We start from the raw sequence: 55,936 nt of genomic DNA, 5'->3' as shown, positions 1-55,936 counted from the left end.
AGGTCAAGAAGGCTATGACAAGGAAGAGCTGCGCAATAACCTCGAGGATGCCGTCAAGGATCTCGTGGTGGTGCAGGTCAATACCGGTAAGGAATACGCGGGTCAGGCCGCTGGCTTCATCGACCAGATGCTGGCCATTCTCTACGGTCTTCTCGCACTAGCCGTGATCATCGCGGTACTGGGTATTGTCAATACCTTGACCTTGGGTGTTATCGAACGCCGCCAGGAGATTGGCATGTTGCGTGCGGTGGGTACGCAGCGCCGCCAAATCCGCAGGATGATCACACTGGAGTCGGTCCAGATTTCGCTCTTTGGTGCGATCATGGGAATTCTCATTGGCCTCGGCTTGGGCTGGTCCTTCATTGAGATCTTGAATGATCAGGGCCTTGGCGGCGCCGAGGTTCCGTGGGGCATGTTGGTAACCATGCTGCTGGGATCCGCAGTTGTGGGCATCATTGCAGCGGTATGGCCATCGCAACGCGCGGCAAAGACGCCGCCGCTGGAGGCGATTGCGGATTAATGTCTGGATATCCAGGCCTTGACCGCATCCGTGGTCTTGAGGTCTGGAAGGTAGGCGTGCATCGTCGCTAGACCGATATTAGGAAGTTTCAGCTCGTCGTCGTAGCACAGGAACCATGGGTGCTCTTCGGGCTGGAACTTCTTTTTGCTTGCCGCCAGGCTGTGGAATCCGTAGAAGGGCTCGACCTCATTGCCTAGGCGCTGCAAGAGATTGTCGAGCCAGGAGGGCGACGGTGCTTGCCCGGCCAGAGGGGCGCCGGATAAGGAGATCCAGGCACAACCCTCGGCGTTTGCGATGAGCAAGGCTTCTGAGATGAGCAGTTCCATAACTCCCTTGAAGCCGTGCTCGTTGCGGCGCATGACGTCGAGGGTATAGCCCGCGATGGAGCCGTTTTCGAAGACGGGCATCCAGCTGGTGACGCCGTGGAGGGTGCCGTCCTGGGCTTCGGCAAGCAGCAGGCGAGTGCCGGGGACTTTCATTTCTTCTAGCCCGCCGAGGGTAAATCCCATTTCGGGCAGCGCCTTTTCTGCTACCCATTCCTCGCTGAGCGCGGTGATCTTGGCGATGGTGGTCAGGTCGAGTTCAGCCCAACTGGTCCAGCGGGTGCGAATTCCTTCCTTGGTTGCTTTATTGCGGGCGGTGCGCACGTTCTGGAATTTCTTTCCCTTGAACTCTGTGCGGCAGGGCAAGACGGCCTCTTCGGCAACGTGGACGCGCTTGAGCTCCGGGTGGGCGGCGGCGAAGTCCGCGTTGACGGAATACCAGGCCACGGCCCAGCCTTGGTGGGCGGCGAAGGCTGCGAATTCGGCGCTGATATCGCGGCCCACGGGCGTGCCTAGGGTGAGGGCGACACCGTTGGAGACGCGGTAAGCCACAAAGGAATCGCCGTGGAAAAAGTAGCGATTGGATTTCCACAGCGTCATAAAGGAAAGGTGGTCGCCGGTGCCGGATTCAAGCAGGCGGCGCGCGGTGCGGAGATCCGCCTCATTCGTTGGATCGGTGGGCCGGGAGAAACCGCGATAGAGGCGGAAGGCCACGAAGAACCAAAAGGCGTTTCCTATCCACTCGTAAAGGAACCAGGCGAGGGAGGACGTGGGGATTACGTGGTGGGGAAGTATCAGGGCCACCACGGTGGGCAGGAAGCGCAACGGGGTTTCAGCGAGCACGTTCGGCAGTGGGGCGTGCAGCTGCGCGATGAGAATCCAGAGCACCGAACCGCATGCGGCGATGCCAGCGCTTAACAGAGCGGTGCGCAGGAGATAGGCGCGGTTTTCGTGGGTGGGAAACAGCCGCCGGTTAATGAGCAGGATTGCGAGCACGCTAAGCCAAGGCAGCGTGACAGGGATGAGCTCGGGGAGGAAAGAAAGCCTATAGGCAAGCAGGGCAAGGGCCGCTACCTGCGATAAGACCGCGAGCCTCCAGGCGGTGATGCGCCCGCGCACGAGGCCGAAGCAAAAGACGAGCTGCAAGATGAGCGGTAACAGGTTGGCTATCACGGGCCCGATCCCGCGGCTATCTTGCCAGAGCAGGCGCGTGACATCGGAAAATGGGCCTTGCGCCAACGGATCCAGAGCGATGAAGGCGGGGCCTATCGCAACGCAGGCGACGCAGACGGCGATGAGCACGCGCTGTTCGCGCACGGTCGGCGTACCGGGCGCGGGTTTGGCGAGCAGCTGGCCGGCGGCGATGGATAGGGCGGCGGTGGTGATACCGAGGACATCGGAAAGCGCGCCCGCGTACAGCACGTACGTGGCGGTCAGGGAAAGAATGGAGATTCGGAGGCGGCGGCGCCACAGGCGAGGCATGAACGCGGAGGCGAACCCGGCCGCGCCTACGATGAATCCAATCGGGCTGAGGAAGTCGGTGCTATTGGGCCAGTGCTTGGCGATGCCCAGCGTTATCGGCACTCCAATCGCCGTCGCCGCCAGCCCGGTGGTGAGGGTATAGGTGGAACCGAGGAGCCACTCGGCCGGGGCGAGCCAGGTGGCGATGAGCAAGGTAATGATGATGGAAGCACCCGGGTGAGCGGTGGTGAGCGCAAGCCACGGTTTGAGGGGAAAATCGACGAGGTGTAGCGACCACATGATGGCCAGCAGAGCGATGGAAACGGGAAGCTTTTTAAGAATGGACATTGTTAATCCCATCGAACGGATCTGTTTCTACCTTGATGCCGCCGCGGGCAGCGGCCCAAGCAAAGGATTCGCGTAGCGCGGGGCGCCAGACCTGGAAGGAGTGCCCACCCGGCCGCGTGCCGTAATAGGTTTTCATTCCGGCTGCCCGAGCTTTATCTGATAGCGAGCGCAGGGCGTTGACGGATGCGGCATCGTCATCACCGGCGATGAAGATGGCCTGAAGGTTGTCGTAGCGGTTGCGCTCCAAGAGGTAGGCGGGGTCTTGGTTGTTATAGGCGGATTCATCGCCGTGGAAAAACTTATTAACGGTGGCGGAATGGCTGCCAATGGTCGGCTCGGCCTCGCCGGAGATATCAATAACGGAGCCGTAGGCATTCGGATGGGTGGTAGCTATTTGCAGCGCGCAGGTGCCGCCGTAACTTAGCCCGCCGATGGTCCAGGTGTGCTGATCGTTGTTGACTTGGAACTTTGACTTTATATCTTTGGAAACATCGCGGGTGAGGTAGGTCATGACTTGGGCGACATCGCTATCGGCGCAGATGGGGTTCGCGGTCTCGGAACCGGTGGCATCGACGGCGATGACGATGGGGCTGCGCCCGCCATTGGCCGCTTGGAATTGATCGGCGGTTTCGTCCGCTTCGCCCGAACCAAACCATTGATCCGGTCCGCCGGGGTTGCCGTGGAGAAGGACCAGAACTGGGAGGTTGTGATTCGTCCAGTATGCGGGCGGGATATACGCGGTGGCGGTGCGCGCGGAGAAGTGGGACGTTGCGCCGGGCAGATCGACGTGGACGAGGGCGGCGCCGGAATGGGTGGTGGTGAACTCGTCATAGTCCATTTCCTTCGCCACAGGGCGCGGGTCGAGGGAGCCGACGTCTGGATAGGTTTGATATTCCATATTGACTAGCCCGACGGTGGCCAAGAGGGAAAAGATTCCCACCACGACCGTGATCACCTTGGGCCTGCGGAGGAGTGCGGCCAGGGGAACCACCGCGGCTAGATAGATGTGCCAGGGTACTTCCCAGCGCCGGAGGAAGAACCACGCAATGGCGCAGAGGACTAGGGCGAAAAGTATCGGCCAGATTTTCTTTTGGGTGATAACAACGATCGCCGCTACCGCGAGGATGAGGAGGAATATGACGCCGTTGACGGGCTCGGCCAATGGCAGGTTCATAAAGAAGTTCACACAGAGAAATCGTAGGCCTGCGCTGGTCCAATCTAGCTAGGAGCGAGCTGGGAATTGCGTACCTAGATCCCGTGATAGATAAGTCCAGCCCACATCACCCCGCGCCAGGCTAAAACCACTCCGATCCCGATGGTCCAAAAGAGGTATTTGCATAGGGGCCACCATTGCCGCTGTTTGACCATTTCCCCTAGCTCTTTCGCCATGGTGGACCAGGTGGAAAGTCCACCGGCGAGGCCGAGGGCGAAGAGGGGATGGGTGAAGGGGGCATCGGCAAGCTGCGAAAAGCCCACCGCCAAGCCAAAAACCAAGGAGCCCAGGATATTGGATACGAAGGTGCAATACGGCGAGGGCAGCAGGCGGGTAAAACCGTAGCGCGCCGCGCCGCCGAGAAAACCGCCGATAAGGACGAAGAGCAGGTTCATCGCAGCTTATCCCCAGCGAGGTAGGCGGCGGTGCAGCCCACGAGCGTGGCCGCGACATAGGCCAGGGCGATGCTCCAGTGGGAATCTGCGGTGAAGAAAGCAAAGCCAGCAAAGCTGGTAAAACCGCCCAAGAATCCGGTGCCCCAGAAAGGCCCTGGGCGGGTATATCCCATCAGCGCGCTGCCGACGATGTTGAGGATAAGCAGCGGGATCAGCCCGCCGCCGAGCGCGATGGTTAAGAGATAGCGGGCACCGGCGCCGAGCGCGGCACCGGACCCGGCGATGAGGAAGTGCGGCATGGGGCCCATCATAGTGGGCGAAGTCTCAGGAAAAGCACAGGGCATTGTATCTGAAAAAAGGAGGTTAAACGCTAAACTAATCGGCGTGGATAAGACGTTTGATGTGGTGAGCTTCATTGCTCGCTTTGGCATGGCCGCGGTGTGGATCATCGCCGGCGTAGAGAAGATGGCGCACCCGCTGGATACCATGCAATCCATCAAGGCCTATGAGATTTTCACGCCCGAATGGTCTGGGTATTTGGCCCAGCTCATTGGCCCGCTAGAGCTGGTGGGCGGAATGCTCCTTCTGCTGGGGATTTTCCTCCGCGAGTCCTCCAAAGTTGCGGCCGTGGTCATGGTGCTTTTCATGGTCGGCATTCTCCAGGCATGGCTGCGTGGGCTGGACATCGATTGCGGGTGCTTTGGTGCTGGTGATGCTGCTGCGGAGCCCGGCATGAACTACGGGCTGACGCTGCTTCGCGATGCCGCCTTCCTCGCCCTTACCGCATGGACCATCAAACGCCCGTTCACGAAATTTGCGCTCCACCCGTAGTGGTGGGCACAGTAGGTTGCAAGAGTCCGAAAGTATCTACAGGCAAGGTTTAAATGAGCAAAGTAAGTGACCCAAATGCCAAGTCTGGCAATGGTTTCATCTGGGGCGTCGGCGTCCTCCTCGTTATTATCGCCGTGGTCATTGGCTACATCGTGTGGAATGGCAAGCAAGCCAATGAAATCGAGGTGCAAGACGTTAATATGTCCATGGACTATAAGGACAACGCGATTACCCTGAAGTCCGATGCGGCCAATGACGATACTCCAGAAGTAGACCTCTACGAAGACTTCTCCTGCCCCCACTGCGCGGAGTTGGCGGAAAGCACCGATGAGGAGATGAAGCAGGCGATTGAGGATGGCAAGCTGGTCGTCCACGTGCGCACACTGAATTTCTTGGACAAGGTGCGTGATGAAAACAATGATGGCTACTCCACTAAGGCTGCGGCAGCCTTGTCGGAACTAGCTAAGTCCGGCGATGTGAAGACCTACTGGAATTTGCGCGACTACATGATGCAAAACCAGCAGAGCGTTGCCAGCCAGTGGGAAATCGAAGACATCGCTGACCAAGCGAAGGAGCTCGGCGCCGAGGATGCCGTGGTTGATTCCATCAAGAACGTGGATATCGAGCAAGGTAATAAGGTTGGCAAGGCAAACTCAGACAAGCTGAAAAAGGAAACCGACTCCGTTTCCTCGCCGCGCGTTGTCCAAAACGGCAAGGATATTCCGGATAAGGATTCTGGTCAGTCTTTGAATGACTGGGTAGACGTCGCCACCAAGTAGCAGGCGATTTGGTGAGTTAAATACTCGCCATGTATATTCATACGAGTTGCGGCCCACAGGGGTTGCACCTCGTATATGGGGCTATGGCGCAGCTGGTAGCGCACCACACTGGCAGTGTGGGGGTCACGGGTTCGAATCCCGTTAGCTCCACAATATAGTGTCCCGAGGCATCGTGTAAGAACGGTGTCTCGGGATTTTTCATGTGAAAATGTGTCTGGTTACAGTGCGTTGGGGTGTCGCCTGTTAACTAAGACTCATGTAATGTAACCCGTGCAAACCGCCGGAACCTTTTGAAAATGGGAAATTATATGAATTTTACTGTGAAAGCTGCGGCTGCTGGCGTAATCTCTGCAGCCGCACTTGCACTTTCTGCTCCCGCCGCCACTGCGGCGATTCCTGGGAACCCAATGTCCGCTCCGACGTGTGCTAACCAGCAGGTTGTTTTTGTTCCTGGCGGAGCGAATACTATTCCGTCAGCACCTTCGGATGTTCCGCACGGTCTAATTACCGGACAGATGGGCGTTAAGCTCGGACTCCAGCCGGATACGAATGCCACCTTTGTGGGCTACCAGGCCTTCCCATTTGCCGTGTCGAAATATTCTGACTCTTCTAACGAAGGATATAACCGCACTGCAGCTAAGATTCAGCAAATCCAGAATGACTGCCCAAATAGCAAGGTTTCCTTGGTCGGCTATTCCGAGGGAGCAGATATTTCCGCACGCATCATTAACGATGCGGCGCACGGGCGCGGACCACTTGATAAAGAAAGGTTTGCATCTGCAGCCCACTATGCCAACCCGTACCAGGGTGGCAATGGTGCTGCGCAATATCACGATGACATGTCCAATGCGACCGGCGCTCTAGGCCACCTCGACGGTGGGTACGGCGAACTGGGGTCTGACGTGTTCGAGGTTTGCAACCCGCAGGATATTATTTGTAACTACCCAGAGGATTACCTGGGATTGGTATCCCCGTCCATGGAGGTGGACGCAGCACACGGCAAGCTGCCTTTGCAGCAGATCGTAGGTGAGGCCTCTCACCATGGCGCAATGGATAATATAAACCTGCTACGCGGACAACTTGCCCATATGCAGTACGGTGGGGCGGAATTTCAGGCAGGTATCGATTGGATCAATAACCACTAACCAGAAAAACTCATAAAAATATCCCGCATAGTTTAAAATTATGCGGGATAATTTCTTTCTACTTACTGCAGAGCGTGGCCGATAAACTGGCCATAAGTTGCGGTGCCGTGGGCATTAAGGTGCAGTGGTAGGTTGCCGGGAGCTGGTGGTACTGGGTCAACGAGGTTAACCCACCAGCGGTCTGGCGAGCACATGTCATGTCCTTCAGACATGGGCTGTGCATCTAAGAAGGTTGCGCCGTTTTGCTCGGACACTTCGCGCAGGGTGTTTTGGAGGCGCTGTTCTGTGTCAGAGACGGCTGCGATGGGTAGGGGAATGATCGAAGAGGTCAGGCAAGTGGAGTTGCCGCGGGTCACGTGCGGGTAACCTACGACAGTCACCTTGGCATTCGGTGCGTGCTGGTGGGCTACATCGAGTGCGCTGCGGAGACCACCGCGAATCGCGCGGTCGGAGGCTGCGATATCCGTTTTGTGGGGGTAGGTGTCATTAGCGCCGGCAACGATAACGACATTTTTGGTCTCGTGGTTAAGGTTGCCGTCTTCTGCTGCCTTGCGGAGAGAGTTATCGACGTGAACGCCTCCAGTGGCTAAAGAAGCACCTGCGCATTGGTACTGGTCAACGTGTGCACCGGAAACATTGCTCATCTCAGTGGCAATGGCATTATCGGTAACGCAGCCCACTCCGGTATTGGCCGTTTTATGCGCCTTGTTCAGCGCATGGTCAGCGACGGTTGGGTTGGCTACAATACTGTCACCAACGAGAACGGTGTTTCCTGGGACTGCAGCTGTGGCAACGGTGCTCGTGCCCGCAAGTGCTGTAATGAAAGTGGCAGCCGCGGCGAGCTTATTAATGCGCTTCACTTTTACTCCGAGTTTACTTTCTGGGAATAGGGGAGGTGAGGCCTAGTTCCTTAGGCCATTCGTAATAATACCTGCCATTCCTGTGTGTCCAACATCAGTTGGGTGCATTGGCATCACGGAAGGGGCCGTCGGGGTCTGAGCAATGACTGCCCACCGGTGGTTGGTGTCCGGCTGGCAAGGATCGTGCGTTTTTGCTTGGTTGTGAAGATCGATGAAGTTCACGCCAAGGGAGTCTGCGGCACGTCCGATTTCGCGGTTGAACTCTTCTTCTGCGCGAGTAACACCTGGGATGGACAGTGGCAGCTGCATCCGGTCGTCATTGACCACACAGAGGGTGTCATTAACCGTCATTGGAACGTAGTTGACCATCGTGATGCGTGCATTCGGGGCCACGGATCGAATTTTACTGAATTGCGCGTTCAGCAATCCGCGGTAGCTCGAGCCCTTAGGGATATTTGGGGCGGCGGCGTTAGCCAGTGCATCGACATAGGTGCCAGGCTGCAGGCCGCCATACATGAAGGTGACTTCCTTCGTATCGGGGCCAATATTCCCAGAGCGGACTGCGTGTTCGACGAAGGCAGCTACCCAATAGCTGGTTCCGTTGCACGTGTAGTCCGCAAGGCTGTGACCGAGATTCCGGGCAGTTTGGTGTGCCCAGTTGTGCTTGTCGTTACTGCACGTGTTCGGTAGGGGAGTAGAGGCGGAGAAAGGGCTGACCGCTGCGCGATCCCCAGGGGCGCCGCCGTTAGCGGAGAAAGAGTCGCCGAAAGTGACCATTTCCTTGCCGTGGGGTTCTGCTGCGTTGGCAGACTGGGCCATCGTCAAGGCAGCACCAAGCGCGAGGAGACCACCGACGAACTTTCTCTTAATGCCGTTAATTCCGACCATAGTTATCCTTTTCAATTCGAGAGAGAGAATTTACCATTCGGTAAATTATTTATGTACAGCATCTTAATTCGCAGTGGGCCAATTAACTAACTGAAAAACTTTGTCAATTAAAGTGCGAGGCATGTAATTCTAAGTTTTCCGGCCCAACCTGGTGTGCTACCGAAGTAGTTATGCTGGTCAATATGCAGACCTTTGCTAAGCAAGTACGCGATAAAGACCAAGCTGGTGCTGAGGCTGCCGGCCTCCGGTGGTTGGGTGAAGCCACGGATGCGGTAGCCACAGTAATTAGCGCCGACGACAAGGAAATCGTTACAGAACGCATCAACGAGGTAGCGCCCACTGCAGAGGCAGCGCGAAAATTTGGTGCGGAGCTTGCGCGCGTGCACCGTGCTGGGGCGCCGGCTTTTGGCAGCGCGCCGGAGGGGTGGGAAGGAAGAAACTTCATCGGCACCATTGAACAGGAGTGCACGCCCACCGATAACTGGGGTGAATTCTATGCCCAGCAGCGCGTGCTGCCGTTTGCGGAGCCGGCCGGAATCAGTACTGCGCAAAGGGACTTGGTTAAGCGGGCTTGCGATGCGATTGCCGCCCGCAGCTGGGATGTGGCGCCTGCGCGCATCCACGGTGACCTGTGGGCAGGCAACCTGCTTTTCGATGCCCAGGGTGGCATCATGATCGATCCCGCAGCTCACGGCGGGCATCCGCACACTGATTTGGGCATGTTGGCGCTATTCGGCGCGCCCTATATAGAGGAAATCTTCCGCGGCTATGGGGCGCCGAAAGATATTGAAACCTGGATTCCCATGCATCAACTGCACCCACTAGCTGTGCACGCGCTGACCCACGGCTCGGCCTATAACCGGCCGCTGGAGCGCGCGGCACTCGCCACGCTAGAGGCGCTGGCTTAGGCGGTTGGCTCTTGCGGCATCTGGCGCTTGTGGATGCCGCGGTGCCACAGGGTCTCGATGCGCTCGCGGGCGGCATCGGGAACCGCCTTGCCCTCTAAGTAGTCATCGATGTGGGCGTAGGTGACGCCGAGCGCCTCTTCATCGGGAAGCTGCGGCTTATCGTCTTCTAAATCCGCGGTGGGGACCTTGGACCACGTGGACTCTGGCGCACCTAAGTGCTTGAGCAATGCCGCGCCTTGGCGCTTATTTAGCCCGGCCAGGGGGAGTAGGTCTGCCGCGCCATCGCCCCACTTGGTGTAGAACGCGGTGACGTTTTCCGCTGCGTGATCCGTGCCCACAACCAGCGCGCCCACCTCGCCGGCGATGGCATATTGCGCGGTCATGCGCAGGCGCGCCTTGGCATTGCCGCGATTGAAATCGTTCAAGGAATCCTGGTTCACCGCGCGCGCCACTTCTTGGCTCAGCGCCGCGGTGGCCGGTTGAATATCAACGGTGAGCCGGTGGTCCGGGCGAATGAAATCAAGGGCGATCTGGGCATCGTCCTCATCCGCCTGCGCGCCGTGGGGCAGGCGCACGGCCCAAAATTCGGCGCCTTCTACCCGCTCTACCGCAAGCTGGGTGAGTTTTCCCGCCAAGGTGGAATCCTGACCGCCGGAAATGCCCAGCACGTAGCCTTTGGCATGGGTCATTTCCAAGTATTCCACGAGGAAATCCACGCGGCGGGAAATTTCCTCTTCTGGATCGATAAAGGGGCGTACATCCAGCTGTTTTATGATGGATTGTTGCAAGTTTTCGGCATCGGGTGACATGACGTTCATCGTAGTCTCCTGACACAATTGCGTGCTGTGAATAAAGAAAGTTATGTCAAGGTAGTTGCAGCAATTGCCGCCCTTGGCGGTTTATTATTTGGTTATGACACCGGCGTGATGTCCGGTGCCTTGCTGTATATCACCCCGGAATTTAATATGACCGCCCACCAAGAGGGGTGGGTGACCTCCATGCTGCTGGTAGGTGCCGCGGTAGGTGCTTTGACCGCAGGCCGCATCGCAGACCGGTTTGGCCGCCGCTTTACGCTGATCGCCGGCGGCATCATCTTTGTTTTGGGCTCTATCTGGTGCGCGCTGGCGGGGTCGGTGACCATGCTGGCCACGGCCCGTACCTTCCTAGGCTTTGCCGTCGGTGCGGTATCCATTGTTTCGCCCATGTATATCTCAGAGATGGTGCCGGCCAAGATCCGCGGGCGTATGGTCTCCCTGAATACCCTGTTGATCGTGGTAGGCCAGTTGTTGGCTTACTTGGTCAACTCGGCCCTCGCGCCCACGGAAAGTTGGGAATGGATGCTGGGGCTTGCGGCCGTACCGGGTGCGGCCCTCGCCGTGGGCATGCTCTTCTTGCCAGAGACCCCAGTCTGGCTAGCCACACACAATAAGATGTCGCGAGCCCGCGAGGTTGCAGGCCGCGCCGGGATGGATCTGGCAGAGCTTACCTCCCAGGAAACGGCGCGCCGCTCCAGCGGCTCCGAGTGGAAGGCGCTGAAGGCCAATCGCTGGATGCAAATGACGGTATTGCTCGCCATGCTGATGGGCCTGACCCAGCAGATCACCGGCGTTAATGCCATCGTCTACTTCGCACCCACCATGATGAGCCAGGTGGGAATTTCCACCACCAACTCGGTCTATACCTCGATTGTCATTGGCGTGGTCTCCGTCATCGCCTGCTGGGTGGGACTCAAGGTAGTCGACCGCATCGGCCGCAAGCGCCTGCTGCTCATCGGCCTGACCGGCAACGTGATTTCGCTATTCATCTTGTCCGTGGCATACTCGCACGCCGCCGATTCCACCACGATGGCGATGGTCTCGCTGGTATTTATGGCCTCGTTCATTGCCTTCCAGCAAGCGGCGGTCTCGCCGACGACCTGGTTGCTCATCTCGGAGCTCGTGCCCCTGCAGGTACGCGGCTTGGGCATGGGCATCGCCGGGCTCTCGCTGTGGGCCACCAACTGGGTTGTGGCCCAGTACTTCTTGCCGCTGGTGGAGTGGCTCACTGGCCCAGTGGCCTTTGGAGTATTCGGCGTGCTGGGGCTTATCGCCATCGGCTACACCCGCATTTTGGTACCAGAGACCATGGGACGTAGCCTGGATGAGGTAGGCGAGGAGATGAAATCCCGCTACTCGCGGGAATCCGCACCCCGCTAGGCCCTAGTGTTTTGGTCTTGATGGCCGGGTGAGGTAAAATTATTCCTCGTGTCATGGCTGGGGATTCCCAGTCCGTGCTTTATTTACTCAACCGCATGTAGATTGCGCATAACGAAAGGAGCGCCCGATGAAGGTCCGTAAGTCCCTTCGGTCGCTGAAGAAGAAGCCGGGCGCCCAGGTTATTCGCCGCCACGGTAAGGTCTTCGTGATCAACAAGAAGGATCCCCGTTTCAAGGCTCGTCAGGGCTAATTGAAACTTAAGGAAGTCCGCCTCCTCCGATGATTCGGAGCGAGGCGGATTTTCTGGTTTTACAGTTCTGTGGCGAAAATGTGAACTTTGCCACATGTTTAGGTGAACAGAAGGTAAACCCGCAGGAATAGCAGGCGTGTAGTTTCACGGTTGGGTGCCGCGGTGGTCAACATGTGGGGTCTGACCCCAGGCCCTCCTGGGAATATCATGGATGTAACTACTATATGTTGTGTCAGTTGCGGTCAATTCCCCCAAAGTATAGTGTCGTTGGTGTCGCTCAGAGCGGTGCAGGAAGTGGCCTGAAAAGGGGTCAGAACCTCCGCTTTTTAAGAGCAAAAGCTATCTCGCAAAAGGATTTTAGGGAGTTATTATGTCTATCACCGTCTACACCAAGCCTGCCTGCGTTCAGTGCAACGCCACCAAGAAGACCCTTGACCGCGCGGGCCTGGATTACAACGTGGTAGATGTCACCGTGGACGATGAGGCCCGTGACTACATTATGGCTTTGGGCTACGTCCAGGCACCCGTCGTGGAAGCAAACGGCGAGCACTGGTCGGGCTTCCGCCCTGACCGCATCAAGAACCTCGCAGCGCTTGCCGCCTCTGCGTAAGCAGCCGAGGAGGGAGGTGCCGTCATGTTGGTCGTGTATTTTTCCTCTACTACGGAAAATACGCACCGGTTCGTGCAGAAGCTAGGTTTTCCTAGCGCACGAATCCCCCTGCGCCGCACTGATGAGCCGCTAGTGGTCAATGAGCCTTACGTCTTGGTGTGTCCCACCTACGGCGGGGGAGCCTCCATAAGTCACCAAAACTCCCGGCCCGTACCGGTGCAGGTAATTAGATTCTTAAATAATGAGCACAACCGCAGTTTTATCAGAGCGGTAATCGCCGGCGGAAATAGCAACTTCGGCGCCGATTTTGGCAAAGCTGGTGACGTTATCAGCGCCAAATGTAAGGTGCCTTATGTGTATCGTTTCGAATTGCTCGGCAACGATGAAGATATAAAAATTTGTCGCGAAGGCCTGCTGGCTAATGCTTCCCAGTTGGGACTGGATGAGGCAGCCTAGCCGCGGTGCGACACACTTAATAGAATCCTGATTTTAAGAAAGGCCGCGTCAGCTGTGAGTACGCAATTGGGAAAGACCGTAGCAGAGCCAGTATCGCAGGAAGAGCAGCTGGATTACCACGCGCTCAATGCCATGCTGAATCTCTACGACGGAGACGGCAAGATTCAATTTGATAAGGACCGCGAGGCCGCCAATCAGTTCTTCTTGCAGCACGTTAACCAGAACACGGTCTACTTCCACGACTTGGAAGAAAAGATCGATTACCTGGTGCGCAATAAGTACTATGACCCAGCGGTCATTGAGGCTTATGACTTCGAGTTCATCAAGTCCCTATTCAAGCGCGCCTACTCTTATAAGTTCCGCTTCAAGTCCTTCCTTGGCGCCTATAAGTACTACACCAGCTATACGCTGAAGACCTTCGACGGCCGCCGGTACTTGGAGCGCTTTGAGGACCGCGTCTCCATGACGGCGCTTTTCCTTGGTGATGGCGATGGTGAGCTGGCTGAGCGCCTCGTCGATGAGATCATGACCGGCCGCTTCCAGCCGGCTACGCCGACCTTCCTGAACGCCGGCAAGCAGCAGCGCGGCGAATTGGTTTCCTGCTTCCTGCTCCGCATCGAAGACAACATGGAATCCATCGGCCGCTCCATCAACTCTGCGCTGCAGCTGTCCAAGCGCGGCGGCGGCGTGGCCCTGCTGCTGTCTAATATCCGCGAATCCGGCGCGCCGATTAAGCACATCGAGAACCAGTCTTCCGGCGTTATTCCGGTGATGAAGATGCTGGAGGATGCATTCTCCTACGCCAATCAGCTGGGTGCACGCCAGGGTGCGGGCGCGGTGTACCTCAACGCCCATCACCCGGACATCATGAACTTCCTCGACACCAAGCGCGAGAACGCGGATGAAAAGATTCGCATTAAGACCCTGTCCTTGGGCGTGGTGATCCCTGATATCACCTTCGAGCTGGCCAAGAACAACGACGATATGTACCTGTTCTCGCCGTACGACGTCGAGCGCGTCTACGGCAAGGCCTTCGGCGATATCTCCATTACCGAGCACTACGAAGAAATGGTCGAGGACCCGCGCATCCGGAAGAAGAAGATCAACGCGCGCCACTTCTTTCAAACCGTGGCAGAGCTGCAGTTCGAGTCCGGCTATCCGTACATGATGTTTGAGGATACGGTGAACCGCGCCAACCCGGTTAAGACCTCCCGGATCAACATGTCCAACCTGTGCTCGGAGATCTTGCAGGTCAACTCCGCTTCCGAGCTCAATGCGGATCTTTCTTATGACCAGGTGGGTAACGATATTTCCTGCAACCTGGGTTCGCTGAATATCGCCATGACCATGGATTCGCCGGACTTCTCCCAAACGGTGGAAACCGCGATTCGCGGTCTAACCTCGGTGGCGGATAAGACCTCCATCGATTCCGTCCCGTCCGTGCGCAAGGGCAACGATGACTCGCACGCCATCGGCTTGGGCCAGATGAACCTGCACGGTTACTTGGGCCGTGAGCACATCGAGTACGGCTCCGAAGAGGGCTTGGACTTTACTAACGCCTACTTCGCGGCCATCATGTACGCCGCCCTGCGCGCTTCTAATAAGATCGCCCGCGAGCGCGGCACGACCTTCACCGAGTTCCCCGAATCCGATTACGCCAGCGGCGAGTTCTTTGATTCCTATGATCCGGCGGAGTTCCAGCCGCGCACCGAAAAGGTCAAGGCTCTTTTCGATGCCTCCTCTATCTACACCCCCACCGCAGAGGACTGGGCGGAGTTGAAGGAGGACGTCGCCAAGCACGGCCTCTACAACCGCAACCTGCAGGCGGTGCCGCCGACGGGCTCGATTTCCTATATCAACAATTCCACCTCGTCGATCCACCCGATTGCCTCCAAGATTGAAATCCGCAAGGAAGGCAAGATTGGCCGCGTGTACTACCCGGCATCGCATATGGATAACGACAACTTGGAGTACTTCAAGGACTCGTACGAGATTGGTTACGAGAAGATCGTTGATACCTACGCTGAGGCCACCAAGTACGTGGACCAGGGGCTATCGCTGACGCTGTTCTTCAAGGACACCGCCACCACCCGCGACGTGAATAAGGCACAGATTTACGCTTGGCGCAAGGGCATTAAGACCTTGTACTACATCCGCGTGCGCCAGATGGCCCTGGAAGGCACCGAGATCGAGGGCTGCGTTTCCTGCATGCTCTAAGTGCGGGCGCGGTCCAGGATAGCGCGGGAGGTGCGCTCGGCGGCTTCGGCCTCGCCGGCGTCGATCTCCCGCGCTAAATCCATATGTAGCTGCGTCGTGCCGCGAATCGGATCCCGCTTGCGGGAACCAAAGACGGATTTGCCCTTCAAGATGGCCAGCAAGGCTGGCGCCAACGCGGCGATCATCTCGTTGCCGGAGGCCTCCAGGATGAGGGTATGGAATTGCAGGTCGGTTTCGAGTTCTTCGCCTACCCGTGGGGAAGGGGTGGTCTCGAGCTCGCTGAGCCTTTCTGCTAGCCGCAGCAATTCGCGGCGCTGCTGCGGGCTAGCATTGCGCGCGGCAAGCTGCGCCGCCACCGGCTCGATGCCAAGGCGCAGCTCGTTGAGGCGCGCGACCTGTTCCGCGCGCGTTCTATCGTGGCCCAGCCGCCACGAAATGACGGCGGGATCATAGACCGCCCAGCTGCTGCGCGGCAGCACCTTAAGGCCCACCCGGCGCCCAGAAGAAACCATCCCTAAGTGCTCGAGGGTGCGCATGGCCTCGCGCGCCACGGTGCGGGAGATGCCAAAGCGCTTTTCGATGTCCCCAAGGCGAAACCGCGTGCCTTCCGCCATGTCCCCGCTGACGATATCCGTGCCCAGCTGGTCTACTACAGGGCCTAAAAGGGGAGTGGTTTCTGCCATGGCGCGGGCGTCCTTTCCTGGCTGTGTAATGCGCTTTTATTATAGACGCGGTGCGGCGGGATGAGGTAGGGCGGCATTGGGTATGCTGGGACTCGAAATTCTACACAGTGAAGCATTGGAGTGACATCGCGTGTCGCACGAATACGATGACTACGTTGCTAGTCATGACAGCCCGGTAAAAGCTATCAACTGGAATACCATCCCCGATGACAAAGACCTCGAGGTATGGGAGCGGTTGACCGGTAACTTCTGGCTCCCGGAAAAGGTCCCAGTCTCTAATGATCTCCCCAGCTGGAAGACGCTGACGGAAAAAGAAAAAGAAACCACCATGCGGGTCTTTACCGGCCTGACGCTGCTGGATACCATCCAGGGCACAGTCGGTGCGATCTCCTTGCTTCCGGATTCGCAGACCCTGCACGAGGAGGCGGTATATACCAATATCGCCTTCATGGAGTCGGTGCACGCCAAGTCCTATTCCAATATCTTTATGACCTTGGCTTCCACCCCGATGATCAATGATGCCTTCCGCTGGTCCGAGGAAAACGAGAACCTGCAGAAGAAGGCCAAGATCATCCTGGCCTACTACAACGGTGATGACCCGTTGAAGAAGAAGGTGGCCTCCACGCTGCTCGAGTCCTTCTTGTTCTACTCCGGCTTCTATCTGCCGATGTACTTCTCTTCCCGCGCGAAGCTGACCAATACTGCCGATATCATCCGGCTGATCATCCGCGACGAAGCCGTGCACGGCTACTACATTGGCTATAAGTTCCAGCAGGAATACAAGAAGCTGGATGAAAAGCGGCAAGAGGAATTGAAGGACTATACCTTCGATCTGGCCTTCGAGCTCTATGACAACGAGATCGACTACACCGAGGATCTCTACGACGAGCTGGGCTGGACCGAAGACGTCAAGCGCTTCTTGCGCTATAACGCCAACAAGGCCCTGAATAACCTGGGCTTTGAGGGCCTCTTCCCGGCCGATGAGACCCGCGTCTCGCCGGCTATCCTGTCCTCTCTTTCGCCCAACGCCGACGAGAATCACGACTTCTTCTCCGGCTCGGGTTCGTCCTATGTCATCGGCAAGGCCGAGGACACCACGGATGATGACTGGGACTTCTAGCCGTTCCTAGTCCCCGCGCACCTTCGCTTCACACTCAACCGAAAGGTTGATAACGAGCGGGGGTGCGTTTTCCGGTTTTTGACCTGCATATCTCGCAACCGCTGTGACATGCGACACCCATACCTAGCCCAAAGAATGTAAACCTTAAATGATGCCCGCCCCACGTGCTGGGGGTATGTGACGGTTGTGGTTATTGGGGGGGGATACCCCCAAGCTGAAAGACCTTTAAGAGAAGCTGGCAAGAACAGGGGAAAATGTCCTAATATAATCGAAGTAAACCTAGGTGTAGGTGGACCCGGTCCGCTGACACTTTGTTATTCAGGAGGATTCTATGACCGCTGTGGCGCCACGGGTCGACGATTACGTCGCTCCCACACGTCCAGAGCCGACCGGTAGGGAAAAGACCGGTTCAAAGGCTTGGGTATTTTTAACCACCACCGACCACAAGCAGCTGGGCATCATGTACTTGATCATGGCCTTCAGCTTCTTCTTCCTCGGTGGCTTTATGGCATTGCTGATCCGTGCGGAGCTTTTCACCCCGGGTCTGCAGTTCCTGTCCAATGAGCAGTTCAACCAGCTGTTCACCATGCACGGCACCGTGATGCTGCTGCTGTTTGCTACGCCAGTTGTCTGGGGCTTTGGTAACTACATCCTGCCCCTCCAGATTGGCGCGCCGGACGTGGCCTTCCCGCGTCTGAACGCCTTTGGTTTCTGGGTGACCCTGCTCGGCGGTATCGTCATGCTGCTTGGCTTTATCACCCCTGGTGGTGCGGCTGACTTCGGCTGGACCATGTACATGCCGCTTGCCGATGGCGTACACACCCCCGGCATCGGCGCCGATATGTGGATCGTCGGTGTGGGCGCTACCGGTGTCGGTACCATTGCCTCCGCCATCAACATGATCACCACCATCTTGACCCTGCGCGCACCGGGCATGACTATGTTCCGCATGCCGGTCTTCTGCTGGGGCGTCTTCACCGCCTCCGCCATCGTGCTGATGATCTTCCCGCTGCTGACCGCAGCCGCCTTGGGCGTGCTGTATGACCGCAAGCTGGGCGGCCACATCTACGATTCCGCTAACGGCGGTGCCATCCTGTGGCAGCACCTGTTCTGGTTCTTCGGCCACCCCGAGGTCTACGTCCTCGCGCTGCCGTTCTTCGGCGTTGTCTCCGAGATTGTCCCGGTCTTCTCCCGCAAGCCGGTCTTCGGCTACATCGGCCTGGTCTTCGCCATCCTGGCTATCGGCTCGCTGTCCATGGCCGTGTGGGCACACCACTTGTTCGTCACCGGCGCCATCCTGCTGCCGTTCTTCTCGTTCATGACGTTCCTGATTGCGGTGCCTACCGGTGTGAAGTTCTTCAACTGGGTCGGCACCATGTGGAAGGGCCACATCACCTGGGATACCCCGATGATTTGGGTCATGGGCTTCATGGCTACCTTCCTCTTCGGTGGTATGACCGGTGTTATGCTCGCTTCTCCGGCGCTGGACTTCCACTTGGCTGAGTCCTACTTCCTGATTGCGCACTTCCACTACACCCTGTTCGGTACGGTTGTGTTCTCCGCATTCGGTGGCCTGTACTTCTGGTTCCCGAAGATGACCGGCCGCATGCTGGACGAGCGCCTAGGCAAGATTCACTTCTGGCTGACCTTCATCGGCTTCCACGGCACCTTCCTGATTCAGCACTGGGTCGGCAACATGGGTATGCCACGTCGCTACGCCGACTACCTAGAGTCCGATGGCTTCACGGTCTTCAACCAGATTTCCACCATCTTCTCCTTCGTTCTCGGCGCCTCCGTTATCCCGCTGGTCTGGAACGTATTCAAGTCTTGGCGCTACGGTGAGGTCGTTACCGTGGACGACCCATGGGGCTACGGCAACTCCTTGGAGTGGGCAACCTCCTGCCCGCCTCCAAGCCACAACTTCGTCTCCCTGCCACGCATCCGCTCCGAGCGTCCGGCATTCGAGCTGCACTACCCGCACATGGTTGAGCGCATGCGCGAGGAAGCTCACGTAGGCAAGCACTAAGCCCGCACTTTAACTCCTGACTACAGCCGCCTTCCCCAGCTTCTCAGAGGTAGGGAGGGCGGCTTTGGCGTGTGTGGGATAATGGTCGTTGTGAATATTCAAACTGATACCACGATCATTACTAGCCTCGGACCAGATGTTCCGGGGGCGGCCGCCGCTTTCCTTACCGCGTTGGCTGATTTTCCTGACCCGCTTGCCGATGTCCACCTCGCCACCGCCTCCAATCACCTCACCCTCACCGCGCAGTGCGGTAACGCTGGCCTAGAAGAACGAGTGCGCGAGGCCATGACACCCTTCGGGCACGAGGTGTCCGTTGCGCCAAGCTATGCCGTCGCGCTCATCGGCGCGGATATTACCGCCGAGGACATTAGCGCGGTGCAGGAGACCGTGAAAGGGGAGACGTTTCGCATGCGCCGGATAGCGCTGGATTCCCTTTTCGCGGTGGAACTTACCGTGGCACTCGAAGATGCCACCGCGGCGCGGCGGGAGCTGCGGCAAGTCGCCGTTGAACGTGGTATCGATATCTCCCTCGAGAGCTTGGGCAATCGCGGCAAGCGCTTGGTATGCTTCGACTGCGATTCGACGCTGATTGAAGGCGAGGTCATCGAGATGCTCGCCGCCCACGCGGGCAAGGAAGCAGAAGTGGCCGCGGTGACCGAGCGCGCCATGCGCGGCGAATTGGACTTCGAGGAGTCCCTACGCGAGCGCGTCGCGGTGCTGGAGGGCCTAGATGCCTCCATCATCGATGAGGTTGCCCGCGATATCGAGCTGACACCTGGCGCTAAGGAAGCGATCGGTACCCTCCACCGTCTGGGCCACCGCACCGCCGTGGTCTCGGGTGGCTTTATTCAAGTTCTCGAGGGCTTGGCCACAGACCTCCAGCTCGACTACGTACGGGCCAATACCCTGGAAATCCGCGATGGGAAGTTGACCGGCAAGGTGATTGGGCAGGTGGTCGACCGCCAGGCGAAGGAGGATTTCTTGCGCGAATTCGCCGCCGATTCCGGAATCGGCATGGAGTCCACCGTCGCGGTGGGTGATGGCGCTAATGACATCGCCATGGTCACCGCTGCCGGGTTGGGTGTTGCCTTTGACGCGAAGCCAGCGTTGCGCGAGACCGCCGATGCTTGCATCACCCCGCGCCGCCTCGACGCCGTCCTACCGATGCTGGGGATTGCCGATGACTAAGTTTGAGATAGCCCACCAGCGCCTCGTCGCCGCCTGCACGGCCCGCGATTCCCACGAGGACCCAGCGGACCCGTCCACCGTGCAAGCGATGCAGATAGCCCTCCACCTCCCCAAGCAGGATCCTCCAGCGCGCAGCGAGGTGTTTACTGCGGCAGCCCGCGCCGTGGTGGCCGCCTGCCTAGATGACCGCGCCGGCGAGGACGGCGCCTTCGCCGCGGCGCTCGCGCAGTGGTATGGTCACCGCATCCGCAAGATCGCCCGCCGCGCGCGCAATAAGGCGTGGCGCGATGTGCAGCTACTGCCTGGTGTCACCGTTGATGACCGCGCGCGTGCGTTTGCGCCCTCGGCAGTGGGGGAGGTGGACCCGTTGATTAGTAAGCTGCAGATCGGTCATACGGATCTCGCAATGGACGAGCCAGGGCCTCCGCTTGCCGATGCCCCCATTATCTACGTCGACCGCAGCCTCGCCATGACCGCGGGCAAGGCCGCCGCTCAAGTGGGCCACGGTTCGATGATGTTCGCCGCGGCTATGAGCCAAGAGGAAGCCGCCGCCTGGGCGGCAGAAGGTTTCCCGCTTTCCGTCCGCGAGGTGGACGCGGAGTTATTTGGCACCGCCTGCGCGCAGGAAGAGGCGGTGGTCATCATCGATGCCGGGTTTACCGAGATCGCCCCCGACTCGGCTACCGTGTGTGCGCTGCGGCGACCAATCGCTTAAGCGCCCCGCGCACCGTCTCCGGGTTCGTGGTTTGCCAGAACTGCGGCATGGATGCTTTGAGGAATGCGCCGTAGCGCTTGTATTCCAGCCGGTTATCCAACACGGCGACGACCCCGCGGTCTGTTACGTGGCGCAAGAGCCGCCCGGATCCCTGCGCCATGAGGAGGGCCGCGTGATTGGCGGAGACCTCCATGAACCCGGAGCGGCCGGCGGCATCGGCTGCCTGGGATCGGGCCTGCAGCAGCGGGTTATCGGGCCGCGGGAAGGGGATGCGGTCAATGAGGACCAGCGAGCACGACGGCCCCGGAACGTCCACGCCTTGCCAGAGGGTTAAGGTGCCAAACAGGCAGGAGTTTTCCTTCGTGGAGAACTTGTCCACCAGCGTGCCGATGGCATCTTCGCCCTGCACATACAAATCAAACGGCAATCGCGGCGCCAAGGCCTCCGCGGCTTCTTCTGCCGCCCTACGCGAGGAGAATAGCCCCAGCGTGCGCCCGCCGGCGGCCATGATGAGCTCGTATATTTCCTCTAGGGTTTCGGAGGACAGGCCGTCGCGCCCCGGCGCCGGGAGGTGTTTGGCGGTATATAAGATGCCGGATTTCGCCGGGTCAAAGGGCGTTCCCGCATCGAGCGTGTCATACGTGCCGGACGGTAGGCCCCATTGTGCTGCCATGGCGTCGAATCGCCCGCCTAGGGCCAGCGTGGCCGAGGTGAGTACGACCGTTTGCTCCCCAAATAGGTTCTCGCGCAGCATATGCGCGATAGACAACGGCGCGACGGCGAGTGTATCGGTGCCCTCCAGCCACACGACATCGTCCTGCGCGGCAGGGTCATCGGTGGCGAAGACCTCCAAGATCCTACCGATTGCCTCGGCCAGGTCCGTGAGGTGATTGCTTAGGTTTTGGCGCTCGGCGTTCTTTTCTGGGTCATCGTTAGCCTCGCCTTCTGGGGCGCGGGAGATGAGGGATTTAACGCGCAGGAACTCGTCGGCAAGCGCGCGCAAGTGCGCCTGGGACGTCTCATCCAAATCCGTCCACCGGCCGGGCTCCTGCACGCGCAGCAGATCATCGAATTCATCCGCCAACTCCGCCAGGTTACCGGCATTGCCCAATGACTTAGCCCGGTTCGCCGCCATCTTAATGGCGCGGGAGGTAATCTCCGCCGTGGAGACGGAGGTAATGCGCCCATCGAGCTCGTGGGCCTCATCGATGATCGCCACATCGTGTTCGGGCAGGATATTGGCCTCAGAGATGGCGTCGATGGCGAGCATGGCGTGGTTGGTGACGATAATATCGACATCGGCAGCCGCTCGGCGGGCCTCTTCGGCGAAGCAATCCGCACCGTGCGGGCAGCGCCCAGCCCCCAAGCACTCATTCGAAGTCACCGATACCGCCCGCCACACCAAATCCGGCACGCCGAACTCTAAATCGTCCCGGTCACCGGTCTCTGTCTCCTGCGCCCAGTCGTGGATGCGGCGCACGGCCTTGCCGCGGTAGGAGATATCGGACTCATCGATTAGAGCCTCCGGGTCATCCGGTGTGGCCGCGATCTTATTCAGGCACACATAATTATTGCGGCCCTTCATGATGGCGAAGGTGGGGGTGCGCTCCATGACATCGGCTAGCGCCTCCGTCAGCCGCGGGAGGTCGCGCTCCACCAACTGGCGCTGCAGGGCCAGCGTGGCCGTGGAGACGACGACGGTGGAACCCGAGTTCATCGCATGCCGGATGGCCGGAACCAGGTAGGCCAGGGATTTACCCGTACCCGTGCCCGCCTGGACGGCGAGGTGGCGCTCGGTTTCCAAGGCCTTGGATACCGCGTTGGCCATGCGAACCTGGCCCTCGCGGCGGGAGCCGCCGAGCGCATCCACCGCCGCGCCTAGCAGCGTTTCCGTGTCGTGGTTTAGGGGCTCATCTGCAGGGTCACTCACCCCACACAGTCTAGCGACCTAGTCCTTAAAGCCCACCATTCGCGTGGGCACGGCGGCGTCATCGCGCGAAAGCGCCAGGCCCTCCCACGGCAGGGTCTTGCGGGCCTCGTCCAAGTAGGTGCGAGAGGCCTCCAAATCGGGCAGATCCTCCACGATGTGCCCATCGCGCATCAAGGGGATGGTCAACTCGCGGGTGGTGAGCTGGCCCGTATCCGGCGCCTGCGCGGCGAAGGGGTACACGACCTCTTCTACCGCCACGCCGGAAGACCGGTAGGTGCGCAGCGCGCGCTTGGCCCCGCCCACTGATTGCTTGGACGACGAGCGCTTGGCCACCGGGACCCCGTCGACCTCGACGACCTTGTAGACCATGCCCGCGGTCGGGGCACCGGATCCGGTGACCACGGAGGTGCCCACGCCGTAGACATCGACGGGATCGCCGCGCAGACCCGCAATGGCAAACTCGTCCAAATCGGACGAGACAACGATATTGGTATTGTGATTGCCCAGCTCATCGAGCTGCTTGCGCACGCGGCGGGTCACCGCACCCAGGTCACCGGAATCGATGCGCACCCCGCCAAGCTCCGGACCACCGACCTTGACCGCGGTCTCGACGCCCTTGGTGATGTCATACGTATCCACCAGCAGGGTGGTATCGATGCCCAGAGTATCGATCTGCGCGCGGAAGGCCGCCTCCTCATTGCTCGTGCCATCCGGGTTCGTATGCGCCAAGGTCCAGGCGTGGGCGGCGGTACCAGATACCGGGATGCCGTAGCGGAAGCCTGCCTCCAGGTTGGAGGTGGCGGTAAAGCCGGCGAGGTAAGCAGCGCGGGCGGCGGTTACGGCCGCGTACTCGTGGGTGCGGCGGCTGCCCATCTCCAAAATGGGGCGGCCATCGGCGGCGGTGACCATGCGGGATGCGGCAGAGGCGACGGCGGAATCGGCGTTGAGGATAGAAAGCACGATGGTTTCTAGCACCACGCACTCACCAAAGGTGCCGCGCACCGTCAAAATGGGTGAGTTGGGAAAATACAGCTCGCCTTCGCGGTAGCCGTCGATTTGCCCGGAAAAGCGCCAGTCACGCAGGTACTGGCGGGTATCTTCATCCAGGAAATCCATCTGTTCCAGCTGCTCGGGGGAGAAGCGGAAATCTTCCACCGCGCGCAGCACGCGGTCGGTGCCGGCGACGACGCCGTAGCGACGCTCATTGGGCAGGCGGCGGGAAAAGACCTCGCAGGTCACGTTGCGGTGGGCGGTGCCATCGCGAAGCGCGGCTTGCAGCATGGTGAGCTCGTATTTATCCGTGAGCAAGGCGGTGGAGCGATCGATAGGGCGTGCTATGTCATTCATGAGCCTGATACTACTCACAGGTTAAGAAGCTTTCAGCATACCCGGGCCACCACCCTGGTGAGCTGCGGGGAGACCCAATGCCCGAAATGCCAGCGAAAAATGATTAGGCTATAAGGCATGAAGCCGCAACACCCCGAAGTCCGTATGAGCTCTCCCATGGCCACGCCCGACTTGGATGAAGGAATCGAAGTTGATGTGGCCGCGAGCGAGAACCTGCCGTGGATGTGCATCGTCTGGGACGATCCCGTCAACTTGATGAGCTACGTGTCCTACGTATTCCAAACCGTTTTGGGCTACGACAAAAAGCGGGCCAACGAGCTGATGATGCAGGTCCACACGGAAGGCAAGGCCGCCGTGTCCAGCGGCGAGAAGGACAAGGTTGAGGCGGACGTTAAAAAGCTCCAGATCGCGGGTCTGTGGGCGACAATGCAACAGGCAGGGTAGATAGATGCAACCGTGGAAAAAGAAGAAATCGCTCATGCGCGGGTCCAAAATCACGGCGGTATTCGAGCCCATGGAGCGCGAAGTCATCGGCAACCTCACCGCCACCGTCTCTGAGGCGATCATCGGCCGCGCCCAGTCCGCGCCGAAGGATGAGCTCGCGGAAATGCTGGACATGCCCACCGGCCATACCGAGGCCCCCGAGGATCCCTCCCTGGCGCGGCTGTTCCCGGACTTCCAAAAGCCCGGCGATGAGGAATACGACGGCGACGCCTCCCTCTTGCGCTCGCTGCACGAAAACGACATCGCGCGGGCGAAGCTGCAGAACCTGCAGGTCATCGGCAATGCGCTGGGCCCCACCGGCGGGGTAGAGGTCTCCATTTCGGAGCAGGAAGCCCAAGCCTTCGTGGCGGGGCTCAATGATCTGCGCTTATACGTCGCGGCTGGGGACGCGACCGACGAAAACCTCATGACGGACCGCGATACCTTGGTGGAATGGCTGGCCTATTGCCAGGATTCCCTGCTGGAAGTGTTGATGGATTAATGATTGACGGCATTAGCATTGGCCATTTTTCCGCCGAGGACACTGGTGCCACCGTGCTCTACTGCGGCCCGAAGGGCGCGCTAGCCAGCGTGGATGTGCGCGGCGGCGGGCCCGGTACGCGCGAGACCGATCTGTTGCAGCCGCACAATACCGTCGAGCGCGTCCATGCGATCGTGCTTGCGGGTGGGTCCGCCTTTGGCTTGGCCGCCGCGGATGGCGTCATGCGCGAATTGGAAGCGCACGGGGTGGGTTTCCCCGTCTTTGGCGAGGACAAGCCCGGCCCGCGCGTGCCCATTGTGCCGGCGGCGGTGATTTTCGATCTGCTGGCGGGCCCTTCTCGCCCTGGGCCGGAGGATGGCGCGGCGGCGCTGCGGGCGGCAATGGCCGGCCACGACGACACGGTGGGCACGGTCGGCGCGGGCGTGGGCGCTACGGCGGGCAAGCTGCGCGGCGGCTTCGGCCTGGCCACCCGCAAGGTGGGAAACTACGAGGTCAGCGCCGCGATGGTGGCCAATCCCGTGGGCGAGGTCATCGACCCGCACTCCGGCCGCCTCTACGGCGCGCCGGGCCGCACGCCGGTCAACGCGGACGCCTACCGCGACCTGCCGCACGCTGCCGCGAAGCTGAATACGACGATTGGCGCGGTGCTTACCGATGCCCCCGTTACCACCGCCCAAGCCCAACGCCTCGCCATGACGGCCCACGACGGGATTGCGCGCGCCGTTCGGCCCGCGCATTCGCCGCTGGACGGAGATACCATTTTCGCCTTGTCGACGGCGCAGGAACCCGCCGAGGTGGACAAGATCCAGCTGTGCGCTGCGGCAGCCGACGTGGTGGAGGAGGCCATCGTCACCGCGGTCACCGCCGCACGCCCTGGCCTGGGGCTTCGCGCGTATCGCGACTTGCTCGGCTAAGATATTGCCCATTATGACTATGGGTGGAACTTCACGTAATCAGCTGGCGTCGACCAGCACGAACAACCGCGGCCGTGGCCGCATCAGCACCGGCCTATCCTTGGCCCTGGGGTTCCTCGCAGTGGAGTGGTCGGTCCACCTCATCAACGCCGTCGTCTTCGGCGGCGGGCTGTCCAATTACGGCATCCGCCCGCTCGACGTGGATGGCCTGTGGGGCATTATCACGGCGCCGCTCTTGCACGGCAGCCTGGAGCACTTGATGTCCAACTCGTTGCCGGGTGCCCTGTTTTGCTTCCTCATTGGCTTGTCCGGGCGCAGGGTGTGGTGGGAGGTCACCTTGATCACCACCGTGGTAGCGGGCCTTGGAACGTGGTTCTTGGGCGGGGCCGGTACCTCGCATATCGGCGCGTCCGGGCTGGTCTATGGTTGGCTGGCCTACCTCGTGGTGCGCGGCGTCTTCAATCGCTCCCTGCTGCAGATCATTTTGGGCATTATCCTGGGCTTTTCCTATTCCGGACTGATTTGGGGCGTGCTGCCCGTCGCCGAGGGTATTAGCTGGCAAGGCCACCTCTTCGGCGCCCTGGGCGGCGTACTGGCCGGCATGTTCATCACCTCCGATGATCCGGCAAAGGCAGGGAGGAAATAATGCCTAACGCATCGTCTCCCATCGGCATCTTTGACTCGGGCGTCGGCGGGCTGACCGTGGCCCGCGCGGTGATGGAGCAGCTACCGCAAGAATCCGTTATATATATGGGCGATACCGCCCACGGCCCCTACGGGCCGCGGCCCATCTCGCAGGTGCGGGCCTTTTCCCAGGATATTGCCGATAAGCTGGTAGAACGCGGTTGCAAGATGCTGGTCATCGCCTGCAATACCGCCACCGCAGCCTTCCTGCACGATGCCCGCGAGCGCTACGATATCCCCATCGTGGAGGTCATCCACCCGGCCGTGCGCCGCGCCATGTCCACCACGCGCAATGGCAAGATTGGCGTTATCGGCACTGAGGGCACCATCAAATCCGGCGCGTACCAGGACCTTTTCGCGCTCAACCCCAATGTTGAGGCGGTAGCCGCCGCCTGCCCGGACTTCGTGCCCTTTGTCGAGCGCGGGATTACGGCAGGCCGCCAAATCCTCGGCGTCGCCGAGGGGTACCTTGCGCCCCTGCAGGCCCAGGGCGTGGACACCTTGGTGCTGGGATGCACGCACTACCCGCTGCTTACCGGTATCATCCAGCTCGCCATGGGCGAAAACGTGTCCCTGGTGGCCTCCTCAGAGGAGACCACGAAGGACGTCATGCGCCTTCTTACGGAAACGGACATGCTCGCCCCCGAGGGCAACCAGCCGGTCCATTCCTTCGAATCCACCGGCGATCCAGAGGTCTTCGCCCAGCTGGCCACGCGCTTTTTGGGCCCGCAGATCGGCTAAGACAGCCGAAATTCCTCCCCCTTTTTGCGCGCGGTACCAGCATTCGGTCCGGATTCATGGAACTATTGGTTCCATGAAGCTGACCATCCTAGGCTGCTCCGGTAGCGTACCCACCGCAGACAATCCTGCCTCCGGCTATGTCGTGTCCTTCGACAATGCACCGTCCATCATCCTGGATATGGGCTCGGGCACGCTGGGCCAGCTAGCTCAACTGCAGGATCCGTGCGATGCCCACGTAGCCTTTAGCCACCTGCACGCGGATCACTGCGCGGATTTTCCCTCCCTCATGGTGTGGCGCCGCTTCCATCCCACCGCCCCGGCAGCCTCGCGCAACTTCTGCTTCGGCCCGTCTGCCACGCCGACGCACTTGGGCCGCCTGTCCTCCGACGAGGTAAATGGGATCGACGATATGTCCGATACCTTGGCGTTTAGCCCGTGGGTGGCGGGGGAGCACCAGCTTGTCGATGACGTCTTTATCACCCCCTTCCCCGTCAACCACCCGGTAGAGGCCTATGCGCTGCGCATCGAGCACGCCAAGACCGGCCAGACCATTACCTATTCCGGCGATACGTCTTATACGCCTGCGCTTGTCGATGCCGCCCGGGGCGCCGATCTCTTCCTCTGCGAGGCCACCTGGGGTGCTTCCTCCGAGGGCATGGCACCCGGCATGCACATGTCGGGCTCGGAAGCGGGGCGCGCGGCGCGGGAAGCGGGCGTTGGCACGCTGGTGTTGATCCACATCCAGCCCTGGGGCGATGCTAAGGCCACCGTGGCGGCGGCGCGGGAGGAATTCGACGGCGAGATCGTGCTGGGTACTGCGGGCATGCAGTTCTAAGTTACGCTGGAGGGCATGACTGAATTTACTCGTGCCGATGGGCGCGCGCTCGACCAAATGCGCAGCGTCCGCATTACCCGCAATTTCACCACCAACCCGGCCGGATCCGTCTTGGTGGAATTTGGCAATACCCGCGTGATGTGCACCGCCTCCGTCGAACTCGGGGTGCCGCGTTTCAAGCGCGATTCCGGCGAGGGCTGGCTGACCGCCGAGTACGCCATGCTGCCGTCCGCCACCCACGACCGCATGCCACGCGAGTCCATGCGCGGCAAGGTCAAGGGCCGTACCCACGAGATTTCCCGCCTAGTCGGCCGCTCCCTGCGCGCCGCCGTGGACCTGGAGGAGCTGGGTGAGAACACCATCCAGCTCGATTGCGATGTGCTGCAGGCCGATGGCGGCACCCGCACCGCCTCCATCACGGGCGCCTACGTTGCGCTTGCCGATGCCATCGCGCACCTCAAGTCCGAAGGCGTCGTCCCCGGCGAGCCGCTGCTCGATCCCATCGCTGCGGTCTCCGTGGGCATCATCGACGGCGAAATCTGCCTCGACCTGCCCTATGAGGAAGATTCCCGCGCCGAGGTGGACCTTAACGTGGTGATGCAAGAATCCGGCGACTTCGTTGAAATCCAGGGCACCGGCGAGCACGGCCTCTTTGGCCGCGAGCAGCTCAACGGCATGCTGGATGTGGCCCAGAAGGGCTGCAGCGAGCTTATCGCGGCGCAGAAAGCGGCGCTGGGATGGTAATCCTCGTCGCCTCCGGCAATCCGAAGAAGCTGGCCGAGCTCGATCGCATCCTATCCGAGGCCGGCATCGAGGGAGTTGAACTGCGCCTGCTTTCCGAGGTCGAACCCTACCCAGAGCCCGTCGAAGACGGCCGCACCTTCGCCGATAACGCGCTCATCAAGGCCCGCGCCGGGGCTGCCGCCACGGGCCTAGTGACCATCGCGGATGATTCCGGGCTGGCCATCGAGGAGCTCAACGGCATGCCAGGCGTACTCTCGGCCCGCTGGTCCGGCGAACATGGCAATGACCAGGCCAATAATGACCTGGTCTTGGCGCAGATGGCGGATGTTCCAGACAAACGGCGCGCCGCCGCCTTCGTTTCCGTGTGCGCTCTGGTGACCCCCGAAGGCACCGAGCGCGTGGCCGAGGGCCGCTGGGAAGGCAAGCTGCTGCGCGAGCCGCGCGGCGCTAATGGTTTTGGCTACGATCCACTCTTTCAACCAGAAGGCGAGTCGCGTTCTGCGGCGGAAATGTCGGCTGCGGATAAGAACGCGGTCTCGCACCGCGGCCGCGCCCTTTCCCAGCTGGTCCCGCTTATCGCGGAGCTGGCTGGCTAATTATGCGTTGAGCTGGAATTGCTCCTCGATTTCCTTGCGGCGCTTGTGCTCCATCCAGAAGGACAGGAAGGGCACCACGCCGGCGAGCGCGGTGGTAATCAGCTTGCTCGCTGGCCACAGCGCGCGCGGGCCCAGAATCAGGATGGAGAGCAGGTAGGTCATGTACGCGATGCCGTGCACGATGGCGATATAGGTCGCCCATTCCGGAATCTCCGCGCCTAAGACATACTGGAAGAACATGCGGATGACCAGGATGATCAGGAAGATACCGGTCACCGTGGCCGCGATGGAAAAGAACTTCAGCGGGCCGCGGATGCGCGCCTTGCGGTCTGGGTGTACCTGGTTTGTCATGATTTACTTTCTCCTTTTATCTGTTGGGCCTTCGTCGCGTCCCTCTGCGGGGGAACCGCGGCGGCGCCGAGGCTGATTCAACGCATTAAACTCTTCCACATTCAGCTGCGGGCGCTGCGGCAAGAAATCCTCATCGATGGCGGTTTTCTCCGCCGAGTCCCTCTCCTCAGAACCATCGGCCGAGCCAGATATTCCGTCGGCGGTTTCGCCGACATTTCCAGAGGCGTTTCCTGAGGCCTGCAGCGAATCCATCTCGCGGACTTCGTTCTCTGCGGCGAGGCGCTCATTTTCATAGCGCAGCGTGGTGCGATAAGCATAGACCACGAATACCGCAAAAAGCGGCCACTGAAAGGCATAGCCCAAGTTTTGGAAGGTGCCCGAGCCGGAGCGGAAGCGCGTCCACTGCCAATAGGCGAGGAAGAGGAAAAGCACCACGAAAAATATGACGAGGGCGATGTGCCACCACCGCACCTTCACGCGCCGTTTCTTCTGATCCTCGTGCATACTCACCTCACCCAGCCTACCTATCCACCGCCGCAATACGGAATGCCCCTGGTTTCTTGTTTATCAGCGCGCCGTGTACACTATTCAACGTTGCTCGCGCCCGTGGCGGAATTGGCAGACGCGCTAGATTTAGGTTCTAGTGTCTTATGACGTGTGAGTTCAAGTCTCACCGGGCGCACAAGAAAGGCACCGCAGTACTTGCTTGAAGAACTGCGGTGCCTTTGCGGATCTTAGTCCACCTCGGTGAACTTGCGGTCCCAGGAGGAGCGGACGGGGTTGGCATCGGCAAGCAGGATATCGAAGCGGTCATTGGCGATCTCAACGATTTCGCTCAGCGCAATGCGGTATTCCTGCGCATCGGAATTGGCGAGGCGCCGCACGCCGGCATCGATCACACGCTCTACCGTGTCATTGGTATCGAGGTATGCGACAAATGGCATGCCAAAGCGCTCGCGGTAGGCGGCGGACAGCTCGGTAATGCGCTCGGTTTGCACGTCGTCGAGCTCGCTGAGTCCCAGCGAGCCGCGGTCAGCGGAAATATTCGCCGCCTCATCGGCCGAGGCCAAAAGCAGCTCGTCCATCGCGGGGTAGTCGTGGATGAGCGCATCGCGGCGTTCAGCATCCGCGGTCAGCACGGCGACCTGGATGGCGGCGCGCAGCTCATTGACATCGCTAAACGGCCGGGACTGCCAGGCCAGCTCCAGCGGCCAGGTCTCATTATTAAAGAGCGGGCGCAGCGCGGCGGTGAACTCCTCGCGCGAGGCCTCGTTCAGCTCGTTCAGGCTCACGCCTTTGCCATCGGCGCGCGAGACCTGCGCGCTCGCGCTGCCGGTGTGGAAGAACAACAAGTTGAGCACGATTGCGGTAATCGCCCCGATGGACATGCCAGAAGAAACGAAGGTCTGCGCCCACTCCGGGAAGGCAGTGGCAACCTCCGGCTTGAAGGTCACCAGCATGGCCAGGCCCAGCGCGGAGGTGACGATGACGGAGTTGCGGCCATCGCTGAGATCCGACTTTGCAATGGTCTGCAGGCCCACCCACGCCACGTTGGCAAAAAGCGCGAGAGATGCGCCGCCGAGCACCGGCGACGGAATCGCGGCAACCACCGCGCCGGCCTTTGGCAAAAGGCCCAGCACGATCATGAACCCCGCGGCAGCCACGGCCACCCAGCGCGATTTCACGTTGGTCAAGCGCACCAAGCCAACGTTTTGCGCAAAGCAGGTATAGGGGAAGGAATTCATCACGCCGCCTACCAGGGTGGAGACACCATCGGCGCGGATGGCGCGCACCACGTCATCGCGGCGGATGCGCTTTTTGACGATTTCACCGGTGGCAAACACATCGCCGGTCGTTTCCACCATCGTGATGATCATGACGATAATCAGCGAGAAAATCGCCACGAGGTCGAATTGCGGCATGCCGAAATAAAACGGCGTCGTAATGCCGAGGGCGGGGGAGGAGGAGACTTCGCTAAAGGAGGCATCGCCAAGCGCGAGCGCCACGCCCGTGCCCAGGACCAAGCCGATGAGCACCGCCAACGTGCCCACGAAGCCGGAGGAAAAACGCTGCACCATAATGATGACCGCCAGCGTGCCAAAGCCATAGAGCAAATCGCGCGTGGCCGGCACGCCCTCGGCATAATTGACAAAGTCATTGGCCGATACCGCCAGCAGCGAGGTGCCCATCACCAGCAGCACCGAACCGGTAACCACCGGCGGGAAGAAGCGCAGCACCTTGCCAAAGACCGGCGCGGCGAAGAAGGTAAAAAGGCCCGCGACGATGATGGCGCCGTAAATCGTGGGCAGCGATGCCACCCCGCCCTCGCCATCGGTAGCGCCCAGGCCAATCGCGATGATGGGCGATACCGCCGTCGTGGTCACGCCCTGCACGATGGGCAGGCGCACGCCAATATGCTTGCCGATGCCCACCGACTGAATGATCGTCGCAATACCGCAGGTTAAAAGGTCGGCATTGATGAGGTGGATGGTAGTTTCCGCGTCCAGGTTTAACGAGCTGGCGATGAGCAGCGGGACGATGACCGCCCCGGCATAAAACGCGAGGACGTGCTGCAGCCCAAGGGCGGCGAGTTTCGGCGCGGGGGGAACGATGTCTACGGGGTGCTTGGGCTGGGACGCCACGAAGTTCTCCTTGTTACGGAAGCGAAGCTGACCGCCTTAACAGTAGAGGTACACGCAGGTCGGCGCCAAAGCGTACGTGAGCAAAGCCACGATCGGGGCTGGATTGCCCCCGAACAAAAACGTACGGGTGGTTTATATGAATCGGGCTACCAGCAAAGCATGATGACCGGTTTATAACTGGTGCTCACGGCAATGTTTACGGTTGTTAATTTCGCGAATCGAGCCGACAATGAAGAAGTGACGGGGCTTGATGCTGCGGGATGAAAAGGCGGCATGTGCCCCGGGAAATTTGACCCAGAAGAAGGGAATTATGACTACCGCAACTAAGCCCCAGCAGTATCAAGGGTGGGAAGGTTTTGCTCCCGGCCCTTGGACCGAGGGCATCAACGTCCGCGATTTCATCCAGCGCAACTACACGCCTTATAACGGCGATTCCAGCTTCCTTGCTGGCCCCACCGATAAGACGCTGCGCGTGTGGGACACCCTGGAAAAGGACTACCTGTCAGTCGAGCGCGAAAAGCGCATTTACGATGTCGATACGCACACCCCGACCGATATCGATGCCTTCCCGGCCGGTTATATCTCAGAAGACGATGACGTCATCGTCGGCCTGCAAACCGATACGCCGCTCAAGCGCGCCATGATGCCGTTCGGCGGCTGGCGCATGGTGAAGCAGGCCATCGGCGAGGCGGGCAAAGAGGTAGATCCCGAGGTGGAGAAGATCTTCACCCGCTACCGCAAGACCCACAACGATGCGGTCTTCGATATCTACACCCCGCGCATCCGCGCCGCCCGTTCATCACACATCATCACCGGCCTGCCCGATGCCTATGGCCGCGGCCGCATCATCGGCGATTACCGCCGCGTGGCGCTGTACGGCGTGGACTATCTCATCCAGGAAAAGATGAAGGCCCGCGATGCCATTGCCGATGCCGGCTTTTCCGAGCACTGGGCCCGCTACCGCGAGGAGCACTCCGAGCAGATCAAGGCCCTGAAGAAGCTCAAGGCGATGGCCGAGTCCTACGGCTTCGATATCTCCGAGCCGGCGCGCACCGCCCACGAGGCCGTGCAGTGGACCTATTTTGGCTACCTCGCCTCCATCAAGTCCCAGGACGGCGCCGCCATGTCCATCGGCCGCCTGTCCGCATTCTTCGACTGCTACTTCGAGCGCGATTTGGCCGCTGGCATCATCACCGAGGAACAGGCACAGGAAATCATCGACGCGCTCGTGCTGAAGCTGCGCATCGTCCGCTTCCTGCGCACCATCGACTATGACCAGATTTTCTCCGGCGATCCGTACTGGGCCACCTGGCCCGATGCCGGCTTCGGCAGCGACGGCCGCCACATGGTCACCAAGACCTCCTTCCGCCTCCTGCAGACCCTGATCAACCTGGGGCCATCACCGGAGCCGAATATCACCATTTTCTGGGATCCGGAGCTGCCCGCAGGCTACAAGGAATTCTGCGCGCACATCTCCATTGAAACCTCCTCCATCCAGTACGAGTCTGATCGCCAGATTCGCGACGAGTGGGGCGATGACGCTGCGATTGCCTGCTGCGTGTCCCCGATGGAAGTGGGCAAGCAGATGCAGTTCTTCGGCGCCCGCGTCAATGCCGCCAAGGCCCTGCTCTACGCCATGAACGGCGGCCGGGATGAGGTCTCCGGCAAGCAAGTCGTTGAAGGCTACGAGCCGATTCAAGGCGATGGCCCGTTGGACTTCGACGAGGTCTGGCAAAAGTACGAGGAGATGCTGGACTGGGTGGTTGGCACTTACGTCGAGGCGCTAAACATCATCCACTACTCGCACGATAAGTACGCTTACGAGGCCGTGGAAATGGCGCTGCATGATTCCAATATCATCCGCTCCATGGGCTGCGGCATCGCGGGGCTTTCCATCGTCGCCGATTCGCTTTCTGCCATCAAATACGCCAAGGTCACCCCGGTCCGGGATGAGACCGGCCTGATTACGGATTACATCACCGAAGGCGAATTCCCGTTCTACGGCAACGACGACGACCGCGCCGATGACATCGCCGCCACCATCGTGCACACCGTGATGGAGAAAATTAAGGCCATCCCGATGTACCGCAATGCCATCCCCACCCAGTCCGTGCTGACCATTACCTCCAACGTGGTCTACGGCAAGGCAACAGGATCCTTCCCGTCGGGCCACAAGGCCGGCACCCCCTTCTCCCCGGGTGCTAACCCCGAAAACGGCGCGGATAACCACGGCATGGTCGCCTCCATGCTGTCGGTGGGCAAGCTGGATTACAAGGATGCCCTGGACGGCATCTCGCTGACCAATACCATCACCCCGACCGGATTGGGCCGCACCCCAGAAGAGCGCATCACCAACCTGGTGGGCGTGCTGGATGCCGGCTTCATCATGGAACAATAAGAATCACGACAAGGAGAACCATCATGGCAACCCCAACCTTTGCAGAACGCCTTTCAGACATGAAGGCCAGCCGCGACGAGCACAAGATGAACTCTGGCCTGTACCACGCCAACATCAACGTGCTGGACAAGTCCACGCTGGAAGATGCCGTCGAGCACCCAGAGAAATACCCGAACCTCACCGTTCGCGTCTCTGGCTATGCGGTCAACTTCGTCAAGCTCACCAAGGAGCAGCAGCTTGACGTCATCTCCCGCACCTTCCACCAGGGTTCATAATCATGGCTGATGGCATTACTGGTGTGGTCACCCTGTCGCCGGAATCCGGCGAGCGCGTTCGCGGTGTTGCCGCGGGCCTGGGAACCGACCACGAACTCGATGAGATTACCCGCCCCGAGCTCATGGAGGCGCGCCGCACCGGCGATATCGCCCTCGTGCACTCTTGGGAGCTGGTAACCGCCGTCGACGGCCCGGGCACCCGCATGACCATGTTCATGTCCGGCTGCCCCCTGCGCTGCCAGTATTGCCATAACCCGGACACCATGGAGATGAAGACCGGCACCTTGGAGCGGGTCGACGATGTGGTCAAACGCATCAAGCGCTATAAGCCCATCTTCCAAGCTTCCGGTGGCGGCCTGACCATCTCCGGTGGTGAGCCCCTCTTCCAAATTGCGTTTACCCGGCGTGTGCTCAAGGAAGTCCACGACGCCGGCATCCACACCACCATCGATACCTCTGGGTTCTTGGGCTCGCGCTTGCGCGATGAAGACCTAGACAATATCGACCTCGTGCTGCTGGACGTGAAGTCGGGCGATGAGGAAACTTATCAGCGCGTAACGAGGCGCCAGCTGCAGCCCACGCTCGATTTTGGTGACCGCCTCAACGCGATAGGCAAGCCGGTGTGGATTCGCTTCGTCGTCGTGCCGGGCCTGACGGATTCGGCCGAGAACGTAGAAAACGTCGCCTCCATCGTGGCGCGGTGGAAGTCCAATGTAGAACGCGTCGAGGTCCTGCCCTTCCACAATATGGGTAAGGACAAGTGGGAGGGGCTCGATATGACCTACCACTTGGCAGATACCAAGCCGCCGAAGCCGGAAGACGTGGAAAAAGTCCGCGACGTGTTCCGCGCGAAGGGCCTGGAGGTTTACTAACCTGGGTGGGCATGACTCACTACCGCCGCTTCGGCCACGATATTATTGAACACACCCTGGAAGTACCGTGGGATTATGACAATCCGCGCGGGACTTTTGCTCTCTATGCCCGCGAAATCATCCCGCCAGGCGGCGAGGACTTGCCGGCGCTGCTGTACCTGCAGGGAGGCCCAGGTTTTCCGGCCCCACGGCCGGTCAAACCGACGGGGCTTATCGGCAAGGCGCTCGAGCGCTACCGCGTCATCCTCCTCGATCAGCGCGGCACGGGGCGATCGCACCGCATCGATAGGCTGAGCCCCGCAGAAGAGCGCAGCGCCGAACACCTGGCCTTATTGCGCCAGGACAGTATCGTGCGCGATGCCGAGCGCCTCCGCGAACACCTGGGGTTGGAGACTTGGTCCCTGTTCGGCCAGTCCTTCGGCGGCTTTTGCATCACTGCGTACCTGTCTCAGGCTCCCGAGTCCGTCAAGCACGCGTTTTTCACCGGTGGCATCCCCACGCTGCAGGGCGCGGATCACCTTTACCGCTCGACTTTTAGCAAGCTCAAGGCCCGCCAGGAGCGCTTCTACCGCGAGTTCCCCTGGGTGCGGCGCCGCATCGAGGAAATCATCGCCCACCTTGATAATTCCGATGAACGCCTGCACACCGGCGAGCGGCTGTCCTCGCTGCGCTTTCGCACCATTGGCACCGATTTGGGGCGGGGCACCGGGTTCGACGGCCTGGCCTACCTCCTGGAAGAGCCCTTCCGTACCGTGCGGGGAGAGAAGGTGCTGCGGGATGATTTCCTGTGGGGCATCGGCGAGCGCGTGAGCTTTGCGGAGGCCCCGCTTTATGCGGCGATCCACGAGTCCATTTATGCCGGCAGCGGCGGGCAGGCGGCGACGCAGTGGTCGGCGCACCGCGTGCGCGAGGAGTTCCCGGAGTTTGCCGAGTCCGGCACTTGGCTGACCGGCGAGCATATTTTCCCGTGGCAGTTCGACGAGGACCCGGCGCTGCAGGCCTTCAAGGAGGGCGCGCACGGCTTGGCGGAGCGGGATTTTACTGCGCCTTATGCGCTTGCCGATGCCCCCACCACCGCCGCCGCCATCTACCTCGACGATATCTTCGTACCGTTGGAAGAATCCTTGGCCACCGCCGCGCACTTGGGCGATCTGCGGCCGTGGGTGACGAATGAGTACCAGCACAATGGCATCGGCGAGAACGGCGCGGAGGTGATGGGCAAGCTCTTTGCGCTTATCGATGACCACTAGCGAACGCTTTCCGCCTGTGCGAAAATTAATTTCCCATACGTAGTTAGGGAGAGGGAATGTTGAGCTTAATCATCATCGGTATCATCATCTTGCTGATTCTCGCCACCGTATTTGATGGCTATTACATCGTGCGTACCCGCGAGGCGGCCATCTTGGAACGGTTGGGTAAATTCCAGACAGTCGCCCACGCGGGGTTGCACTTCAAGATGCCCTGGATCGACCGCGTGCGCGATAAGATTTCGCTGCAGGTGCGCCAACTGGACGTAATGGTGGAAACCAAGACGAAGGATAATGTCTTCGTCCAAATCCCGGTTGCGGTGCAGTACGAGGTGGTAGAAGGCCGCGAGCGCGAGGCCTTTTATATGCTCTCCAACCACGAGCAACAGATCGTGGCCTATGTGCAAGATAATGTGCGCTCGTCGGTGGCGAATATGGGCTTGGACGAGTCTTTTTCCTCCAAGGACACCATCGCGCAGAACGTGGCGGCCTCTCTCCGGGATAATATGGCCGAATACGGCTGGAACTTCGTCAATACGCTGGTAACCGATATTCGCCCGGATTCCCGCGTGCGCGAGTCCATGAACTCCATTAACGCGGCGCAGCGCGAGCGCGAGGCGGCCATCGCCCAGGCGGAGGCGGAAAAGATCCGCGTGGTCAAAGAAGCCGAGGGTGCCGCGGAGGCAAAGAAGCTGCAGGGTAGGGGTGTTGCCGAGCAGCGCAAGGAGATTGTAGAGGGCATCGCCCAGCAGTACGAGCTACTGCGCGATGCCGGTGTGCAGGAATCTCCCGAGGTCCTCATGCTGGTGTCGCAGTACCTCGACGCGATGGTCGATGTCTCGGATAACGGCCAAGCCTCCGTGCTCTACATGCCGTCCAACCCGCAGGGAATGGGCGATCTATTCAGCGGTATGCGCGACGTACTCATGGCGGACCGCGCCCTGGATGAGTCCGCCGGGCGATAGGAGCTTACCTGCGCCGCAGGAGGAGGACCAGCCCCAGGATGACGGGGACGCCGCCCATGATGATGAGGTAGGTCGTTTCGGCAGATGCCGAGGTGGGATCGTACAGCTGCGACATCGAACAGGCCAACGAGGTGCCGATGGCCATGGTGAGGAAGTACAGCGCGGAAAAGCGGGTGGCATATGCCCGCGGCGCGTGCGCGGCGGATGCGGCCATGCCCACTGGGCCGATGAAGAGCTCGCCGAGCGACATCAAAAAGATGGTGCCCGCTAATACCAGGAACGGCGTGGAATTTTCCCCGCCTCCCACAAAGGGCAACAGAAGGAACATGCCCGCACCGGCGAAGATGATGCCGCAGCCCATGAGCGCGCGCCGCGAGTTGGCCCAGCGCGTCATGCCCGCGGCCAAGGGTAGCGAGAGCAGGAGGATGAATAGCGGGTTGAGCGATTGCGTCCACGCCCGCGGGATCTCGAATCCGCCGATGGATCGGTTGAGGCGCTGATCCGAATAGACCGCAAGCACGCCGTAGATTTGCGGTTGCAGGGTCCAGTAGGCCGTTGAGCAGGCGAAAAGCGGAATGAAATCCAGGATGCGGCGCCGTTCATCCGCGGTGACCCGCGAGGATCGCAGCATACTGGCAAAAAGCCCCACCGCGGCCGCTACCGTGGCGATAAGAAGCAGCATCGTCAGCGTTGCCGGAGAAACGGTGATAATGATCAGCACGCCGGCCAGTAGCGCCGCCAGCGCGACCAAGCCCGCCTTGCCTGGGGCCTGGGTGGGATGAGGCGGACGAGTTGGCGCGTCTATCTTTTTCCGCAGCGCGCCGTAGGTGGCACACCCGCAGCACATGAGCACCGCCGCGGCAAAGAATCCGGCGTGGTAGCCGTATTCCTCGGCCAACCAGCCCGTGAGCATGGGGCCAAAAAGCGCGCCGACATTGATGCCGAGGTAGAAAATCTGAAAGGCCCCGTAGCGCGCGCCGGCCTCGGCGGGGAAAGCGGCGCCCAGAATCGTTATCGCGGCGGTCTTGAGCAGCCCCGAGCCAAGCGCGAGCGGCAAGAGCCCGATGATGAGCCCAGCGGTGCCGGGGATAAGCGAAAGGGCAAAGTGCCCGCACACCAACAGCCCAGCGCCGGTAAGTAGGGTGCGCTCGGCGCCCAAGAGGTGGTCGCTGACCCAGCCGCCCACAAACGTGAAAAGATAGAGCAGGCTGCCGTACGCGCCGACGAGCGCGGTGGCCTGCGTTTGCTCCATGCCGAGCCCGCCGGAGGTGGAGTAGAGGTAGTACGCGAGGATGGCTTGCATGCCATAAAAGCTGAAGCGCTCCCACATCTCGATGCCCGCAACCGCCGGCAAAACCACGGGTACGCGGCGAATTGAACGCCGTTCAAGAACTTTCATAAAAAGGACTGTAGCGGCCGAGAGTGTGTGCTAGATCTAATTTGGTGGATATTTCTACTAACGACATAGCTACAATCGATGCCCACCACATCTGGCACCCCTACGCCGAGCCCGGCGCGCCCACGCGCGTCGTGGAGTCGGCTGCGGGAGTCCACCTCACGCTTGCCGATGGCCCCCACCTCATCGACGCCATGTCCTCCTGGTGGGCCGCCGCCCACGGCCACAGCCATCCGCGGCTCACCGCTGCCGCCAAGGAGCAGATCGATCGCATGAGCCACGTGATGTTCGGCGGGCTCACGCACGAGCCGGCGGCGCGGCTGACGGCCAATCTCATGGAGCTTACGTGTCACGACTTCGCGCAGGTCTTTTATGCGGACTCGGGATCGGTCTCGGTAGAGGTCGCCATCAAGATGGCTCTGCAATACCAGCAGGGGATCGGCCACCCGGAGCGCACCAAGATGCTGACCTGGCGCTCGGGTTATCACGGCGATACCTTTGCCGCGATGAGCGTGTGCGATCCCGATGGCGGCATGCACTCGATGTGGACCGGCACCCTGGCGCAGCAGGTTTTCGCCCCAGCACCGCCCACGCGCGGGGCGAGCGAGAAGGCGCGCGCGGATTACCTACGCGAGCTGGAAGGCTGCATTACGAACGAAGTCGCAGCCTTGATCATCGAGCCCGTCGTCCAAGGCGCCGGCGGCATGCGCTTCCACGACCACGAGCTGGTGCGCGGGGCGCGCGAAATCTGCGACCGCCACGGAATCGTGCTGATCGCGGATGAAATAGCCACGGGTTTTGGGCGCACCGGGGACCTCTTTACCACCCAGGCGGCGGGAGTGGTGCCGGATATCATGTGCGTGGGTAAGGCGATGACCGGCGGTTTCATGACGATGGCCGCCACGCTCGCCACCGCCCGGGTTGCCGAGGGTATGCACCCACGCGCGCTGATGCACGGCCCGACCTTTATGGCCAACCCGCTGGCCTGCGCGGTATCTGCCGAGGCGACCTCCATGATCCTGGAGGGAAGGTGGCGGGGGCAGGTTGCGGGCATCGAGAAGCAGCTGCGCGCCGGGCTTTCCGGGCTAGAGGACGAGCCGGGCGTGGCGGACGTGCGGGTGCTGGGGGCTATCGGCGTGGTGGAGATGGAGCGCGACGTCGATATGTCAGGTGCTACGGACGCGGCGGTGGACCAAGGCGTGTGGCTGCGCCCGTTCGGCCGCCTTATCTACACCATGCCGCCTTTTATCAGTACCGAAGACGAGGTCGCGCAGATTTGCCGCGGTGTGCGCGCTGCGGTAGGAGGAGGAAAGCGATGATTATCTTTGTCACCGGCACCAATACCGACGTGGGAAAGACGGTGGCCACGGCGGTGCTCGCCAGCGCCCTTGCCCAGAGTGGGCGCGAGGTCGTCTATGCCAAGCCCCTGCAGACCGGCGAGCCGGGCAATAGCGGCGATGCGGCGACGGTGCGGGCCCTGGCCGGGGTCGAGGTCACGGAGATGGTGCGTTTTCCCGAGCCGCTGGCACCGAACCTTTCGGCGCGCCGGGCCCGCATGACTCCGCCGAGCAAAGAGGAACTCTGGGACTGGATCGCAGGGTTGGACGCACCAGGCCGGGTGGTGCTGGTGGAAGGTGCCGGCGGCTTGCTGGTGCGTTTGGCAGACGACTACACGCTTGCCGATGTCGCCACCAACCTCCTCATTGTCACCTCCCTCGGTCTTGGCAGCCTCAACGCCGCCGAGCTCACCGTCCGCGAGGCGCAGCGGCGCAGGATTAACGTGATGGGGCTTATCGGCGGCAGTTTGCCCGCGAGGCCGGATCTGGCGACGCGGTTGAACGTGGACGAGCTTCCTGCGGTCACGGGCTGCCGGTTGTGGGGCAGCGTGCAGGAGGGGGCCGGAGCGCTGGGCGGGGAGGACTTCGCCCGGATGACCCGAGAGCTCTTTCCCGGTGATGTGTGTGCGGAGTTGCTTGCGCACGCCGAGTAGCGCTACCTCGATGAGGCAGCGCTAGCGGACCCAGCGGACCTTGCCGTTTACCCGGGCAAGGCGGCCGCGCAGGGGAGGGGCGTTCGGATCGTCTTGGTTCACCCCGTTGTGGTACGGGCAGCACACGGTGAGGTTGTCCGCGTTGGTCATCCCGCCGTGCTTCCACGCCTGCAGGTGGTGGATTTGAGACTTATCCGCCGGGTGATTGCACGGCGGCCACGGGCAGGTGGGGTTTTCGGCGGCGGCCATCAGCCGCTGTTTTTCCGAGGCGAACCGCGAGGTCCGATACAGGTTGACCGGGCCCTTCACTGGGTGGATAAGCGTGGCTAGCCCGTGTTCGCTAAAGGTGCGCTCGACGAGCTGCGCGCCGGTAATGGTCGAGCCGTTGGTGAGCCGAAGCGTGACCTCGTCGCCATCGCCTTCCAGTATTTGATCCAGTGCGTTGAGCGGGATAATCACGTTCGTCGTGGTCTGTACCGTGGCAGCGCCCTCGCCGCGGAGGAGTTCGCGGAAGGATGCGAGTGGGTTATCGGGGTCGAGGGCGGAATCGAGATCCGCGAGGAAGGACGAGGGCGCAGTAATGCGCATCGTCCACGGGCCATCCGGGCGGCGCAGGAGTTGTACGCCCTCGCGCGGCGGCCGGCGGCGCGGGCGCCATTCGCGCAGGCGTTTTTTAGCGAGCTGGGCAATCTCGGAGGCCGGTCCGTGTTGCCGGCACAGCTCTACGCGCAGGTTCCACGCGGCGCGCTTGGTGGCAGCACGGGTGGCGTACTTCTCGATGAGCTTCAGGGTCACCAAATCGTGGTGGCGCGCGCCCGCGGCGGCAAGGCGCTGCTTGCGGCTAAAGGAAGTGGTGCCGAAATAAACCTCTGCCAGCGCGAGCAGCTCGCGGGCCTCGACATCCGGCAATCCGAGCTCGATGAGGTCGCTCTCAGGCATGCCGTGGGCCTCGGCGAGGATATCCATCGCCGAGGAAATCTGGGTGGCATAGGCCTGCAGTGCGTTCATGCCTGCAAATCTAGGCGCGCGCTACCGCGGCGCCAATCGCGCCCAGCGCCCGCCTGTGGATAACTTGTATAAACGTCTACAAACTTATCCCGCGGCCACCGCAAAGAGGTACGAAATCAGCATGCGCTTTAGCTCCATGACCACGGAATCGAACTTGTCTGGATCGCCCGAAATGGCGTAATTGAGCAGCGAAACCACGGTGTGGATAAGGAAGCGCGCCAGCTCAATGCGTTGCGCATCGCTGTGCTCGGTGGCCAGCGGGCGAAGGATCTCGGCGAGCGGCTCCAAGAGCTGCAGCTCGGTATCGGCGGCCGTGGCCCGCGTCGCCGGGGTGGACTGGATGGCGTGCCAGACGGCGCGCCGGGAAGGGGCCTCGCGCCACATGCGCGCCAAGTGGTCGATGAATTCATCCAAGACATCCGGCCACTGCGGGGCTGGTACGAGGCGCGAAAAACGCTCGATTTCGGCCAGGCTGGTGGCGGTATCTTGCCGGTCGAGCTCGCAGATGAGCACGTATTTATTGGCAAAGAACTGATACAGCGTACCGATCGGAACCTCGGCACGGTGGGCGACTTCATCGAAGGTGAAGGATTCGAAGCCGACATCGACAAGCACGGCGCGCGCCGCCTGAACAATGCGCTCAAAGCGCTCCCGGCTGCGCGCCTGCGCTGGCCGACGCCGCGGGACGAGGATTTCCTCCACCGGCTTACTCGAGGCCCTTCATCACGCGCGCGACGTGCCCAGTGGCCTTCACGTTGTAGTGGGTCTGGCCGATGGTGCCATCCGGCTCCACGAGGAAGGTGGAACGGATAACGCCTTGGACCACCTTGCCGTAGTTCTTCTTCTCCCCGAAGGCGCCATACGCGGTCATGACGGACTTATCTGGATCAGAAAGCAGCGGGAAGTTGAGATCGTGATCATCGCGGAACTTCGCCAGTGCCTCGGGTTTATCGGGGGAGATGCCTACCACCGCGATATTGAGGTCATTGAGCTCTGCTAAGGAATCGCGGAAATCGCAGGCTTCCTTGGTGCAGCCTGGGGTATTGGCGCGCGGGTAGAAGTACACCAGCACGCGCTGGCCTGCGTAATCGGAAAGGGAAACGGTGTTGCCGGTGGCATCGGCAAGCGAAAAAGCGGGGGCGGTATCTCCTACGTTCAAACGAGTTTCAGTCATGGACCCCACTTTACGTGCTCCCCAGCCTGCGCGGTGGAGACCCTGCACGGTAAGATAAGCTCGTTAAGAGCGAAACTTAAGCTAAGAGGAGAATTCCGTGGCACGCAATATTGAAGATATTCAACGCGATATCGAACGCACCCGGCGCCAGCTGGCTAGCACCCTGGATGAAATTGCGGATCGCAGCAAGCCGCAAAACCTCGTCGATGACGCCAAGGATGCCGCCACCGAAAAGTTGCAGGACCGCAACGTGCAGCTGGTACTCGGTGGCGTCGGCGCCGCCGTCGTTGGGCTGATTGCCTTTTCCGTGTTCCGCTCGCGTCGCCGCAAGAGCGACCTGAAGGAATTGCAGCGCCTGCTGTCTGAGCGCCACTAATTTTCCCCGCCTTACCCCCACGCGCGCCGTGGGGGCTTTTTTCGTATGCTAGGTCGCGATGAAAACTCCAATTCCTTTTTATTTGCAGGAAATTTTGACTCGGGTGCGAGGAAATCGCAGCGGCGCGGTGGCGGACTATATTCCCGAGCTCGCGAAGGCGGAACCGGACTACCTCGGCGTGGCCATCTGCACCACGACGGGGCATGTGTATTCCGCCGGCGATGCTGAGGTGGAATTCACCCTGCAGTCCGTGTCGAAGCCTTTTGCGTATGCCCTAGCGCTGCAGGAGCTCGGTTTGGATGCGGTGCGCGAGATCGTCGGCATGGAACCGTCCGGCGAGGCCTTCAATGAGCTTTCGCTCAACCGCGATGATCACCGGCCGGTGAATCCGATGATTAATGCGGGCGCGATCGCGGTAACGCAGCTAATTAATGGCGTGGATTCGGATCCGGCCGAGCGCGTGGAACAGCTGCGCACCTACTTTTCGCGGCTGGCGGGCCGCGAGCTGAAACTCGATGAAAAGGTGCGCGATTCCGAGCTGCAGGTCTCTGATAGGAACCTGTCTTTGGCGCACATGCTGCGCAATTACGACATCATCCAGGACGAGGCCCACGATGCGGTTTCGACCTACGTGGAGCAGTGCTCGATTAAGGTCACGGTGCGCGACCTCGCCGTGATGTCTGCCACCTTGGCCAATGGTGGCACGCAGCCGGTGACGGGGGAGAAGATCCTCGATGCCGATGTCTGCCGCCTGACGCTTTCTGTCATGAGCTCTGCGGGCATGTACGACGGCGCTGGGCGATGGATGGCCGAGGTCGGAATCCCAGCGAAATCCGGCGTTTCGGGCGGCCTGCTGGGAACCCTGCCCGGCCAATTGGGGGTCGCGACCTTCTCGCCGCGGCTTAATAAGGAGGGCAATTCCGTCCGCGGAGTGGATGCCTTGACCTTGCTGTCGAAGGATATGGGGCTGCACTTGATGTCCACGGATGAGCGCTACGGCGTGCACCCCGTGCGCAGGATGGAGACCGAGGACGACCTCACGGTGATCTTCCTGCAGGGCCTTATCAACTTCAACGCGGCGGAGACCATCTTGCATCAGCTCACCGAATGCGAATTTGGTGAGGGCACGGTGGTGCTGGAGCTATCCCATATCACCGGATCCAACCGGATGGGCCGGCGCATGCTGAAGGAAGGCCTCCGGCGCATCCGCGAGGCTGGTTTCGATATCGCCATCGTGGATCCGGACGGCGAATTGGAGGACCGTACCATGGCGGACGGCACTGAGGTGCCCAAGGGTGAGCCGGAAGATTACGCAATCGCCGAGGAGGTAGTTTAGGTTTGGTTCACCTTACTTGGTTAAGCTAGGATAAGCTCGCACTTATCCTCAATTCGAGGAATCCGACTAACCAAGGACTCAAGATGGCATATAGATTCCCCAAGGTAATGGCCGTGGTGGCGGCCTCCGCCACCGCACTTGTAGGCTGCAGCACCGACGAAGAAACAACCAACAACGGCGGCGGCAGCGACGATGCTGCCCTGTCCTTCACCGACCTCGCGGGCCGCGACGTAGAACTCGACAAGGCCCCCGAGCGCGTCCTGTTAGGCGAGGGCCGCTCCATCTTCGCCACCGGCATCCTCAATACCGAGGATCCGCTGGATAAGGTCGTAGGCATCGGATCCGACCTGAAGAAGAACGTGCCGGACTACTACAACGTCTTGGAAGAAAAGCTGCCCAAGGTCAATGAATTGCCGGAAATCGGCGGGTTCACCAAGGGCGATGTCACCGTGGAAAACCTGGTGAGCTTGGATCCAGACCTCATCGTGTTGTCCAAGGACCAGTACGACGCCTCGCAAGAGGCAGGCCTGACAGAGAAGATGGATCAGGCAGGCCTCAAGTACGCCGTGACCGATTTCCGCGCCAAGCCGCTGGAAAACACCACCAAGTCCATGGATATTTTCGGTGAGATCTTCGGTAAAGAAGAGCGCGCCAAGGAATTCAACGAAGAGTGGCAAGAAACCGTGGACCTGGTCAAGGAGCGTGCGGACAAGGTAAAGGACAAGCCCAAGACCTTCGTTTGGCGCGCGGCCGGTGTCTCGGACTGCTGTGGCTCGTGGAATGACTCCAATATCTCGCAGCTGGTCAACGTCGCCGGCGGCGAAAACGTGGCCGACGGCATCATCCCAGGCGAATCCGGTGCCCTGACCCCAGAAAAGGTCCTCGAGACTGACCCAGACATGGTGATTGCCACCGGCGGCGATTGGTCCGAAATGAAAGACGATGAGGGCAACCCCGTGGGCTACGCCGCGGTGGGCTATGGCATCGGTGAAGATGAGGCGGAGTCGAGCGTTACCAAGCTGCCGAGCCACCAGCCCGGTTTTGAGAACCTGCGCGCGGTCAAGGAACACAAACTGCACAGCATGTGGCACCAGTTCTACAACTCGCCGTTCAACTACCTGGCGCTGCTGCAGATCGCGGAATGGATCAACCCGGAGGCGTATGAGGATATGGACATCGACAAGCAGTGGATGCAAGCGCAAGAAAAGTACTCGCCGGTTGCTGGCGAGGGAACCTTCTTTAGCACGAATTAATGGTGAGTGCGGAGGTAGCTGCCCTTACGCAGCAACACAAGAAGCTCACCTGGCAGCGCATCAGCATCGTCGCGGGCCTGTGCCTCATTGCGGCGGTGGCGTTTGTGGTCAGCAACTTCGTCGGCGCCATCGACATCAGCCCCGGCGAGGTCATCAGGGGCATCGTGAATCCCTCGAGCCTGGATGACCAGACGCATACGGTGCTGTGGAAGCTGCGCTTGCCGATGGCCGTTATGGCCCTGCTCATCGGCGTCAGCCTCTCGCTGGCCGGCGCGGAGATGCAGACCATCTTGAATAACCCGCTGGCGGAGCCGTTTACCCTCGGTATTTCCGCCGCGGCGGCCTTCGGCGGCGCTAGTTCCATCGTGCTCAAGTGGCAGCTGCTAACCCAGCCGCAGTTCAACCTGGCGCTGGTGGCGTGGTTGTCTGCGGCGGTGGCGACGGCGATCATCGTCGTGGCGGCCATTATCCGGGGTGCGAAAGCGGAGACCATGGTGTTGCTGGGCATTGGTTTGGTCTTTTTCTTCCAGGCCATGCTCGCGCTTATCCAGTACCAGTCTTCGGCCGAGGCGCTCCAGCAGATCGTCTTTTGGTCCATGGGGTCGCTTACGCGCGCGAACTGGGCCGCCAACGGCGTGCTGGCGGGTGTGCTGCTGGTTGCCCTGCCCATTTTGTGGGCGCTGTCGTGGCGGCTTACGGCCTTGCGGCTTGGCGATGCCCGCGCTGCCGCCATGGGCATTAATACCGCGCGGCTACGCGTGGTGGTGCTCATCGTGGTCTCCCTCGTGGCGGCAACGACGGTGGCCTTCGCCGGCATCATCGGCTTTATCGGCCTCGTGGGCCCGCACATCGCTCGTATGCTGGTGGGCGAGGACCAGCGCTATTTCGTGCCCGCCTCCATGGCCGCCGGCGCGGCCGTGATGTGTGCGGCGCACGCGGCAAGCCTGATGATTAAGCCGGGTCTGGCCATTCCGATTGGCATCGTGACCTCGCTTTTGGGCGTGCCGTTCTTTATCGCCATCGTGATGGCTCGAAGGAGGGCGCTGTGGACGTAGAACTTACCCTGCGCGGTATAAGCGCAGCCTACGGCAAGCACACCGTGCTCGAAGCGGTAGACGTGGATACGCTGCAAGGCGGTCAACTGGTTGGCCTCTTAGGTCCCAACGCGTCCGGTAAAACCACGCTGATCAAGTCCCTTGCCGGCGTGCACCGCGGGTACAAGGGCGAGGTGGATTTCCTGGTGGAAGGAGAAAGCCCGCGGGGCAAGCGCCGCCGCCAGCTGATTGGCTACGTCCCGCAGGATTTGCCCAGCACCGCGGCGCTGCGGGCGTTTGAAACGGTGCTGATCGCGGCGCGTCGGGAAGCGTGCGAGGACCCTATTACCCGCACCGGCGAGGTGCTGCACGCGATGGGGCTGGACGCCATTGCCTCGCGCTACCTCAACGAGCTATCTGGCGGCCAGCGTCAGCTCGTCGCCGTGGCGCAGATGCTGGTGGGAAATCCCGGCCTGATGCTCTTGGACGAGCCGACGTCCGCGCTCGACCTGCATCGCCAGTTCTTCGTCCTCGAGGAGGTGCGCGAGAAGGCTAGGCGCGAAGGCAGCCTGGGGCTGGTGGCCATCCATGACATCAACCTGGCCGCGCGCATGTGTGACCAGCTGGTGGTGCTCAAATCCGGCCGTATTCGTGCCCAGGGCACGCCTGGAGACGTGCTCACGCGCGAACTGGTGGAAAGTGTTTATGGGGTAGAGGCGGACATCGTGGAGCACCGCGGTGTTCCCGTCGTCGCGCCCCAACGCGTGAAATAAGCAAAGGCCGAGCGAGATGCTCGGCCTTTTTGCTAGCCTTGAACTGCTAGCTTTGAAAAAGAAAAAATCGCGAGGTGCTTGCCTCGCGATTTTGCTGTTGTGCGCCATCAGGGAATCGAACCCCGAACCCACTGATTAAGAGTCAGTTGCTCTGCCAATTGAGCTAATGGCGCAGTGTTGACGTCCTGCCGTGTGGCTCTCTGTGCAACGAGTAGAAACTTTAGCACTCCGGTTGAAAAACTGTAAAATCGCCAGCTCATAGTACATTTCTGGGGGAATATAACAGTTTGGATAATGGTGCGCTTGTTTCTGGTATTTGGGGTGGCAAGGCGATAGTCTGGATTGGTCTTGAAAGAACTACTGTATTTCTAAGGTCTACTTAGTGATTATTTCCCTCCCTAAACCCCGCCGCATTGCTGCTGCGAGCATTGTGTGCATTTCCCTGGTAGCAGCCTCGTGCTCCGTTAATTCCGCCGCTGAAAACCGCTCGGGGGACCAGGAATCTACCTCGAGCTCAGCTGAGCAATCTGAGCAGAAAGAAAAGTCCAAGCTTTCCGCCTCCGTGAAGGATGGGGCAGAGGATGTCGATCCATCCAAGCCTGTCACCGTGGAATCCACCACCGAGCTCAAGAGCGTGACCATGACCAATGAGCTGGGCGTGGAAGTTGAAGAAAAACTCTCTGAGGACGGTAAGAAGTGGACTACGGCGGAGGATCTTGGCTATAACCACACTTATTCCATCGTGGCCACTGACAAGGATGGCAATAAGAAGAACCTGAGCTTTTCCACCTCCCAGGCGGCGGGCGTCGCCCAGGTGGCGATGACGCCTATCCCTGGCTCTGAGGTGGGTGTGGGCCAGGTTATCGGCGTCAATTTCGGCACCTATATCACCGACCGCAAGGCGGCAGAGGACACGATTACGGTTAAGACCAACCCAGAGGTGGAAGGCGCGTTCTACTGGGTGAATAACCAAGAGGTGCGCTGGCGCCCCAAGGAGTATTGGGGGCCGGGCACCAAGGTTGAGGTCAAGGTCGATCAATACGGCAAGGACCTCGGTGGCGGCATCTACGGCGGGGAAAATACCGGGACGGATTTCACCATCGGGGATCGCACCGTCACGCTGGTGGATAATGCCACCAAGACCATGAAGGTCTACAAGAACAAGGAGCTCTTGCGCACCATTCCGGTATCGCTGGGTCGCGATTATCAATATGACACCCCGAATGGGCGCTATGTCATTGGCGATCAGCACCAGTCGCTGCTGATGGATTCTGAGACCTTCGGGCTTGCGCACGATGCGGGCGGCTACAGCACCGAGGTGGACTGGGCTACCCAGATGTCCTATTCCGGCATTTACGTGCACTCCGCACCGTGGTCCGTGTGGGCGCAGGGTAATTCCAATACCTCTCACGGCTGCATCAACGTCACGCCAGAGGCCGCGCAGTGGTTCCAGAACACCGTCAAGCGCGGCGATATCGTCCACGTAATCAATACTTATGGTGGGACGCTTAACCCCTTGGACGGCTTGGGCGATTGGAATATGCCCTGGGAGGAATGGTCCAAGGGCAACGCGGACGCTAATCAATAATCCGCACAATTTTTAGGCGCATGGCTACAGTGGTGGCCATGCGCTTTTCTATTTTGGACCGCGGGGCGGCAGGCACACTCGATGGGGTAGCCGAGCATGCGCAGCATGTGGAGCGGCTGGGTTTTCACAGGTTTTTCCTCGCCGAGCACCACGGGGTGCCGGGCATCCCAGCGGGCCAGCCGGGCATGTTGGCTTCGCACGTGGCGGCGCGCACGCAGCGCATTCGCGTGGGTATCGCAGGAATTATGGTGCTCAACCACCCGCCGTTTCTAGTCGCGGAACAGATTAACCTCTTGGAGGCGCTGTACCCCGGCAGGATCGATATTGGGTTGGGCTCCTCGGTGGGCTTTACGGCGCCAGTGCGCAAGGCGCTGCGCCAGGGCGATCCGCTGGAGCTCAAGCCGCAGTTCGAGAACGAGGTCGAGGCCCTGTTGCGCTACCTGCGCGGAGAGGCGGCGGTGACGGTGCGGCCCGAGTATGCGGGCACGCCCACCTATCATCTCCTCCCTCAATATCGCCGTGGCCGATACCGCGGACCAAGCGCGGGACCTTTTGCTGCCGGAGTCCTATGCAAAGGTCATGGCCCAGTCCACCGGGGAATTCGCGCCGCTGCGCCCAGCCCGCGAATTGGATCTGGAGGGGCTAACGAGCCAGCAACAGCGCCGCATCGACGAGTCCCTGGGCCACGACGTCTGGGGGACGGTGGGGGAAGTGGGGGAGGAACTAAGGGGCATCGGCAAGCAGCTGGGCGTCGATGAGTTCCTGATTACCGGAGACATGCCGGATCTCGCGGGGAGGGCCCGCTCGGGGCCTAAACGACAGGATGTGTTGGTGAAGTTATATGTTTAGCCCGTCTGGCCTGCTGGTATTAGGATTATTTCACTTATCCGGAGACATAACGCAGCCTCGGACCTGAAATACCGCCGGGGGCGTGCTGATGTGCTAAGCGCTGAGGTTCACGATGAATGGATGAGTAAGAATCATCCTCGATGCCCCGTCTGTAGCGAGGTGTGCACCAAAATACGGGACTACAAGCACCTATGCACCAGCGATGGCGATGGAACGCCTGTAAAGCCACTGTCACTCGCGCTAGAGGCCGACCCAGGAAAGTGGGCGAATCAGGGCGCAGACCCACGAGCCAAAGCACACACCCTAGCCAACCAAGAAACACAAGCCACCATCGGCCGTGAATACGGCCGACCAGCAACTTTCGACAGTTGCCTACAACCACTCTATGGGAATACGCAAAGGCCACATGCCCTAAACCACGCAGTCCACCAACACAAAATGTCGTTTACCCCGACACGCCAGAAAACAACACATTTTGTCGTTTAACCCCCCGCTCGGAGGAAATGGTGGTGGAGATATAAAAAATCCCGAGCGCGGGGCTCGGGAGATTGGGGTGGCTGACGGGACTCGAACCCGCGACAACCAGGATCACAACCTGGTGCTCTACCAGCTGAACTACAGCCACCATCGTTGCGCGAAAGCAACGAGATATAGGTTAACTCACGCCGCGTAAATTACAAAAACGCCTGGTAATCGGCGGTGGTTTCGGCCTTGAGCTCCTCGGCTTCGGTAGAAGTTGGGCCCTCATCGGTGCGAAAGACGCTGCGGCGATAGAAATCGAGCTCGCGGATGGACTCGATGATGTCCTGCAGCGCGCGGTGGGCCATGCCCTTATCGGGCTGGTTGTAGTAGGCCCGCGGGTGCCAGCGCCGGGCGAGCTCCTTGATGGTTGAGACATCGATCATGCGGTAGTGCAGCGCCTCATCTAGCCGCGGCATATAGGTGCGGATGAAGGTGCGGTCGGTGGCGATGGAATTGCCGGCTAGGGGAGCCGGGTGCTCGCAGTGCTCGTTGATGAGCGCCAGTACCGCGTCCTCGGCCTCGCGGATGGTCGTGGTGGACTGGCGGATTTCCTTATCGAGGCCGGAGTTTGCGTGCATTTCGGTGACGAAGGAATCCATCTGGGATAGTTCCTCTTCGGTGGCGTGGACGACGAGATCGATGCCCTTGCCAAGGATGTTGAGGTTGCCGTCCGTGATGACTGCGGCCACCTCGACGATGACGTGGCGTTTCGGGTCGAGGCCGGTCATTTCCAGGTCGATCCACACGAGGCGATCATATTTTGCGGCGATTTCGGGAGAAGACATGCGTTCCATTCTAACCCCGACTGACGGGGCCCTCCGCGCGGTCCGATCTGCACCCCACAAAGCGAAAAGAAAAATTTACCTATCGTTTTACCGACACTGGGAAGTGATTTACGGCATACTTTCTATATCGTGCTTCACAAGGGAGGTGCGAATGACTAAGGAGTTTCTCGATGGCAAACTTTCTCGATGCCCTCAATTCCATAATTTGGTCGCCCGCCCTCGTGTTTTTGTGCTTGGGTGCGGGTGTTTATTTCACCGTGGTAACGCGGGGCCTGCAGGTCCGCTGCCTACCGGATATGCTGCGGCAAATTTCCAAGGGTGAAAAATCCGACGACGGTGTTTCTTCCTTTCAATCGTTGATGGTCTCGCTATCCGGCCGCGTGGGCGTGGGTAATATCGCCGGCGTGTCCACGGCCATCGCCTTCGGTGGCCCTGGTGCGGTGTTCTGGATGTGGGCTGTGGCGCTTTTGGGCTCGTCCACCTCCTTCATCGAGTGCACCCTGGCGCAGATTTATAAAGAAAAAGACCAGGACACCGGCGAGTACCGCGGTGGCCCGGCTTACTACATCGAAAAAGCGTATAAGCACACCAAGGCCGCGCCGTTCATGATGGTCTATGGCATCCTCTTTGCGATCGCCATGATTTTGGCCACCAGCTACTTCCTGCCGGGCATCCAGGCCAATGCGGTTGCCGCGGCTGCCGATACCGCGTGGGGTGTTAACTCCACCTGGGCAGCGGTTGTCCTGGCCGGCATTTTGGCCATCATCATTATCGGTGGAGTCAAGCGCATCGCTAACTTCGCCACCCTTGTCGTGCCGTTTATGGCCGTGATTTACATCGGCATTTCCATCGTGGTGATGCTCATCAACTACTCGCAGATTCCAGAGGTCTTCGGCCTTATCTTTAAGTCTGCGTTCAACCTCGAGGCTGGGTTCTCCGGCATGCTGGGTGTGGCCATCATGTGGGGCGTTAAGCGCGGTATTTACTCCAACGAGGCCGGCCAGGGTACCGGCCCGCAGTCCGCTGCCGCCGCGGAAGTCTCCCACCCGGCTAAGCAGGGCTTCGTGCAGTCCTTCGCCGTGTACATCGACACCCTCTTCGTCTGCTCCGCAACGGCGTTTATGATCATCTCCACGGATATGTACACGGTCTTCCGTGGCGAATCCGAGGATGGCGAGGTTGTCTACCAAGGCTCGCTTCCCGATGACGTCGCGGTCGGCCCCGGCTTCGTCCAATCCGGCCTCGATAGCGTCTTTGCCGGTTGGGGCCCGACGTTTATCGCCGTGTCCATTGCCTTCTTCGCCTTTACCACCGTGCTGGCGTACTACTACATGTCCGAGGTCAACCTGACCTACTTCAACCGTTGGGTTAAGTCTCGCCCGATTCGCCGCGGCCTGGTGTGGGCGCTGCGCATCCTCATCATCGTTTCGGTCATCGTGGGTGCCACCACGACGCCGGGTTCTGCCTGGGCACTGGGCGATATCGGCGTGGGTACCACCGCATGGCTAAATATCATCGCCATCCTCTTCCTGCAGGTTCCGGCGCTTAAGGTCCTGAAGGACTACGAGAAGCAAAAGAAGGCGGGCAAGGATCCGGAATTCGACCCAGAAGCGGTGGGCATCAAGAATGCGGACTTCTGGGTGGACCGCAAAAACGCCCGCGCGGCGGCACAAGCAGCCGGGAGCCAAGCAGCCGGCAAGAATGCTGAAAGTTAACCCATCTGGGAATAAAAACGCCCGATAAGCGGCGCGATGACTGGGGTTGGCAACACCTTGCTGACCACGTTCATCGCCTTTGACAAGGGGCCAGGGACCACGCGGCGTTGGCCTTTTTGCATGGCCGCGATGGTCTCTTGGGAGCAGGACTCGTAGGTGGTCCACAGCGCATCGGGCACGACCTTATCCACGATGGTCTGGTCTTCCTCGGCGATGGTGGCCTCGCGCACCGGCCCAGGAGCTAGCAGGGTGCAGCTGATCCCAGAGCCCTTGAGCTCATAGTGCAGCGCCTCCGTAAACGCATTCACCCCGGCCTTGGTAAAGACGTAGGTCGCGTTATTGGGGATGGGGATATTGCCGGCCGTTGAGCCTACATTGCAAATGGCGCCCGCACGCCGCGGGAGCATGTGTTCCAGCGCGGCACGGGTCAGGCGGTGCACGGCGGTGCCGTTTAAGGCGAACTGGGAGGTCTCGTAGCCCCAGTCCTGGTCCATGAAGGGCCCGAAGCTGGCGATGCCGGCGGAATTGACCAGGATGGAGACTTCCTTGGAGGAGATGGCATCAATGACCGCCTCGACCCCCTCATCAGTGGCCAAATCCGCGGGCAAGGCAATGGCCTCAATGTGGTGGCGGCGCTCAAGTTCTGTGGCGATGTCTTTCAGGATTTCGCCGCGCCGGGCAACGAGGATGACGTTATAGCCCATCGCCGCGAAATCGTGGGCCATCGCCTTGCCGATGCCCTGACTAGCGCCCGTAACCAGGGCGTAGGAGGTACGAGATGGTGCCGGAAGTGACATTGTCGAGCCTTTCGAAGGAGCCAGTTGCTAAAGACCCTAGCGTAGACAAAAAGCCGGCACGCTGCGAAAAAGTCTCGAGGCATCGTAGCTTAAAGGAACGATGTCTCGAGACTTCACACGGTGCCCCCAGCAGTGTCCGAATTCATGACTTATTTGACAGTTTGTTCCTGGGGAAGTGGTCGTGATGATTGACAGGTCAGTCGCGACATAGTTGACGCTTAGGGTTACCTGGCTGTGTCGGGTGATGTTTTACTCATCAGTCGCGACATGTTTGACACTATGAATAGTCCTAACCGAAACATGGCCATCGTCAACGCAGTCCGCAAACAGGGCCGCCCGTAATTAGAATCTACGGTTTTCGGATACGTGCCATTGCGGTAATTATCCGTTCCAGCAGTAGCTTTAGCTGCTCTATCACCGGATGCATAACCCAGGTGGGTATCCATTTCCGCGTTCAGCCCGCGGGTAATTGAAGCTTGCAACATACCGCGAACCAAATCATTGGCATCCGTGGTGGAAGTGCCTAGCTCATCAATAAGTTTCGCCATCTCAGGGTTAGCAAGAAGCTTCTTTTCAATCGCATCAATCTTGGCCTTATCAGCCGGATTGGGGTTGCCCGCAAATCGTGGACACGTAGTGGAGCTACCTAGTGGTTAGGCAGCTATTTCTTTTCTGCTGGTGGT

Annotated in this window: 56 protein-coding genes, 4 tRNA genes and 4 pseudogenes (1 of these 64 cut by a window edge); 42 read left to right on the top strand and 22 right to left on the bottom strand. The window is 60.3% G+C overall.

Translation table 11 applies throughout. The annotated features are described in order from the left end of the window. On the top strand, nt 1-520 hold the 3' end of the coding sequence (locus tag ABRP86_RS07995) for an ABC transporter permease (protein WP_349863611.1). The gene continues 2,024 nt to the left of window position 1, outside the view; only the last 520 of its 2,544 coding nucleotides appear in the window; its start codon lies beyond the left edge, outside the window; its stop codon occupies nt 518-520. Here ABRP86_RS07995 and ABRP86_RS07990 read toward each other — a convergent pair. From ABRP86_RS07990 to ABRP86_RS07975, 4 genes are all read right to left on the bottom strand, one after another. After that, the gene (locus ABRP86_RS07990) at nt 517-2,652 is read right to left on the bottom strand and encodes a bifunctional lysylphosphatidylglycerol flippase/synthetase MprF (protein WP_239270134.1); all 2,136 of its coding nucleotides are present in this window, start codon (nt 2,650-2,652) and stop codon (nt 517-519) included. The genes ABRP86_RS07995 and ABRP86_RS07990 overlap by 4 nt on opposite strands. Further along, complete coding sequence (locus tag ABRP86_RS07985) at nt 2,639-3,838, bottom strand: alpha/beta hydrolase (RefSeq protein ID WP_239270135.1); 1,200 nt, start codon at nt 3,836-3,838, stop codon at nt 2,639-2,641. Before ABRP86_RS07985 ends, ABRP86_RS07990 begins: the two co-directional genes overlap by 14 nt. A gap of 62 nt (nt 3,839-3,900) precedes the next feature. Beyond that, on the bottom strand, nt 3,901-4,260 hold the full coding sequence (locus ABRP86_RS07980; RefSeq protein WP_239270136.1) for a fluoride efflux transporter FluC: 360 nt from the start codon (nt 4,258-4,260) through the stop codon (nt 3,901-3,903). Further along, entirely contained in the window at nt 4,257-4,559 is a 303-nt protein-coding gene (locus tag ABRP86_RS07975) for a fluoride efflux transporter family protein (protein ID WP_239270137.1), read from the bottom strand. The genes ABRP86_RS07980 and ABRP86_RS07975 overlap by 4 nt, the downstream gene beginning before the upstream one ends. Before the next feature lie 85 nt (nt 4,560-4,644). Here ABRP86_RS07975 and ABRP86_RS07970 point away from each other — a divergent pair, with 85 nt between their 5' ends. The 4 genes from ABRP86_RS07970 to ABRP86_RS07955 all read left to right on the top strand — a co-directional run bounded on the left by ABRP86_RS07970 (nt 4,645) and on the right by ABRP86_RS07955 (nt 7,015). Continuing rightward, nucleotides 4,645-5,091, top strand: a complete 447-nt coding sequence (locus tag ABRP86_RS07970) for a MauE/DoxX family redox-associated membrane protein (protein WP_239270138.1) — start codon at nt 4,645-4,647, stop codon at nt 5,089-5,091. A 53-nt stretch (nt 5,092-5,144) separates the two neighbouring features. Further along, on the top strand, nt 5,145-5,870 hold the full coding sequence (locus ABRP86_RS07965) for a DsbA family protein (protein WP_239270139.1): 726 nt from the start codon (nt 5,145-5,147) through the stop codon (nt 5,868-5,870). Nucleotides 5,871-5,947: 77 nt separating this feature from the next. Beyond that, nucleotides 5,948-6,020 (top strand) — tRNA-Ala (locus ABRP86_RS07960). Nucleotides 6,021-6,385: 365 nt separating this feature from the next. Then, nucleotides 6,386-7,015 carry a cutinase family protein gene (locus ABRP86_RS07955; protein ID WP_349863607.1) on the top strand — a complete coding sequence of 210 codons (630 nt, stop codon included), beginning with the start codon at nt 6,386-6,388 and terminating at the stop codon, nt 7,013-7,015. Nucleotides 7,016-7,077: 62 nt separating this feature from the next. Here ABRP86_RS07955 and ABRP86_RS07950 read toward each other — a convergent pair whose 3' ends face one another. Next, complete coding sequence (locus ABRP86_RS07950; RefSeq protein ID WP_349863605.1) at nt 7,078-7,875, bottom strand: GDSL-type esterase/lipase family protein; 798 nt, start codon at nt 7,873-7,875, stop codon at nt 7,078-7,080. A gap of 42 nt (nt 7,876-7,917) precedes the next feature. Further along, nucleotides 7,918-8,763, bottom strand: coding sequence for a GDSL-type esterase/lipase family protein (locus tag ABRP86_RS07945; RefSeq protein WP_239269916.1), 846 nt, complete (start codon nt 8,761-8,763; stop codon nt 7,918-7,920). A 170-nt stretch (nt 8,764-8,933) separates the two neighbouring features. Here ABRP86_RS07945 and ABRP86_RS07940 point away from each other — a divergent pair, with 170 nt between their 5' ends. Continuing rightward, the gene (locus tag ABRP86_RS07940) at nt 8,934-9,671 is read left to right on the top strand and encodes a fructosamine kinase family protein (RefSeq protein WP_239269915.1); all 738 of its coding nucleotides are present in this window, start codon (nt 8,934-8,936) and stop codon (nt 9,669-9,671) included. On the opposite strand, the gene nadE is transcribed toward ABRP86_RS07940, so the two are convergent. Next, nucleotides 9,668-10,489, bottom strand: coding sequence for an NAD(+) synthase (nadE, locus tag ABRP86_RS07935; protein WP_349863601.1), 822 nt, complete (start codon nt 10,487-10,489; stop codon nt 9,668-9,670). The two genes, ABRP86_RS07940 and nadE, sit on opposite strands and share 4 nt — an antisense overlap. A gap of 27 nt (nt 10,490-10,516) precedes the next feature. Between nadE and ABRP86_RS07930 the strand changes: the two genes are divergently transcribed. From ABRP86_RS07930 to nrdE, 5 genes are all read left to right on the top strand, one after another. Then, nucleotides 10,517-11,866, top strand: coding sequence for a sugar porter family MFS transporter (locus tag ABRP86_RS07930; protein WP_349863599.1), 1,350 nt, complete (start codon nt 10,517-10,519; stop codon nt 11,864-11,866). Nucleotides 11,867-11,993: 127 nt separating this feature from the next. Continuing rightward, the gene (gene ykgO / locus ABRP86_RS07925; protein WP_003847162.1) at nt 11,994-12,116 is read left to right on the top strand and encodes a type B 50S ribosomal protein L36; all 123 of its coding nucleotides are present in this window, start codon (nt 11,994-11,996) and stop codon (nt 12,114-12,116) included. Nucleotides 12,117-12,486: 370 nt separating this feature from the next. Beyond that, nucleotides 12,487-12,726, top strand: a complete 240-nt coding sequence (nrdH, locus tag ABRP86_RS07920; protein ID WP_349863597.1) for a glutaredoxin-like protein NrdH — start codon at nt 12,487-12,489, stop codon at nt 12,724-12,726. Between the two features lie 24 nt (nt 12,727-12,750). Next, nucleotides 12,751-13,182, top strand: a complete 432-nt coding sequence (nrdI, locus tag ABRP86_RS07915) for a class Ib ribonucleoside-diphosphate reductase assembly flavoprotein NrdI (protein WP_239269913.1) — start codon at nt 12,751-12,753, stop codon at nt 13,180-13,182. A gap of 54 nt (nt 13,183-13,236) precedes the next feature. Beyond that, nucleotides 13,237-15,399 (top strand): class 1b ribonucleoside-diphosphate reductase subunit alpha, encoded by a 2,163-nt coding sequence (nrdE, locus tag ABRP86_RS07910; RefSeq protein WP_239269912.1) that lies wholly within the window; start codon nt 13,237-13,239, stop codon nt 15,397-15,399. On the opposite strand, the gene ABRP86_RS07905 is transcribed toward nrdE, so the two are convergent. Next, nucleotides 15,396-16,082 carry a FadR/GntR family transcriptional regulator gene (locus ABRP86_RS07905; protein WP_239269911.1) on the bottom strand — a complete coding sequence of 229 codons (687 nt, stop codon included), beginning with the start codon at nt 16,080-16,082 and terminating at the stop codon, nt 15,396-15,398. The two genes, nrdE and ABRP86_RS07905, sit on opposite strands and share 4 nt — an antisense overlap. Before the next feature lie 130 nt (nt 16,083-16,212). Here ABRP86_RS07905 and nrdF point away from each other — a divergent pair, with 130 nt between their 5' ends. From nrdF to ABRP86_RS07885, 4 genes are all read left to right on the top strand, one after another. Next, nucleotides 16,213-17,202, top strand: a complete 990-nt coding sequence (gene nrdF, locus ABRP86_RS07900; protein WP_239269910.1) for a class 1b ribonucleoside-diphosphate reductase subunit beta — start codon at nt 16,213-16,215, stop codon at nt 17,200-17,202. Between the two features lie 331 nt (nt 17,203-17,533). After that, on the top strand, nt 17,534-19,228 hold the full coding sequence (gene ctaD / locus ABRP86_RS07895; RefSeq protein ID WP_239269909.1) for an aa3-type cytochrome oxidase subunit I: 1,695 nt from the start codon (nt 17,534-17,536) through the stop codon (nt 19,226-19,228). A gap of 81 nt (nt 19,229-19,309) precedes the next feature. Next, nucleotides 19,310-20,416: a phosphoserine phosphatase SerB gene (gene serB, locus ABRP86_RS07890; RefSeq protein WP_349863594.1), complete on the top strand. Its 1,107-nt coding sequence runs from the start codon at nt 19,310-19,312 to the stop codon at nt 20,414-20,416. Beyond that, nucleotides 20,409-21,131, top strand: coding sequence for a peptidyl-tRNA hydrolase (locus ABRP86_RS07885; RefSeq protein WP_349863592.1), 723 nt, complete (start codon nt 20,409-20,411; stop codon nt 21,129-21,131). Before serB ends, ABRP86_RS07885 begins: the two co-directional genes overlap by 8 nt. On the opposite strand, the gene ABRP86_RS07880 is transcribed toward ABRP86_RS07885, so the two are convergent. Further along, the gene (locus ABRP86_RS07880; protein ID WP_349863590.1) at nt 21,097-23,061 is read right to left on the bottom strand and encodes an ATP-dependent DNA helicase; all 1,965 of its coding nucleotides are present in this window, start codon (nt 23,059-23,061) and stop codon (nt 21,097-21,099) included. The genes ABRP86_RS07885 and ABRP86_RS07880 overlap by 35 nt on opposite strands. Nucleotides 23,062-23,079: 18 nt before the next feature. Beyond that, nucleotides 23,080-24,408: a nicotinate phosphoribosyltransferase gene (locus tag ABRP86_RS07875; protein ID WP_284869618.1), complete on the bottom strand. Its 1,329-nt coding sequence runs from the start codon at nt 24,406-24,408 to the stop codon at nt 23,080-23,082. Nucleotides 24,409-24,525: 117 nt separating this feature from the next. Between ABRP86_RS07875 and clpS the strand changes: the two genes are divergently transcribed. From clpS to rdgB, 8 genes are all read left to right on the top strand, one after another. Beyond that, nucleotides 24,526-24,852 (top strand): ATP-dependent Clp protease adapter ClpS, encoded by a 327-nt coding sequence (gene clpS, locus ABRP86_RS07870; protein ID WP_005277757.1) that lies wholly within the window; start codon nt 24,526-24,528, stop codon nt 24,850-24,852. Between the two features lie 4 nt (nt 24,853-24,856). After that, on the top strand, nt 24,857-25,393 hold the full coding sequence (locus tag ABRP86_RS07865) for a DUF2017 domain-containing protein (protein ID WP_023029180.1): 537 nt from the start codon (nt 24,857-24,859) through the stop codon (nt 25,391-25,393). Continuing rightward, entirely contained in the window at nt 25,393-26,307 is a 915-nt protein-coding gene (locus tag ABRP86_RS07860; protein ID WP_239269903.1) for a P1 family peptidase, read from the top strand. The genes ABRP86_RS07865 and ABRP86_RS07860 overlap by 1 nt, the downstream gene beginning before the upstream one ends. Before the next feature lie 13 nt (nt 26,308-26,320). Next, nucleotides 26,321-26,953, top strand: a complete 633-nt coding sequence (locus ABRP86_RS07855; RefSeq protein WP_239269902.1) for a rhomboid family intramembrane serine protease — start codon at nt 26,321-26,323, stop codon at nt 26,951-26,953. Beyond that, the gene (murI, locus tag ABRP86_RS07850; protein WP_349863587.1) at nt 26,953-27,732 is read left to right on the top strand and encodes a glutamate racemase; all 780 of its coding nucleotides are present in this window, start codon (nt 26,953-26,955) and stop codon (nt 27,730-27,732) included. The genes ABRP86_RS07855 and murI overlap by 1 nt, the downstream gene beginning before the upstream one ends. 73 nt (nt 27,733-27,805) lie before the next feature. Next, nucleotides 27,806-28,567, top strand: coding sequence for an MBL fold metallo-hydrolase (locus tag ABRP86_RS07845; RefSeq protein ID WP_349863585.1), 762 nt, complete (start codon nt 27,806-27,808; stop codon nt 28,565-28,567). A 15-nt stretch (nt 28,568-28,582) separates the two neighbouring features. Further along, nucleotides 28,583-29,311, top strand: coding sequence for a ribonuclease PH (rph, locus tag ABRP86_RS07840; protein ID WP_005277773.1), 729 nt, complete (start codon nt 28,583-28,585; stop codon nt 29,309-29,311). Further along, the gene (gene rdgB, locus ABRP86_RS07835) at nt 29,305-29,907 is read left to right on the top strand and encodes an RdgB/HAM1 family non-canonical purine NTP pyrophosphatase (protein ID WP_284869607.1); all 603 of its coding nucleotides are present in this window, start codon (nt 29,305-29,307) and stop codon (nt 29,905-29,907) included. Before rph ends, rdgB begins: the two co-directional genes overlap by 7 nt. On the opposite strand, the gene ABRP86_RS07830 is transcribed toward rdgB, so the two are convergent. Beyond that, entirely contained in the window at nt 29,908-30,258 is a 351-nt protein-coding gene (locus ABRP86_RS07830; RefSeq protein ID WP_023023696.1) for a DUF3817 domain-containing protein, read from the bottom strand. 3 nt (nt 30,259-30,261) lie between these two features. Continuing rightward, a complete protein-coding gene (locus tag ABRP86_RS07825) occupies nt 30,262-30,762 on the bottom strand; it encodes a hypothetical protein (protein ID WP_349863581.1) in 501 nt (166 codons plus the stop codon). A gap of 96 nt (nt 30,763-30,858) precedes the next feature. On the opposite strand from ABRP86_RS07825, the gene ABRP86_RS07820 reads away from it, so the two are divergent. Next, nucleotides 30,859-30,940, top strand: a tRNA-Leu gene (locus ABRP86_RS07820). Nucleotides 30,941-30,992: 52 nt separating this feature from the next. Here ABRP86_RS07820 and ABRP86_RS07815 read toward each other — a convergent pair. Further along, the gene (locus ABRP86_RS07815; RefSeq protein WP_349863579.1) at nt 30,993-32,900 is read right to left on the bottom strand and encodes a solute carrier family 23 protein; all 1,908 of its coding nucleotides are present in this window, start codon (nt 32,898-32,900) and stop codon (nt 30,993-30,995) included. A gap of 310 nt (nt 32,901-33,210) precedes the next feature. On the opposite strand from ABRP86_RS07815, the gene pflB reads away from it, so the two are divergent. The 5 genes from pflB to ABRP86_RS07790 are packed head-to-tail and all read left to right on the top strand — an operon-like array spanning nt 33,211 to nt 38,657. After that, complete coding sequence (gene pflB / locus ABRP86_RS07810; protein ID WP_349863576.1) at nt 33,211-35,298, top strand: formate C-acetyltransferase; 2,088 nt, start codon at nt 33,211-33,213, stop codon at nt 35,296-35,298. 23 nt (nt 35,299-35,321) lie between these two features. Next, a complete protein-coding gene (grcA2, locus tag ABRP86_RS07805; RefSeq protein WP_255716700.1) occupies nt 35,322-35,573 on the top strand; it encodes an autonomous glycyl radical cofactor GrcA2 in 252 nt (83 codons plus the stop codon). Between the two features lie 2 nt (nt 35,574-35,575). Continuing rightward, entirely contained in the window at nt 35,576-36,445 is an 870-nt protein-coding gene (gene pflA / locus ABRP86_RS07800; RefSeq protein ID WP_005277788.1) for a pyruvate formate-lyase-activating protein, read from the top strand. Nucleotides 36,446-36,456: 11 nt separating this feature from the next. Continuing rightward, nucleotides 36,457-37,695 carry an alpha/beta fold hydrolase gene (locus ABRP86_RS07795; RefSeq protein WP_349863574.1) on the top strand — a complete coding sequence of 413 codons (1,239 nt, stop codon included), beginning with the start codon at nt 36,457-36,459 and terminating at the stop codon, nt 37,693-37,695. 56 nt (nt 37,696-37,751) lie between these two features. Next, the gene (locus ABRP86_RS07790; RefSeq protein WP_284771626.1) at nt 37,752-38,657 is read left to right on the top strand and encodes an SPFH domain-containing protein; all 906 of its coding nucleotides are present in this window, start codon (nt 37,752-37,754) and stop codon (nt 38,655-38,657) included. Nucleotides 38,658-38,661: 4 nt separating this feature from the next. On the opposite strand, the gene ABRP86_RS07785 is transcribed toward ABRP86_RS07790, so the two are convergent. Further along, complete coding sequence (locus tag ABRP86_RS07785) at nt 38,662-40,056, bottom strand: peptide MFS transporter (RefSeq protein ID WP_349863571.1); 1,395 nt, start codon at nt 40,054-40,056, stop codon at nt 38,662-38,664. 41 nt (nt 40,057-40,097) lie between these two features. Between ABRP86_RS07785 and ABRP86_RS07780 the strand changes: the two genes are divergently transcribed. Both ABRP86_RS07780 and bioD read left to right on the top strand, forming a co-directional pair. Continuing rightward, nucleotides 40,098-41,372: an adenosylmethionine--8-amino-7-oxononanoate transaminase gene (locus ABRP86_RS07780; RefSeq protein WP_239269919.1), complete on the top strand. Its 1,275-nt coding sequence runs from the start codon at nt 40,098-40,100 to the stop codon at nt 41,370-41,372. After that, nucleotides 41,369-42,043 (top strand): dethiobiotin synthase, encoded by a 675-nt coding sequence (gene bioD / locus ABRP86_RS07775; RefSeq protein ID WP_349863569.1) that lies wholly within the window; start codon nt 41,369-41,371, stop codon nt 42,041-42,043. The genes ABRP86_RS07780 and bioD overlap by 4 nt, the downstream gene beginning before the upstream one ends. A 21-nt stretch (nt 42,044-42,064) precedes the next feature. Here bioD and ABRP86_RS07770 read toward each other — a convergent pair whose 3' ends face one another. The 3 genes from ABRP86_RS07770 to bcp all read right to left on the bottom strand — a co-directional run bounded on the left by ABRP86_RS07770 (nt 42,065) and on the right by bcp (nt 44,225). Beyond that, a complete protein-coding gene (locus ABRP86_RS07770) occupies nt 42,065-43,051 on the bottom strand; it encodes an HNH endonuclease signature motif containing protein (protein WP_239269892.1) in 987 nt (328 codons plus the stop codon). 84 nt (nt 43,052-43,135) lie between these two features. Next, nucleotides 43,136-43,753 (bottom strand): TetR/AcrR family transcriptional regulator, encoded by a 618-nt coding sequence (locus ABRP86_RS07765; RefSeq protein ID WP_349863567.1) that lies wholly within the window; start codon nt 43,751-43,753, stop codon nt 43,136-43,138. A gap of 4 nt (nt 43,754-43,757) precedes the next feature. Then, on the bottom strand, nt 43,758-44,225 hold the full coding sequence (bcp, locus tag ABRP86_RS07760) for a thioredoxin-dependent thiol peroxidase (RefSeq protein ID WP_284637683.1): 468 nt from the start codon (nt 44,223-44,225) through the stop codon (nt 43,758-43,760). A gap of 97 nt (nt 44,226-44,322) precedes the next feature. Here bcp and ABRP86_RS07755 point away from each other — a divergent pair, with 97 nt between their 5' ends. The 5 genes from ABRP86_RS07755 (at nt 44,323) to ABRP86_RS07735 (ending at nt 48,997) form a co-directional block, all read left to right on the top strand. Then, a complete protein-coding gene (locus tag ABRP86_RS07755; protein WP_239269889.1) occupies nt 44,323-44,601 on the top strand; it encodes a DUF3618 domain-containing protein in 279 nt (92 codons plus the stop codon). Nucleotides 44,602-44,659: 58 nt separating this feature from the next. After that, nucleotides 44,660-45,937, top strand: coding sequence for a glutaminase (locus ABRP86_RS07750; RefSeq protein ID WP_239269888.1), 1,278 nt, complete (start codon nt 44,660-44,662; stop codon nt 45,935-45,937). An 83-nt stretch (nt 45,938-46,020) separates the two neighbouring features. Next, nucleotides 46,021-47,190: an ABC transporter substrate-binding protein gene (locus ABRP86_RS07745; RefSeq protein ID WP_239269887.1), complete on the top strand. Its 1,170-nt coding sequence runs from the start codon at nt 46,021-46,023 to the stop codon at nt 47,188-47,190. Next, nucleotides 47,190-48,245, top strand: coding sequence for a FecCD family ABC transporter permease (locus ABRP86_RS07740; RefSeq protein WP_349863564.1), 1,056 nt, complete (start codon nt 47,190-47,192; stop codon nt 48,243-48,245). Before ABRP86_RS07745 ends, ABRP86_RS07740 begins: the two co-directional genes overlap by 1 nt. Continuing rightward, nucleotides 48,236-48,997, top strand: coding sequence for an ABC transporter ATP-binding protein (locus ABRP86_RS07735; RefSeq protein WP_284771617.1), 762 nt, complete (start codon nt 48,236-48,238; stop codon nt 48,995-48,997). The genes ABRP86_RS07740 and ABRP86_RS07735 overlap by 10 nt, the downstream gene beginning before the upstream one ends. A 100-nt stretch (nt 48,998-49,097) precedes the next feature. Here the strand turns inward: ABRP86_RS07735 and ABRP86_RS07730 are convergent. Further along, nucleotides 49,098-49,170, bottom strand: a tRNA-Lys gene (locus tag ABRP86_RS07730). A gap of 209 nt (nt 49,171-49,379) precedes the next feature. Here ABRP86_RS07730 and ABRP86_RS07725 point away from each other — a divergent pair. The 5 genes and pseudogenes from ABRP86_RS07725 to ABRP86_RS11685 all read left to right on the top strand — a co-directional run. Beyond that, nucleotides 49,380-50,585 carry a L,D-transpeptidase gene (locus ABRP86_RS07725; protein WP_349863560.1) on the top strand — a complete coding sequence of 402 codons (1,206 nt, stop codon included), beginning with the start codon at nt 49,380-49,382 and terminating at the stop codon, nt 50,583-50,585. 20 nt (nt 50,586-50,605) lie between these two features. Further along, nucleotides 50,606-51,037 (top strand): annotated as a pseudogene (locus ABRP86_RS07720) (LLM class flavin-dependent oxidoreductase); the annotation flags it as partial. Nucleotides 51,038-51,062: 25 nt separating this feature from the next. Further along, nucleotides 51,063-51,434 (top strand): hypothetical protein, encoded by a 372-nt coding sequence (locus ABRP86_RS07715; RefSeq protein WP_349863614.1) that lies wholly within the window; start codon nt 51,063-51,065, stop codon nt 51,432-51,434. A 120-nt stretch (nt 51,435-51,554) separates the two neighbouring features. Beyond that, nucleotides 51,555-51,676 (top strand): annotated as a pseudogene (locus tag ABRP86_RS11690) (transposase-like zinc-binding domain-containing protein); the annotation flags it as partial. A gap of 37 nt (nt 51,677-51,713) precedes the next feature. Continuing rightward, a pseudogene (locus ABRP86_RS11685) lies at nt 51,714-51,849 on the top strand (IS1249 family transposase); the annotation flags it as partial. A gap of 134 nt (nt 51,850-51,983) precedes the next feature. Here the strand turns inward: ABRP86_RS11685 and ABRP86_RS07710 are convergent. Continuing rightward, nucleotides 51,984-52,059, bottom strand: a tRNA-His gene (locus ABRP86_RS07710). Between the two features lie 49 nt (nt 52,060-52,108). Further along, a complete protein-coding gene (gene orn / locus ABRP86_RS07705) occupies nt 52,109-52,750 on the bottom strand; it encodes an oligoribonuclease (protein ID WP_349863558.1) in 642 nt (213 codons plus the stop codon). A 161-nt stretch (nt 52,751-52,911) separates the two neighbouring features. Between orn and ABRP86_RS07700 the strand changes: the two genes are divergently transcribed. Next, on the top strand, nt 52,912-54,456 hold the full coding sequence (locus ABRP86_RS07700; RefSeq protein ID WP_349863556.1) for an alanine/glycine:cation symporter family protein: 1,545 nt from the start codon (nt 52,912-52,914) through the stop codon (nt 54,454-54,456). On the opposite strand, the gene cmrA is transcribed toward ABRP86_RS07700, so the two are convergent. Further along, on the bottom strand, nt 54,453-55,253 hold the full coding sequence (cmrA, locus tag ABRP86_RS07695; RefSeq protein ID WP_349863553.1) for a mycolate reductase: 801 nt from the start codon (nt 55,251-55,253) through the stop codon (nt 54,453-54,455). The two genes, ABRP86_RS07700 and cmrA, sit on opposite strands and share 4 nt — an antisense overlap. Before the next feature lie 335 nt (nt 55,254-55,588). Then, a pseudogene (locus tag ABRP86_RS07690) lies at nt 55,589-55,840 on the bottom strand (transposase); the annotation flags it as partial. Nucleotides 55,841-55,936: the final 96 nt, after the last annotated feature.

This window comes from Corynebacterium sp. KPL3927 (genome assembly GCF_040225835.1).
GTDB lineage: Bacteria > Actinomycetota > Actinomycetes > Mycobacteriales > Mycobacteriaceae > Corynebacterium.
The sequence above is the reverse complement of the archived record's forward strand: the minus strand, read 5'-3'. Positions and strand labels throughout refer to the sequence as shown.

Coding starts and splice junctions, on each gene's coding strand:
- ABRP86_RS07990 (WP_239270134.1), bottom strand. CDS start 2,652: ATGTCCATTCTTAAAAAGCTTCCCGTTTCCATCGCTCTGCTGGCCATC.
- ABRP86_RS07980 (WP_239270136.1), bottom strand. CDS start 4,260: ATGAACCTGCTCTTCGTCCTTATCGGCGGTTTTCTCGGCGGCGCGGCG.
- ABRP86_RS07975 (WP_239270137.1), bottom strand. CDS start 4,559: ATGCCGCACTTCCTCATCGCCGGGTCCGGTGCCGCGCTCGGCGCCGGT.
- ABRP86_RS07965 (WP_239270139.1), top strand. CDS start 5,145: ATGAGCAAAGTAAGTGACCCAAATGCCAAGTCTGGCAATGGTTTCATC.
- ABRP86_RS07955 (WP_349863607.1), top strand. CDS start 6,386: ATGGGCGTTAAGCTCGGACTCCAGCCGGATACGAATGCCACCTTTGTG.
- ABRP86_RS07945 (WP_239269916.1), bottom strand. CDS start 8,763: ATGGTCGGAATTAACGGCATTAAGAGAAAGTTCGTCGGTGGTCTCCTC.
- ABRP86_RS07940 (WP_239269915.1), top strand. CDS start 8,934: ATGCTGGTCAATATGCAGACCTTTGCTAAGCAAGTACGCGATAAAGAC.
- nadE (WP_349863601.1), bottom strand. CDS start 10,489: ATGAACGTCATGTCACCCGATGCCGAAAACTTGCAACAATCCATCATA.
- ykgO (WP_003847162.1), top strand. CDS start 11,994: ATGAAGGTCCGTAAGTCCCTTCGGTCGCTGAAGAAGAAGCCGGGCGCC.
- nrdH (WP_349863597.1), top strand. CDS start 12,487: ATGTCTATCACCGTCTACACCAAGCCTGCCTGCGTTCAGTGCAACGCC.
- nrdI (WP_239269913.1), top strand. CDS start 12,751: ATGTTGGTCGTGTATTTTTCCTCTACTACGGAAAATACGCACCGGTTC.
- ABRP86_RS07905 (WP_239269911.1), bottom strand. CDS start 16,082: ATGGCAGAAACCACTCCCCTTTTAGGCCCTGTAGTAGACCAGCTGGGC.
- ctaD (WP_239269909.1), top strand. CDS start 17,534: ATGACCGCTGTGGCGCCACGGGTCGACGATTACGTCGCTCCCACACGT.
- serB (WP_349863594.1), top strand. CDS start 19,310: ATGGTCGTTGTGAATATTCAAACTGATACCACGATCATTACTAGCCTC.
- ABRP86_RS07885 (WP_349863592.1), top strand. CDS start 20,409: ATGACTAAGTTTGAGATAGCCCACCAGCGCCTCGTCGCCGCCTGCACG.
- ABRP86_RS07875 (WP_284869618.1), bottom strand. CDS start 24,408: ATGAATGACATAGCACGCCCTATCGATCGCTCCACCGCCTTGCTCACG.
- clpS (WP_005277757.1), top strand. CDS start 24,526: ATGAAGCCGCAACACCCCGAAGTCCGTATGAGCTCTCCCATGGCCACG.
- ABRP86_RS07865 (WP_023029180.1), top strand. CDS start 24,857: ATGCAACCGTGGAAAAAGAAGAAATCGCTCATGCGCGGGTCCAAAATC.
- ABRP86_RS07860 (WP_239269903.1), top strand. CDS start 25,393: ATGATTGACGGCATTAGCATTGGCCATTTTTCCGCCGAGGACACTGGT.
- ABRP86_RS07855 (WP_239269902.1), top strand. CDS start 26,321: ATGACTATGGGTGGAACTTCACGTAATCAGCTGGCGTCGACCAGCACG.
- murI (WP_349863587.1), top strand. CDS start 26,953: ATGCCTAACGCATCGTCTCCCATCGGCATCTTTGACTCGGGCGTCGGC.
- ABRP86_RS07845 (WP_349863585.1), top strand. CDS start 27,806: ATGAAGCTGACCATCCTAGGCTGCTCCGGTAGCGTACCCACCGCAGAC.
- rph (WP_005277773.1), top strand. CDS start 28,583: ATGACTGAATTTACTCGTGCCGATGGGCGCGCGCTCGACCAAATGCGC.
- rdgB (WP_284869607.1), top strand. CDS start 29,305: ATGGTAATCCTCGTCGCCTCCGGCAATCCGAAGAAGCTGGCCGAGCTC.
- ABRP86_RS07830 (WP_023023696.1), bottom strand. CDS start 30,258: ATGACAAACCAGGTACACCCAGACCGCAAGGCGCGCATCCGCGGCCCG.
- ABRP86_RS07825 (WP_349863581.1), bottom strand. CDS start 30,762: ATGCACGAGGATCAGAAGAAACGGCGCGTGAAGGTGCGGTGGTGGCAC.
- pflB (WP_349863576.1), top strand. CDS start 33,211: ATGACTACCGCAACTAAGCCCCAGCAGTATCAAGGGTGGGAAGGTTTT.
- grcA2 (WP_255716700.1), top strand. CDS start 35,322: ATGGCAACCCCAACCTTTGCAGAACGCCTTTCAGACATGAAGGCCAGC.
- pflA (WP_005277788.1), top strand. CDS start 35,576: ATGGCTGATGGCATTACTGGTGTGGTCACCCTGTCGCCGGAATCCGGC.
- ABRP86_RS07795 (WP_349863574.1), top strand. CDS start 36,457: ATGACTCACTACCGCCGCTTCGGCCACGATATTATTGAACACACCCTG.
- ABRP86_RS07790 (WP_284771626.1), top strand. CDS start 37,752: ATGTTGAGCTTAATCATCATCGGTATCATCATCTTGCTGATTCTCGCC.
- ABRP86_RS07785 (WP_349863571.1), bottom strand. CDS start 40,056: ATGAAAGTTCTTGAACGGCGTTCAATTCGCCGCGTACCCGTGGTTTTG.
- bioD (WP_349863569.1), top strand. CDS start 41,369: ATGATTATCTTTGTCACCGGCACCAATACCGACGTGGGAAAGACGGTG.
- ABRP86_RS07770 (WP_239269892.1), bottom strand. CDS start 43,051: ATGAACGCACTGCAGGCCTATGCCACCCAGATTTCCTCGGCGATGGAT.
- bcp (WP_284637683.1), bottom strand. CDS start 44,225: ATGACTGAAACTCGTTTGAACGTAGGAGATACCGCCCCCGCTTTTTCG.
- ABRP86_RS07750 (WP_239269888.1), top strand. CDS start 44,660: ATGAAAACTCCAATTCCTTTTTATTTGCAGGAAATTTTGACTCGGGTG.
- ABRP86_RS07745 (WP_239269887.1), top strand. CDS start 46,021: ATGGCATATAGATTCCCCAAGGTAATGGCCGTGGTGGCGGCCTCCGCC.
- ABRP86_RS07740 (WP_349863564.1), top strand. CDS start 47,190: ATGGTGAGTGCGGAGGTAGCTGCCCTTACGCAGCAACACAAGAAGCTC.
- ABRP86_RS07715 (WP_349863614.1), top strand. CDS start 51,063: ATGCGGGCACGCCCACCTATCATCTCCTCCCTCAATATCGCCGTGGCC.
- orn (WP_349863558.1), bottom strand. CDS start 52,750: ATGGAACGCATGTCTTCTCCCGAAATCGCCGCAAAATATGATCGCCTC.
- ABRP86_RS07700 (WP_349863556.1), top strand. CDS start 52,912: ATGGCAAACTTTCTCGATGCCCTCAATTCCATAATTTGGTCGCCCGCC.
- cmrA (WP_349863553.1), bottom strand. CDS start 55,253: ATGTCACTTCCGGCACCATCTCGTACCTCCTACGCCCTGGTTACGGGC.